Annotated in this window: 35 protein-coding genes (1 of these 35 running past the window's edge); 11 read left to right on the forward strand and 24 right to left on the reverse strand. The window is 50.6% G+C overall.

Features of this window, described 5'->3' with window-relative positions; translation table 11 throughout:
* Positions 1 to 519 precede the first annotated feature (519 nt).
* The 8 genes from FHS60_RS06180 to FHS60_RS06215 form a co-directional block, all read right to left on the reverse strand.
* The gene (locus tag FHS60_RS06180; RefSeq protein WP_009347962.1) at positions 520 to 783 is read right to left on the reverse strand and encodes an HU family DNA-binding protein; all 264 of its coding nucleotides are present in this window, start codon (positions 781 to 783) and stop codon (positions 520 to 522) included.
* Between the two features lie 244 nt (positions 784 to 1,027).
* The gene (porZ, locus tag FHS60_RS06185) at positions 1,028 to 3,340 is read right to left on the reverse strand and encodes a type IX secretion system anionic LPS delivery protein PorZ (RefSeq protein ID WP_183696527.1); all 2,313 of its coding nucleotides are present in this window, start codon (positions 3,338 to 3,340) and stop codon (positions 1,028 to 1,030) included.
* A 39-nt stretch (positions 3,341 to 3,379) separates the two neighbouring features.
* A complete protein-coding gene (locus FHS60_RS06190; RefSeq protein WP_183696531.1) occupies positions 3,380 to 3,964 on the reverse strand; it encodes a non-canonical purine NTP diphosphatase in 585 nt (194 codons plus the stop codon).
* A gap of 11 nt (positions 3,965 to 3,975) precedes the next feature.
* Positions 3,976 to 4,788 carry an O-fucosyltransferase family protein gene (locus FHS60_RS06195; protein WP_183696534.1) on the reverse strand — a complete coding sequence of 271 codons (813 nt, stop codon included), beginning with the start codon at positions 4,786 to 4,788 and terminating at the stop codon, positions 3,976 to 3,978.
* Complete coding sequence (locus tag FHS60_RS06200) at positions 4,785 to 5,837, reverse strand: YitT family protein (RefSeq protein ID WP_183696538.1); 1,053 nt, start codon at positions 5,835 to 5,837, stop codon at positions 4,785 to 4,787. Before FHS60_RS06200 ends, FHS60_RS06195 begins: the two co-directional genes overlap by 4 nt.
* Positions 5,838 to 5,894: 57 nt before the next feature.
* On the reverse strand, positions 5,895 to 8,714 hold the full coding sequence (leuS, locus tag FHS60_RS06205; RefSeq protein ID WP_183696541.1) for a leucine--tRNA ligase: 2,820 nt from the start codon (positions 8,712 to 8,714) through the stop codon (positions 5,895 to 5,897).
* Between the two features lie 330 nt (positions 8,715 to 9,044).
* Positions 9,045 to 12,575, reverse strand: a complete 3,531-nt coding sequence (locus FHS60_RS06210; RefSeq protein ID WP_183696544.1) for a beta-N-acetylhexosaminidase — start codon at positions 12,573 to 12,575, stop codon at positions 9,045 to 9,047.
* Positions 12,576 to 12,980: 405 nt separating this feature from the next.
* A complete protein-coding gene (locus FHS60_RS06215; protein WP_183696547.1) occupies positions 12,981 to 13,973 on the reverse strand; it encodes a malate dehydrogenase in 993 nt (330 codons plus the stop codon).
* A gap of 240 nt (positions 13,974 to 14,213) precedes the next feature.
* Here FHS60_RS06215 and FHS60_RS06220 point away from each other — a divergent pair, with 240 nt between their 5' ends.
* Positions 14,214 to 16,007 (forward strand): aminopeptidase P family protein, encoded by a 1,794-nt coding sequence (locus FHS60_RS06220; protein ID WP_183696550.1) that lies wholly within the window; start codon positions 14,214 to 14,216, stop codon positions 16,005 to 16,007.
* Between the two features lie 905 nt (positions 16,008 to 16,912).
* Positions 16,913 to 17,251: a TM2 domain-containing protein gene (locus FHS60_RS06225; RefSeq protein ID WP_183696554.1), complete on the forward strand. Its 339-nt coding sequence runs from the start codon at positions 16,913 to 16,915 to the stop codon at positions 17,249 to 17,251.
* Positions 17,252 to 17,644: 393 nt separating this feature from the next.
* On the opposite strand, the gene typA is transcribed toward FHS60_RS06225, so the two are convergent.
* Both typA and FHS60_RS06235 read right to left on the reverse strand, forming a co-directional pair.
* Positions 17,645 to 19,450, reverse strand: a complete 1,806-nt coding sequence (gene typA / locus FHS60_RS06230; protein ID WP_183696557.1) for a translational GTPase TypA — start codon at positions 19,448 to 19,450, stop codon at positions 17,645 to 17,647.
* 271 nt (positions 19,451 to 19,721) lie between these two features.
* Positions 19,722 to 24,164 carry a sialidase family protein gene (locus FHS60_RS06235; RefSeq protein WP_183696560.1) on the reverse strand — a complete coding sequence of 1,481 codons (4,443 nt, stop codon included), beginning with the start codon at positions 24,162 to 24,164 and terminating at the stop codon, positions 19,722 to 19,724.
* Positions 24,165 to 24,958: 794 nt separating this feature from the next.
* On the opposite strand from FHS60_RS06235, the gene FHS60_RS06240 reads away from it, so the two are divergent.
* Entirely contained in the window at positions 24,959 to 25,882 is a 924-nt protein-coding gene (locus tag FHS60_RS06240) for a phosphate acyltransferase (RefSeq protein ID WP_183696563.1), read from the forward strand.
* Between the two features lie 49 nt (positions 25,883 to 25,931).
* Positions 25,932 to 26,993, forward strand: coding sequence for a butyrate kinase (gene buk / locus FHS60_RS06245; protein WP_183696566.1), 1,062 nt, complete (start codon positions 25,932 to 25,934; stop codon positions 26,991 to 26,993).
* A gap of 101 nt (positions 26,994 to 27,094) precedes the next feature.
* Here buk and FHS60_RS06250 read toward each other — a convergent pair whose 3' ends face one another.
* Together FHS60_RS06250 and FHS60_RS06255 are read right to left on the reverse strand one after the other, a co-directional pair.
* Positions 27,095 to 28,312 carry a sialidase family protein gene (locus tag FHS60_RS06250; RefSeq protein WP_183696570.1) on the reverse strand — a complete coding sequence of 406 codons (1,218 nt, stop codon included), beginning with the start codon at positions 28,310 to 28,312 and terminating at the stop codon, positions 27,095 to 27,097.
* 25 nt (positions 28,313 to 28,337) lie between these two features.
* On the reverse strand, positions 28,338 to 30,452 hold the full coding sequence (locus tag FHS60_RS06255; protein WP_183696573.1) for an HDIG domain-containing metalloprotein: 2,115 nt from the start codon (positions 30,450 to 30,452) through the stop codon (positions 28,338 to 28,340).
* Between the two features lie 1,206 nt (positions 30,453 to 31,658).
* On the opposite strand from FHS60_RS06255, the gene FHS60_RS06260 reads away from it, so the two are divergent.
* Complete coding sequence (locus FHS60_RS06260; RefSeq protein ID WP_183696576.1) at positions 31,659 to 33,011, forward strand: BspA family leucine-rich repeat surface protein; 1,353 nt, start codon at positions 31,659 to 31,661, stop codon at positions 33,009 to 33,011.
* 248 nt (positions 33,012 to 33,259) lie between these two features.
* Here FHS60_RS06260 and FHS60_RS06265 read toward each other — a convergent pair whose 3' ends face one another.
* From FHS60_RS06265 to FHS60_RS10470, 10 genes are all read right to left on the reverse strand, one after another.
* A complete protein-coding gene (locus tag FHS60_RS06265; RefSeq protein ID WP_183696579.1) occupies positions 33,260 to 34,123 on the reverse strand; it encodes a KilA-N domain-containing protein in 864 nt (287 codons plus the stop codon).
* Between the two features lie 228 nt (positions 34,124 to 34,351).
* Positions 34,352 to 35,410 carry a type IX secretion system ring subunit PorN/GldN gene (porN, locus tag FHS60_RS06270; protein WP_183696582.1) on the reverse strand — a complete coding sequence of 353 codons (1,059 nt, stop codon included), beginning with the start codon at positions 35,408 to 35,410 and terminating at the stop codon, positions 34,352 to 34,354.
* A gap of 20 nt (positions 35,411 to 35,430) precedes the next feature.
* Positions 35,431 to 36,993, reverse strand: coding sequence for a type IX secretion system motor protein PorM/GldM (porM, locus tag FHS60_RS06275; protein ID WP_183696586.1), 1,563 nt, complete (start codon positions 36,991 to 36,993; stop codon positions 35,431 to 35,433).
* Between the two features lie 143 nt (positions 36,994 to 37,136).
* Positions 37,137 to 38,039, reverse strand: a complete 903-nt coding sequence (porL, locus tag FHS60_RS06280; protein ID WP_183696589.1) for a type IX secretion system motor protein PorL/GldL — start codon at positions 38,037 to 38,039, stop codon at positions 37,137 to 37,139.
* Between the two features lie 55 nt (positions 38,040 to 38,094).
* Positions 38,095 to 39,561, reverse strand: a complete 1,467-nt coding sequence (gene porK / locus FHS60_RS06285) for a T9SS ring complex lipoprotein PorK/GldK (protein ID WP_009347945.1) — start codon at positions 39,559 to 39,561, stop codon at positions 38,095 to 38,097.
* A gap of 27 nt (positions 39,562 to 39,588) precedes the next feature.
* On the reverse strand, positions 39,589 to 40,542 hold the full coding sequence (locus FHS60_RS06290; protein ID WP_244957451.1) for a PorP/SprF family type IX secretion system membrane protein: 954 nt from the start codon (positions 40,540 to 40,542) through the stop codon (positions 39,589 to 39,591).
* Between the two features lie 208 nt (positions 40,543 to 40,750).
* Positions 40,751 to 40,972 (reverse strand): DUF2795 domain-containing protein, encoded by a 222-nt coding sequence (locus FHS60_RS06295; RefSeq protein ID WP_009347943.1) that lies wholly within the window; start codon positions 40,970 to 40,972, stop codon positions 40,751 to 40,753.
* A gap of 89 nt (positions 40,973 to 41,061) precedes the next feature.
* Entirely contained in the window at positions 41,062 to 41,580 is a 519-nt protein-coding gene (locus FHS60_RS06300) for a cob(I)yrinic acid a,c-diamide adenosyltransferase (protein ID WP_183696595.1), read from the reverse strand.
* Positions 41,581 to 41,586: 6 nt separating this feature from the next.
* Positions 41,587 to 42,192: a hypothetical protein gene (locus FHS60_RS06305; protein WP_183696598.1), complete on the reverse strand. Its 606-nt coding sequence runs from the start codon at positions 42,190 to 42,192 to the stop codon at positions 41,587 to 41,589.
* Between the two features lie 565 nt (positions 42,193 to 42,757).
* The gene (locus tag FHS60_RS10470; RefSeq protein WP_338081920.1) at positions 42,758 to 46,129 is read right to left on the reverse strand and encodes a sialidase family protein; all 3,372 of its coding nucleotides are present in this window, start codon (positions 46,127 to 46,129) and stop codon (positions 42,758 to 42,760) included.
* Positions 46,130 to 47,057: 928 nt separating this feature from the next.
* On the opposite strand from FHS60_RS10470, the gene FHS60_RS06315 reads away from it, so the two are divergent.
* The 3 genes from FHS60_RS06315 to FHS60_RS06325 all read left to right on the forward strand — a co-directional run bounded on the left by FHS60_RS06315 (position 47,058) and on the right by FHS60_RS06325 (position 50,593).
* Entirely contained in the window at positions 47,058 to 47,747 is a 690-nt protein-coding gene (locus FHS60_RS06315; protein ID WP_183696601.1) for a succinate dehydrogenase/fumarate reductase cytochrome b subunit, read from the forward strand.
* 24 nt (positions 47,748 to 47,771) lie between these two features.
* Positions 47,772 to 49,742: a fumarate reductase/succinate dehydrogenase flavoprotein subunit gene (locus tag FHS60_RS06320; protein WP_183696604.1), complete on the forward strand. Its 1,971-nt coding sequence runs from the start codon at positions 47,772 to 47,774 to the stop codon at positions 49,740 to 49,742.
* A 92-nt stretch (positions 49,743 to 49,834) separates the two neighbouring features.
* Positions 49,835 to 50,593, forward strand: a complete 759-nt coding sequence (locus FHS60_RS06325; RefSeq protein ID WP_009347937.1) for a succinate dehydrogenase/fumarate reductase iron-sulfur subunit — start codon at positions 49,835 to 49,837, stop codon at positions 50,591 to 50,593.
* Between the two features lie 396 nt (positions 50,594 to 50,989).
* On the opposite strand, the gene FHS60_RS06330 is transcribed toward FHS60_RS06325, so the two are convergent.
* The gene (locus FHS60_RS06330; protein WP_183696607.1) at positions 50,990 to 51,802 is read right to left on the reverse strand and encodes a BspA family leucine-rich repeat surface protein; all 813 of its coding nucleotides are present in this window, start codon (positions 51,800 to 51,802) and stop codon (positions 50,990 to 50,992) included.
* A gap of 1,371 nt (positions 51,803 to 53,173) precedes the next feature.
* A complete protein-coding gene (gene upp, locus FHS60_RS06335; protein WP_009347935.1) occupies positions 53,174 to 53,836 on the reverse strand; it encodes a uracil phosphoribosyltransferase in 663 nt (220 codons plus the stop codon).
* Between the two features lie 338 nt (positions 53,837 to 54,174).
* Here upp and pckA point away from each other — a divergent pair, with 338 nt between their 5' ends.
* The 3 genes from pckA to FHS60_RS06350 all read left to right on the forward strand — a co-directional run.
* Complete coding sequence (gene pckA, locus FHS60_RS06340; RefSeq protein WP_009347934.1) at positions 54,175 to 55,779, forward strand: phosphoenolpyruvate carboxykinase (ATP); 1,605 nt, start codon at positions 54,175 to 54,177, stop codon at positions 55,777 to 55,779.
* Positions 55,780 to 55,970: 191 nt separating this feature from the next.
* Positions 55,971 to 57,173, forward strand: a complete 1,203-nt coding sequence (gene pncB, locus FHS60_RS06345; RefSeq protein WP_183696610.1) for a nicotinate phosphoribosyltransferase — start codon at positions 55,971 to 55,973, stop codon at positions 57,171 to 57,173.
* Positions 57,174 to 57,336: 163 nt separating this feature from the next.
* Positions 57,337 to 57,671: the 5' portion of a YfhO family protein gene (locus FHS60_RS06350; protein ID WP_183696613.1), read on the forward strand. It continues 2,263 nt past the right edge of the window; 335 of the gene's 2,598 nt are visible here — the first part of the coding sequence; the start codon lies at positions 57,337 to 57,339; the stop codon falls past the right edge of the window.

Below are 57,671 nucleotides of genomic sequence, written 5' to 3' on the forward strand. Positions count from 1 at the left end.
AATAAGGATGTGAGCTGACAGGCTTATGGGAGCCGCGGATACAATAAGGAAAATGACGAAGAAACGAGGAGGCGTTTTTAGGGAAAATAGTGCAGGAAAGGAGGAATTATGTTGTAAAATGCGGTTATCCTGGTGGTTTTGCAAACTTTCTGCCGATTGTGGATGGCGAGAAAGTTCGGATTTTCAAGAAGAAGCAGGAATTTTCGGATTTTCCAGACTGCGAGTGACTGCAAAATTCTGTCAAGTTTTGAGACGGTTGGATAAAGCTCGGCAAAGAAGAGAAGGCCAACAAGGCGAGAGAAACAAAAACTGAGGAAAGCGGGAAATGAGCATTCACAACTACTACCGATACTTAGAAAAGCGGCAGATATTCGGACGCATCAGCAAGAGGGCTGCGGATTTCCTTTTCCAATAAAACAAAGAAGGTAAGACGTGCAGAAGCACGAGCTTACCTTCCTCAAAAATTTGCGAGATTAAAATATAAGCCTGAAGGAAGTTTCCTCCAGACTTATTATTCCATTAGAACGTCAGTTCAGCACCTGCCTTGAACTTAACGACCTTCTTAGCTGCGATCGTCATCTTCTCGCCAGTTGCCGGGTTACGACCTTCGCGAGCAGCACGCTCTGAAACAGAGAAAGTACCGAAGCCAACGAGAGCTACTTTGTCACCTTTCTTCACTGCACCTGCGATAGCTCCAAGAGTAGCATCGAGCGCTTTCTTTGCATCAGCCTGGCTCAATTGAGCATTTTCGGCGATGGCTTTAACTAATTCACTTTTGTTCATTGCAATTGTATTTTTAAAAAATAATACTTATAAATTCCGTTAAATACAGGGCAAATATAAAGTAACTTAGAGAGTTGCACAAATTTTTCTTATATTTTTTGCTAAAAAACACACAAAAATACACTTTTCACAGGAAAAATCTTACTTTTCCCCGTATTGACGGAGCTTTTTAGGCCTTGTAGAGAAAAATGTTTGCGGAGTGCTCGTCATCAGAATTTGAGGGACGCACACTCCGCAAATGATGTCAAATGACAGCCACTTTGGCCACGATGCCACTGCCTGCATCGGCGGTGACCACAAGAATATAGTAGACCCCCGTTGCCACTCGCTGTCCGTTCTGATTGCAGGCGTTCCACACGAAAGAGCCACCGAGCGATTGGCCGCTGGCTACTACCTGCCCGCCTGTGGTCATCACTTTCACTTCAGAATTTTCTGTCAGTCCGGTGATGGTGACATTCCCATGATAGTCGGGGCGGACGGGATTGGGATATACTTTTACCTGTTGCTCGTCGAGCTTCTCATAGGGCCGCGTGGCTTTGCCCTGATAGGAACATAAGCCTGCATCGGTGCCTATCATGACTTCGCCCGTCTCCGAGTTGACTGCCAGGCTGTAGATATTATCGGAAAGCAGCGGCGTTTGAGCTGCCGTGAAATGCGCTAAAATTTTCGTTCCTTCGGGGCTTACGAGATACAAGCCGCTACCGTAAGTCCCGAGCCACTTACGATTCGCGCCATCCACTGCTACGGACGAGACAGGGACATTGGCCAGCAGATAGTCGGCATAATTAGTGCCATCGTTGCGCGGTACTTTCACCTGCGTAATGGTAAAGTTCTCTTTGAACCAATCTGCCGGTTTTTCCACAACAAAAACGCCGCTTGCCGTTCCCACCCAAAGCCAGCCACTGCGATCCTGCGCGAGGGCATAGACACTTTGGAGATCCACGCGCGTTCCGTCCTCGTTGAGAGCAGCAGAACGATAGCGTTCGACATCGTCAGAGAGATTGGCGGGCGTGCTATTGAAATTCAAACAGAGAAGTCCCGACACATGATTGCTCACCGTACGGCGTGACGCCACCCACAGGTTGTTGTTGTTATCAATCAGCGTGCGCTCGAGCGTGGGAGCCATGCGCAACGAGGGGGAATAGACTTTCGTCCAAGAACCATCGGCCAAGAGCACGCGCAGAACGGTGTCCACCTGATTATTAACCATCCAGAGATTGCCCTGCTTATCATAGCTCAAGCCATCTAAGCGAATGTAGCGTTTATTCCCATCGGGCACGGCCGACTGAAGGGCTGCGTTGTCGTTGGAATAATACTTAGAAAACTGCTGGTTGCGGAACTCATACAGTCCCGTAGTGCTGGTGGCGAAATGGTGGGACGCATCGGCGGGGTCCTGAATGACACTCGTTATATCGCGGTAGACCACGCCCGTTTTTGTTGCAACGCCGCTTTCCTGGAAGGAACTCCAGCGACTGTTTTCATATGTCATCAGCGTGGCAGGATAGTGCACTCGATCGTAGGGGTCGAGGCGTCCGCCAGCCACCAGCAGACGCGGACCGACATAAGACATATAATAACAGAGGTCGCGCTTCGGGCCGTAGCCCCCTATGGGCGTTTCCACCGCCTGAAAGGCACTTCCGCTGAGTTTGTAAGCCTGGAGTTGTCCGTCAGACGTAGTCACCCAAAACGTTCCATTATTGGCGCGGCTGACTTGCTTCCACGACGCGCTGGCAGCATAGGATGAGAGATGGTCGGGATTAGTGGCTTCGCAAACATTCAGTTCCGAAGCGTTGGCAAAAACTGCTTTCTGAGCATCGGCATAAAAAGAGGTGAAGACAGACGCCGAAAGCTGGCTGACCGTGAGGTTTCCCGCAGCAGGCGAACCCTTGAGGGCGTAGAGCCCCGCAGCAGAGGAATAGAAAAGTCGGCCCGCAAACGGCATCAGCTGGAGGGCCGTTTCGCTGCGCGCCGTTTGCCAACGCGTGGCATCGGAGGGATTGTCGGAGAGCAGGCAATAAGTCAGTGCCCTATTACGCGCGGCAAAGATTGCCCCATTGAAAACAGCCGCCGCACGGCAGTTGGTTCCCAAGACATAAGAGCCCTTCACCTCCCTCTTCTTGAGGTCGATGACGACAACGCCCGTACTGGTGGCCAACGCCGCCCAGTCGCCCGCCACATTGAGGGCGTTGAGCTGTGCTGTACCGTCGCTGCTCGTCTTGAGCTGCGGGATGTTGAGGATGCGGCCATTGTCGAAAAGCAGGTCGATATTTGCATTGGCATAGACCAAGACGAGACAGCGCTGCGTGGTGGAATAGCCCATCAGACTTACGGACTTATCGCTGAGCCCTGTTAGCTTCGTGAGTTGGCGCACCTCGGAGTCCGCAGGACTGTAAGAGAGTAAATTTCCATCGTAGAGGGCGTAGATGCGATCGGCCGCCGGTTGGTTGAAGATACAATTATGATAGGCTGGAAAAAGTGTCCAACCGTCGGTGGGTGTGGCCGAGGCTGTAAAAAACACAAGCAGCAGCGCGGCCAGAAGGATTGAGAGTTTGCGCATTCGGATAAAGATTGTCATGAACGGGGAGGGAGCAGCGATTTATTTCTCTTTATTGAGAAACGCTACGAGCTTCGCAACAGCGCGGGCGCGGTGGCTGATGTTGTTTTTCACCTCAACGCCCAACTCGGCAAAGGTCTTACCGGTTTGCTCGGGAGAGAAGACGGGGTCGTAGCCAAAGCCCTGCGTGCCGCGCTTCTCTGGAGCAATTGTTCCCTCAACGATGCCTTCGAAGAGGTGCTCCTCCCCTTTCTCTATTAACGCGATAACGGTGCGGAATCTTGCGCTGCGGTCCGATTTATTTTTTAGTTCGTCGAGCAAGTGGGCGGTGTTGGCCTCCGCATCGTGGCGATCGGGGTAGGCATAGCGGGCGGTGTGAACTCCGGGGCGACCACCGAGGGCGGTCACCTCCAGACCGGTGTCGTCGGCAAAGCAGTCGAGGCCGTAGTGGCTATAAACGTAGCGCGCCTTTATCAGCGCGTTGCCTTCGAGGGTGTCAGCGGTTTCGGGAATATCGGTGTCGCAATGGATGTCGCCCAAACTGAGCAGTTCGATATGGTTGCCCAAGATGGCGCGTATTTCTTCGAGTTTGTGAGCGTTGTTAGTGGCGAAAACGAGGCGTTTCATGTTCGGTATATTTATGGGTGTGATGTTTTTACTATTTGAAGGGGGATGTCCGAAAGTTCTGCGGCCATATCGGAAAAGGACGACCAATAGCTGCCCAGGAGTTTCCGTGTGCGCGATAAGCAGAAGAGGTCGACCACGGCATCTTGCATTCCGCTCAACGTGTCGCGCCGAACACTCTGAACGGGTTGCGCCACAATGCGACCTGGAAAGGCGTTTTCCAAACGGGTGCGGAGCGCGAGCGAATCCGTGGCAAGGAAGAAGCACACGTTGGCGTCGGCGTTCACCTCTCGCTGCATGGCGGCGAGAAAAGCGGCATCGGTGCTTTCGGCTATGGAGCGCACGCTGTCGGTACGGCGAATGTGAACGCCCACTACTCTATCCTCGAACGTGCGGCAGATGTCGTCGATGCGCTGCTGCAAAGCGGGGACGGGGTGTAGAAGTTGGGCAAGATGGACGCCATAGGGCTGGAGGACATAACCCGTGGACACATATATATTATTATAGGTGTCGATGAGCCGCGGTAAGCTATCGTCGGTCGCACCATTGAAATTGACCAACTGGAGGTCGTAGCAGGCGCGGCGCAGCAAGGCGGGCAAGTGCAGGTTGCGGCGCGACTGCGGCACGTTCCACCAATGCCGCTCGCCAATAAGGAGCGGGGTGAGCGGAGCCGTCGCGAAGAGGTCGGCAAAACTGGCGCGACACTCGGCATTGCAGGCCCAGTCCACGCGCAGGCTGACATCGAGGCGAGAAAGCGTCAGGGCGGAGAGCACAACGCGAAGCCGGTTGCACAGTCCGCCCTGAGGAACTATCGTGACTTGTTTCATTTTTGATTGTCAGGCTCGTAACCGTTGAGAGTTGTCCACTCGGGCACCACGAGGTGTTCTTCTTCGGGCATCGGGAGGTTCTCTTGCTTCGGCGCAGCCATGGCTTGGCGCTTGGCCTTTATGCGGTCGAAGCCGTAGCCAAAGACGCCGATGACTTTCGACTGACTGACGAACGCTTCGGGGTCTATATTCTGGATGAAACGAAAGATCTGTCCGCTCTCGCGTTTCTTGGCCAGCACCACAAGCACCTTGCGCGAAGCATGGGTGTACCAGCCTTCGCCATCGAGTACGGTCACGCCGCGCCCCGTAGAGGTGATGGCGTCTGCTATCTCGTTGTACTTGTTGGAAAAGATAAAGAACTGCACGGATTGTCGGCCTCGATCCACAACGAAGTCCAGCAATATATTTGTAACGATCAGCGTGCAGTAGCCGTAGAGAAGTTGCGAGATATTGACAGACTTAAGGAGTATACTGGAAGAAATGATGAAGATGTCGACAAACATAATCACCTGGCCCAGCGTGACGTCTTTGTATTTGTTTATAATAGCTGCAATGATGTCCGTACCGCCTGTAGAGCCGTTGGAAAGAAAGACGATGCCCAGTCCGATACCTTCGCAGGCCGCTCCGAGAATGGTGCTCATGAAAGCGTCCTGCCGAACGATCTGCGGCATCTGTTTATAGATAATATCAAACTCTCCAGGATGGGTCATACCAAAGTTGATCATGAAGTCGTGCCCCATCTGGAGGAACACCGTAAGCATGATGACGCCGTAGATGGTCTTGATGCTGAACCGCCAGCCCATAATCTTCACCGAGAGTATGAGAAGGAACACGTTGACGGAGAAATACGTGACGGCAATAGGAATTCCGAAACCATAGAACAGGATCGAACCGATACCCGCAACGCCGCCCGACGTAATTTGATAAGGCAGCATGAAGCAGTTAACGCCCACGGCGTAGAGCGCAAGGCCGAAAGTGATAAACAGGTAGTCTTTCAGTTCCAAGAACACCTGCTCTTTCGTGACAACGGGCTTATTAAAACTTAGCATAGCAATGTTTTAAGTAAGAGAGAGCCCCTCCCTCGCGGGAGGAGCTTTGAGATGTTTTTATTTGATGACGATATTGACGATGCGTCCGGGCACTACGATAATCTTCACAATCTGCTTGCCATCGAGATAGCGAGCTGTGTTCTCGTTTTCGAGGGCGAGCTTCTCCACTTCCTCCTTCGGAGCATCGGCTGCCACGTCGATGGTGAAGCGCGTCTTACCGTTGAAGGAGACAGACATGGTGATGGTGTCCTCCTTGAGGTAGCTCTCGTCAAACTCAGGCCAGGGAGCGTTGACCACACTCTCTGTGTGGCCGAGCCGCTGCCAGAGTTCCTCGCAGATGTAGGGGGCGAAGGGGGCGAGAAGGGCTACAAGCTGCTCTAACACCTTGCGACTGTGGCACTTCTGCTGTCCCAGCTCCGTTGTGGCTACCATAAAGGCCGGAATACTTGTGTTGTAGGAGAATTCCTCAATATCCTCGCTCACTTTCTTGATGAGCTTGTGGAGGCTCTTGAGGTTGTCCTTCGTGGGCTCTGTTTCGTCGATGGTTTCAAAGAGGTTCCAGAAGCGGCGCAAGAAGCGAGCGGAGCCGTCAACGCCGTTGCTGTCCCAGGGCTTACTCTGACTGATCGGGCCAAGGAACATCTCGTAGAGGCGGAGGGTGTCCGCGCCGTAGCGCTCAATAATATCGTCGGGGTTCACTACGTTGAACATCGACTTACTCATTTTCTCCACTGCCCAGCCGCATACGTATTTGCCGTCTTCCAGCACAAATTCGGCCGTTTCAAATTCGGGGCGCCATTTGCGGAAGGCTTCGGTGTCGAGGATGTCGTTCTCAACGATGTTTACATCCACGTGGAGGGGCGTTGTCTCATACTCGTCCTTGAGTCCGAGGCTCACAAACTTGTTGGTGTCCTTGATGCGGTACACGAAGTTTGAGCGGCCCTGAATCATTCCCTGATTCACGAGTTTGCGGTAGGGTTCTTCCTCGCAGCTCACGCCGTTGTCGTGGAGGAATTTGTTCCAGAATCGGCTGTAGATCAAATGGCCGGTAGCGTGTTCCGAACCGCCCACGTAGAGATCCACGTTGCGCCAATAGGCATCCACCTTCTCGTCCACAAGAGCTTTATCATTGCGAGGATCCATATAGCGAAGGTAATAGGCCGAACTGCCTGCAAAACCGGGCATCGTACTAAGTTCGATGGGGAAAACGGTTTTGTTGTCGATTTTAGCATTTTCAACAACGCAGCGGTTTGTTTCGTCCCACGCCCAATGGGTGGCGTTGCCCAATGGAGGCTCACCGGTTTCGGTGGGGAGGAACTTTGTCACTTCGGGGAGCAGGATGGGGAGACAATCCTCTGGGATCATCTGCGGCATACCGTCCTTGTAGTAAACGGGGAATGGCTCGCCCCAATAGCGCTGACGACTGAAGATGGCATCGCGCAGGCGATAGTTGATTTTCACACGGCCCAGGTTGTGAGCGGTGACAAACTCCTTGGTAGCTGCGATGGCTTCTTTCACCGTCAGGCCGTTCAGGCTGAAGCCTTCGAGGCTCGTAGTGCCAGCGGCAGGACTGTTGGTGACGATTCCCTCCTTGGCGTCGAAACTTTCCTCGCTCACATCAGCCCCTTCGATAAGCGGGATGATGGGCAGGTTGAAGTGGCGCGCAAAGGCGTAGTCGCGGCTGTCGTGCGCGGGTACTGCCATGATGGCTCCCGTGCCGTAGCCAGCCAGCACATAGTCGCTGATCCACACGGGCACTTCTGCACCGGTGAACGGATTGATGCCATACGAACCGGAGAACACACCCGTCACACGGCGGTCGGCAATGCGTTCGCGCTCGGTGCGCTTCTTCGTGGCCTCAACATATTCCTTCACAGCGGCTTGCTGCTCGGGCGTGGTGAGACGCTCCACGAGTTCGCTCTCGGGTGCTAACACCATGAACGTTACACCGAAGATAGTGTCGGCGCGCGTAGTGAAAATCGTCACAGGCTCTTCTTGGCCCTTAATGCGGAACTGCATTTCCGTGCCTTCGCTACGGCCAATCCAGTTGCGCTGTGTTTCTTTGATAGAATCGCTCCAGTCAATCGTGTCGAGACCGTCGAGCAGGCGTTGAGCGTATGCACTCACGCGCAAGCACCATTGCTTCATCTTCTGCTGCACCACGGGGTGACCGCCGCGCTCGCTTACGCCGTCGACCACTTCATCATTGGCCAACACCGTTCCGAGGGCCGGACACCAGTTCACCATCGTTTCGCCCAGATAGGCGATGCGGTAGTTCATCAACACTTGCTGTTGCTTCACGCTGTCGTAGCTGTTCCATTCCTCAGCCGTGAAGCTGAGTTCTTCGCTCTGAGCCACATCCAGCTCGGCCGTTCCCTTTTCGGCAAAGTGGGCCGTGAGGTGTTCGATGGGCTGTGCTGCCTGGCATTTGTTGCAATAGAACGAATTGAACATTTTGCTAAAGGCCCACTGCGTCCAGTGGTAATACTGCGGGTCGCAGGTGCGTATCTCGCGGTCCCAGTCGAAGCTGAAACCAATTTTATCAAGCTGTTCGCGATAGCGGGCAATGTTCTTTTCCGTAGTCACTGCCGGATGCTGCCCCGTCTGAATGGCATATTGTTCAGCGGGCAAACCATAGGCATCATAGCCCATAGGGTTCAACACGTTGAAACCCTTCTGCCGTTTGTAGCGAGCATAGATATCGCTGGCGATGTAGCCCAGCGGATGCCCCACATGAAGGCCAGCGCCAGAGGGATAGGGAAACATATTCAGTACGTAGAACTTGGGTTTCGACGCATCCATCTCAACGTGATACGTCTTGTCCTTGGCCCATTGTTCGCGCCATTTTTTCTCGATTTCTCTAAAGTTATAATCCATTCTGATTATCGCGTTTTGTTATTTGGGGGCTAAATTACTTGAAAGCCTGCACAAAGCAAAAGGATAATCAACGATTTTCAGCCACGCGCTTATTGTGTGCCCCAATTTTCTTACGCTCCGCTACCTTCCAAGTGAGATATTGCCCCACAGAATAAGGCGGCCGAAAAATACAATAAGGCTGTCGACTGACACAATAAGGAAGCCAGCGGATACAATAAGGGCGCCAGCTGACAGCCTTATTGTGTCAGTTGACGCCCTTATGGGACAAATCGGTAGCCTTATGGACGCTATCACCGCCGTTGAGCAGTGATGACCCTTGTGGCTCTCGTGTTATTTCACAACCTTTTCGCCGTTGATGATATAAACGCCAGAAGTGGGCGTCAACACGCGACGGCCTTGCAGGTCGTAAGTCTCATTTTCTTTCTCGGTCTGCACGGCGGGAGTTTCGATACCTGTTGTCTTGCCCTTGCGCACAAAGTTCCAAACGCTTGCGCCCCAAGTGTAGGGTTTCAGCAGGACATACTTCCAGGTGTTCGCATTTGTGTACCAACCGTTCTGCGCATTCGGAACAACGATAGCAATTGCTTCATTACCTTGGTCCGTAGTGACGAGTTTCAATTCCCATGAGTAAGCCTGGCCCAGCTTGACACTCTGGTCGACAGCTGAAGAGGGCACATAGGCATAAGTATTGGTCAGCTTATTGCGCAGGCGAACCGCGCCGTTAGCTTGCTTCTCCACCAGCCAGAGATAGCTATCATCGTTCTCCACAAGGGTTTTGGACTTCACTTCCTTAGCAGCGGCATCACCAGCAGCATATTGTGCGGTGAAATAACCGTTTTGGATGTAATAATAGTAGTCTCCGCTCAAGCCGTCGAGCACTGATGTGCGTTCCATTTTGCAGAACTGCTCGTAGAGGTCAGTATAGCGTTGGAAAGTTTCACGGCTCACGCTGCCAGCAGCCAAGTCGGTCGTGGCAGGATCTACCACGGAAGAGCGGAGGAAATTGAGAGCTTCGGCGGTAGGTTCGCCCACTTCGCCCGGACGACTATTGGAGAGAATGCGATTTGCCTTGTTGACAAGACCTTGAAGCTGCGCCGTGAAATCCGTAACCTCCACGATGCGCCAGCAACCTGGATAGCAAAGAGCAGAGTCGGTGCCTGTGGTGGCAAAACCGGCTACATTCACAGAGAGAACGCCCTTGTTGCTACGCAGATTCAGGACACCGGCCTGATAGTCGTAGGGAGCGGTGGCTGTCATGGCTTTGCGCACGAACACAACGGTGGAATCCTTGTCATTCAAGGCTGCTTTCGCATCCACATTGGCAAGTTGGAGTTTTTTTCCGTTGAATACCGAACGAAGCACATAGCCTCCGCGCTGCTGCGGCTGGAAGAGGAAGAGTTCCTCGGGCTCTGTTTGCGGCGTGTAGTGGATCTTCAGATTGTTACCCACGGCATAGAGCGTAGAACCTGCAAAGCGTTTGCGATAGTAGGTAGACGCGCTCACGAGCTGATAAACCTTGCCCGCCTCGGGGAGCTTCACCTCGGCTTTCTTATAGTTGGCAATCTGCTGCGTGAGAGCTGCGAGGTTGGCCACATTGGCTGTGTCGGCACGGAAAACGTTTGCAGCCGCCTGCAAGAAGTTGTAGTCGGTCTGTGCAGGGTAGCCCACTGCGCCTGGATGGCTCTGCGCCAACAATGTGTCGGCTTCGGTCAATGCCTTTTCAGCAGCCGTTTGTCGCGGTGTCTCAAAGAAATGTTTCGCGTAAGTGATTTTGAGTGTATCGAGCAAAGAAGCGTGGGTTTGCAAGCGGAGGTAGAAATCAGTAAAACGGCGCTTTGCTTGCGGCAACCAAGACATTTCGCTGAGAGCCAGCAAGCGCGGATAGAGCTGATACTCGGCAGCAGCATTGTTGTTGCAACTCTCCGTCCAGAGACAAGCTTGCGCGCCGAGCAGGAGTTTCTCCTTGCCGCTCACCATAGCCACGGGGTTCACGTTATAAACTCTATCAACGCTGTTAACCGCTCCGTCGCCGTAGCCACCAATGTAGGGGGCGTCGATCTCTGTTTGAGCGGGCGACACCTGCAAGAGGTCGAAATAGAGAGGGAAGGAAGGCGTGAAAATACTGGTGAAACCTTTCGCCACAGATGCTTTGATGCGCTCGGGCGAAGAATATGCCATCACAATGGGCTTTACAGTGTACGAATTTTTCCAATGGTTGATAAGTTCGTCCCAAACTACCACGTCGCGGCCGTATTCTGTCTTGAGCCAAGTACCGAGGGTTTCAACGAGCCAGGGCTGGAGTTCCTCAACACCACTAAGACCTTCGTTTTTAATGCGGTCTTGGCATTGCTTGTTAGTACGCCAAACGGTGGTGGGGCATTCATCTCCACCAAGGTGTATGTAGCGGCTGGGGAACACGTCAACAACGTGACCGAGCACACACTTCAAGAAATCGATCACGCGGTCGTCGCCCACGTTGAGAACGTCCGTGCTGATTCCTTTCTCAGCGCGCACCGTGTAGTGCTTCGTTGAGTCGCACGACAGCCAGGGGTAAGCCGCTACGGCAGCCACCATGTGGCCCGGCATATCAATTTCGGGGATAATTTCGATATTGCGGGCACGAGCGTAGTCCACAATCTCGCGCAATTCGGTGAGGGTGTAGAAACAGCCGCGTCCATACTCAGTATCGTCGAAGAAGTCAACGCCCTTACTTGGATCGTTGATCGTCAGTGAGCGATTGCGCACTGCGCCCACGGTAGTCAAGCGCGGATATTCGGGAATCTCAATGCGCCAGCCCTGATCATCGGTCAAATGCCAGTGGAAACGATTGAGTTTGTAAACAGAAGCCACATCAAGCAGTTTTTTCACTTCTTCTTTCGTGAAGAAATGGCGCGACACATCGAGCTGAAAGCCGCGGTAGCCAAGTTGTGGGGCATCCTGAATGGTCAGATAGGGCAGTGTCCAAGCTGATTTATTGTCGAGCGTCTTACCATAGATGCTGCGTGGCAGCAACTGCCGCAAGGTTTGCAGCGCATAGAAGACTCCGCCGTACGCACCGCCTTCAATCTGTACGCCGTCGGCCTTGATTGTCAGTCGGTAGGCTTCCTGACCGAGCGCAGAGTTGATAGCAAGCGTAATGACAGGACTATTCTGTCCCGCACCAGTAGAGGGTTGCTGGTCGAGGTTGGGCAAAGCGATACCCGAAGTGCGCAGCAAATCATCAGCAAAAGTCTGGGCGAGCATCTTGAGAGAGTCGCCAGTGGCCACAATCCCCTTGAGCGTATTCACAGCCAATGTACCTTCGCTTTTCACTACGGAAGCGGGGTACGGAATAAGGGGAAGGGTGGCGCTTGTAGAGTTCAGGTCCTTTTCTTCCACAAAAGCCACTACGGAGTTGGCATCGCCGGGAGAATAGAATTTGATAGGATTACCAAGCCCCATACCGCCCCAAACATTGACACAAAGGTTGCCCGTTTCGCCGTGGGGCTTGAGGGTCAGTTCGCCCTGAAATGTGGGAATATCGAAGCGAGAATTGTTGCTGGCAGAGCTGGCACAATAGAGCGCAGAACCCGAAGACCTACCAGCATAGGTCAGTATCTGACCGAGTTGATTGGTGAGCGTGTAGCCTTGTGCGCTTGTGCCCTCCACTTTCCACAGCTGGTATTCGCGCCGAGCAGCGAAACTCGCGATACAAGGCTGACCAACGGAAGAGCCCGTCAGCACATAGTCGCCTTTGGTAAAGCGAAGATAATACCAGACAGTTTTGCTGCTGGTACTGATCGTTGGGAAAGTGCCCGCCACAGCTTGGGGAGCAAAAAACACCAACATCAGAAAAAAGAACAGGTAAAGGTTTCTTTTCATTATAATTTAGTTTAGGTATTTGAATGTTAGCCAGATAATTTTTGCGATTAGGTGCGCAAATGTACACTTTTACACATATACAACAAAACAATTTATTTCTTTTTGAGGGATATAATATAAAAATCGTTTTCATCCGTTCGAAAGATGAACAAAAGAAGTGGAACACTCTCTCCCTTATAGACCCACAAAAATATCCTTATTGCGTTTGAAAATACAATAAGGCTGTCAGCTGACATCCTTATTGCGTCAGCTGACACAATAAGGATATTTTTCGCGCCGCAGCAGTTCGCCTGCGCTGGCAGGATAGGGCAACTCCACACAACCTTCGCTTTTTCTGACAAAAGGATACGATAAAGGGACACACCGAAGCGTGTCCCTTCTTTCTTTAATGAATTGAATCGCGGATTAGAGATTCGGATTCATTTCTTTCCATTCTGCTACAGGAGGAATGATGCCGAGCTCAACAATTTCGTCGCGCATCTTGCAAAGATGCTCGTAAGATTTCTGCAAGCTTGCCAATTCGTCGGCAGTACCCTTCGGCTCAACGAAATGTACGCCCGTAGCGTCGATCGTTGTAGGCATAGCCATCATCACGTTCTTGAAACCGAGCGCGTCATTGTTTACGTAGCAACCTGCGGGCAAGGTGAACTTCTCGCCACCCATTGCAGCTTCAATCATCTTAACAGCATTGTAAGCGGGGCTCTGGAAAGAGCTACGGCCACGAAGCTTGATGATGTTTGAACCGCCTTGAACCGTGCGGTGCTTGATATCTTCCCACTTTTCGTCTGAGAGACCCATCTCGCAAAGGGGCTTACCGTCTACCTTCACATGAGATGCGAAAACGGCCATCTGCTCGCCGTGACCACCGTATGTGTGAGCGCCGGTCACTGCGTCCTGCTGAACGCCGAACTCAAGAGCCAGAGCCTGCTGCAAACGAGTGGAGTCGAGCGCTGCGAGAGAGGTGAGCTGGTTGGGCTTCAAGCCGGAGTGGATCAGAGCCGTCAGAGCTGTTACGTCAGCGGGGTTGAAGATCACCACTACGTGCTTCACATCGGGGCAGTACTTCTTGATGAAATCGCCGAACTCAGCTGCGATTTGGCAGTTGCCCTTGAGGAGATCCTCACGAGTCATGCCTTCCTTACGGGGAGCACCACCTGAAGAGATGATATACTTTGCGCCTGTGAAAGCTTCTTCGGGGTTAGTTGTCCATGTGATGTTTGCACCAGGGAAACCGCACTGAGCGATTTCGTCAGCTACACCGTGAAGACCCGGTTCAAAGATGTCATACAGACAAACGTTGGGAGTTAAGCCGAGCATCAATACGCTCTGCACCATGTTTGAACCAATCATACCGCCAGCACCGACGATGACCAGTTTCTCATTACTTAAATATGCCATTGGTGTATAAATTAAAAAGTTTGTTCGTTCAGATGATGAGCATTTCTGCTCCTGTTTGTAGTTTCCGCAAAAGTACCAAATTCTTTCGGGACATACACAAGGAATACTTTAATTTTTCTTCTCGAAAGGCCAAAAGGAATGGCTCTTTTGTCTTTTTGATTGGAAAAATCGTAACTTCGGCACGAAAAAGTAAGGCAGAGAACCTCTCTGCCACCTGACAAATACGTTCATACTATCATCATGCTCAACGAAATCATCACCAAGCGCGTCGACGCTCTGCGCAACTGGATGGAACACCACAATGCGCTCCAGGCTTTTATCATACCAACTGCCGACCCTCATAATTCTGAATATCTGGCCGACCATTGGAAGTGTCGGGAATGGCTCACGGGCTTCACGGGCTCGGCGGGTATTGCTGTGGTCACTAAGGATGCTGCGGCACTTTGGACAGATTCTCGCTACTGGTTGCAGGCGGCGGAACAGCTCGAGGGAACGCCGTTCCAACTCATGCGGGATGGCGATGAGGGTGTGCCGACTCTGAAAGAATGGCTCTGCGCCCAACTGCCTGCACAGGCCATAGTGGGTTGCTTCAGCGGCACAATGTCGACAGCAGAATACACGGATCTACTGGAGAATGCCTCATACCAACTCACAGCTGCGGCGGAAGATCCTTTCGACGAACTTTGGACAAATCGCCCTGCCTTGCCGCAACGCCCCCTCGTATTGCAACCGCTGGAGTATACAGGGATGTCGGTCGATGAAAAGATAACACTCATCTGGAAAAACCTGAAGGAGACCGAGCCGCAGGCACTTCTGCTATCGGATCTCTCTGAAATCGCCTGGACGCTCAATCTAAGAGGCGACGACATCGAGTTTAACCCCGTCTTCATGAGTTATCTGCTCCTGCGCCGTGAGGGAAACAGCGTGCTTTTCGTGGATGAGCACCAACTCACGCCAGCCGTCAACGAATACCTCCAAGAAAACCACATAGAGGCCCGCCCCTACGATGGTTGGAAAGAACTTATCCCCTCCGAGCTGGATTCTATCGCTATCCCCCACGAAGTAAACATCCAAGTGATGCGTACCGCGTTAGACGCTCACCTGAAATGTCCGCTCGTTTCTTCCCCCGTCCCCGCGCTCCGCGCCATCAAAACACCTGCCGAACAGCAGGGATTCAGAAGAGCCATGGAGAAAGACGGCTGCGCCATGGTGAGATTTTTGGAGAAATGGGAAGCCCGCCGCGGAAATGCGGCGTGGGACGAACTGCGCATCGATAAAGAACTAACAGCAGAACGAAGCAAAGAAGAAATGTTCTGCGGACTAAGTTTCAGCACCATTGCTGCCTACGGCCCGCATGGGGCTATCGTCCACTACGAAGCTGATGAAACCACCAATGCGTCTATTGATGGAGGGGGCTTTCTCCTCCTCGACAGCGGCGCGCAGTATGTAGACGGCACTACAGACATCACGCGAACGCTGCCGTGCGGACCGCTCACAGACGAGGAGCGGAAAGTGTACACGCTCGTACTGAAAGGCCACATTGCTCTTTCGTCGGCTCGTTTCCCCATCGGCACTTCCGGACTGGAACTCGACTACGCCGCGCGCCGCGCTATGTGGCAGGAGGGATACGATTTCGGGCACGGAACAGGACACGGCGTGGGTGCTCACCTCTGTGTACACGAAGGGCCTCATCAGATACGGAAAAACGTGCGCGACTGCACCCTCGTTGGTTTCCGTCCGGGCATGACAATCACGAACGAACCTAGTCTCTATGTGTCGGGTAAGTTTGGTGTGCGAATAGAGAACACGCTCCTCGTTGTCGACGATGGCGAAACGCCTTTTGGTCATTTCTGTCGGTTCGAAACCCTCACGCTCTGCCCCATCGACCTGCGCCCCATCGTGCGCGAAATGCTCACATCTGAAGAAATCTGCTGGCTCAACAACTACCACACCGAAGTGCGCCGCCGACTGCTCCCTCTCCTCCCCGCCCCCGCCCATCGCGCATGGCTCGAAGAGGCCACAAGAGAGTTTTAAGTGGTGATTATTAAGTAGAATAAGAGTTGTAGAGGATATTTCGTGGGTCATATGCATCACTCTCAGTATTTGACAATATAGCAATTCACGCCTCTGGCGGAGGCGCACTCTGCGTAACCGCGGGTGATACCCGAGCGAGAGCGAGGGAAAAACTGCGAGCTGGCAGACAACCCTGCTTCCGGCACTGACGGTGTCGCACTGAAAGCATGGAGAGAGTCTTCTCCCTCTCTCCCACTCAGAAAAAACTCGTATTTTTGTTGTCACGTTGTCACGGAGGAGAGAAGACGCTGATAGACAAGTGCTTATACGCGTGACAACAAAATATTCGTTGTCACACTGCTGTCACTTGTCGTCACGATTATAATATATACGTTCTCAGTTAGTTATACTCAAAGTGTGACAACGTGACGACGTGACAACAAAAAATAGAATCTTGGGAAGAGCGAGGTGGGAGCTGTGCGACGCTTCCTGCGTCGGAGGTTTGTGCATCCCTTTCCCACGGGTTCACCCTTCGGGCACCACCCGCGGTTAAGCATGGTGTGTCCCTGCCGGGGACAGTGGGTGAATACGCAACATTGCAGAGGGGTGTGGATGCAATAAGGGCGTGAGCGGACAGAATAGGAATGCGAATGAACACAATAAGGTTGCTGGCGGATAAACTTATTGTAGCCTCGAATGCAATAAGGGCGTGAGCGGACGCAATAAGGATGTGAACTGACAGCCTTATTGTATTCTCAAACGCAATAAGGATATTGACGACTTGCTTTATTGCTTTTCCACTTCCTCGCTAAGAAGTAAAAGTAAGAAGGCATCAATAATAGAATTTTCTAAAAATAGCTATATTTGCATTTATACTATTTTCTACTAACACCCTTTTTAAAATCAGCTTCAAAACTTAGAAAATTATGACTGCACAAAAAGTTGATATGTTTCTCATGGCAAACAATCACTACCTCCCGCAGAGCAAGCTACTCCTTCTCAGAGAACAATTACTTTCACTTGACGATTCATATTGGATAGTACTCACAACTATCCAATTTAAGAATCCCACAATGGCAGTCGTCCTTTCAATTTTCTTCTTCCACTTTGCTGTTGATCGCTTCTATATTGGTGATATAGCTTTAGGTCTGTTAAAGCTATGCACAGCTGGTGGCTTCCTTTTCTGGGCATTCCTTGATCTCTTTTTAATCGCTGGAGCAACAAGAGATCGCAACTATCAAAAGCTTCAAGCTCGTCTTCAATAAACTCTTAAATATATTATCAGCCGTGACTCATATCAGTGTTTGCCTTTAGCCACTTTCCGCAAAAGAGGGACAAACTGTACTAACCACTTTCTCCTCTTGTACTGATGGTGGAGGTACAAGAGCTACTTTATTCTTCTTAGGAGAAAATATCATTGAAGTCTTAGGGCTAAATCCTCATTGCTTTTTTGCAAAAATGTTATTAGTCTCCTTTGCCGTGCTAACTTATTCTCATCTGCAATAGCTTACAAAAAATCCGCAATGCCTATGAGCAGACATTGCGGATAAGGATTGTAGGCGGTCCAGAAATAGGCTGGAGCGCCGGTATTGTTATATGTAGAAATGCCGAAGTTCGCTCTTGACTCGAAAAAGGAGGGAGAGGCCGGCGGCGAACTACTACTCTTCTTCGCTCTTATTAGCGCGCTTGCGTGCCAGGTGGTCGAGAATCATCTTGCGCATACGCATCGACTTCGGCGTAACTTCCACAAACTCGTCCTCTTTAATATATTCGAGTGCTTCTTCCAAACTGAACACGATGGGCGGAATGATGCGCGCCTTCTCGTCAGTACCGGAGGCACGGACATTGGTGAGCTGTTTGGCCTTTGTCACATTCACAACGAGGTCTTTGTCATGGACGTGCTCGCCCACAATTTGTCCTGCGTACACTTCGTCCTGCGGATTGATGAAGAAACGGCCACGATCCTGGAGTTTGTCAAGGGCGTAGGCGAATACCGTACCGCTTTCCATAGATATCATTGAGCCATTGGTGCGGCGCTGAATCTCACCCTTGAACGGCTCATAGGTCTTGAAGCGGTGAGCCATGATGGCTTCGCCCTGACTGGCTGTGAGCACATTGGTACGTAGGCCAATGATGCCTCGAGAGGGGATATTGAATTCTATATCCACGCGCTCGCCCAGGTTCTGCATACTGGTCATCTCGCCCTTGCGGCGGGTCACCATGTCGATCATCTTAGAGCTGAATTCCTCGGGCACATTGATGGTCAGTTCCTCAATCGGTTCGCAACGCTTACCGTCGATTTCTTTATAGATCACCTGTGGCTGACCCACCTGCAGTTCGTAGCCCTCGCGGCGCATAGTCTCAACGAGGACAGAAAGATGGAGCACACCGCGTCCACTAACGAGCCATTTGTCGGCGTCGATTTGGTTGACGCGCAAAGCAAGGTCTTTCTCCAATTCGTGTTGCAAACGGTCGTTGATGTGGCGGCTGGTGCAGAATTTCCCTTCTTTACCGAAGAACGGACTATCGTTGATGGTGAACAACATAGACATGGTGGGTTCGTCGATAGCGATGGGCTCGAGCGCTTCAGGTTCGTTGAAATCGCAGATGGTATCTCCAATTTCGAAATTCTCCAAACCAACGATAGCACAAATATCGCCGCAATGCACTTCTTCGGTGCGCTTGCGTCCCATACCCTCAAAGGTGTGGAGCTCTTTGATTTTTGTTTTCTCTTGTGAACCGTCGCGATGAACAATCGTAACGTTCATGCCGTCTTGCAGCGAACCGCGGTGAACACGTCCCACGGCGATACGTCCCGTATAATTGGAGTAGTCGAGACTTGTGATCAAAAGCTGCGGCGTTCCCTCATTCATGGGAGGAGCCGGTATTTCTTTCAGAATCTCGTCCAGCAGGTAGTTGATATTATCCGTCGGCGTGCGCCAGTCAGCTCCCATCCAGTTGTTTTTGGCCGAACCATACACAACGGGGAAATTGAGCTGTTCCTCAGTAGCATCAAGGTCGCACATGAGGTCGAATACCATTTCGTACACTTCCTCGGGGCGGCAGTTAGGTTTGTCCACTTTGTTGACCACCACGATAGGCTTCAGTCCGATCTGCAAGGCTTTTTGGAGCACGAAGCGCGTTTGAGGCATCGGGCCCTCAAAGGCATCAACGAGCAAGATACAGCCGTCGGCCATATTGAGTACGCGCTCCACCTCTCCACCAAAGTCGGAGTGGCCCGGAGTATCAATAATATTGATTTTAGTGCCTTTATAGTTGATAGAGACATTCTTGGAGAGAATGGTGATACCTCGCTCTCGCTCCAACTCATTATTATCGAGGATTAGTTGACCCGTGGGCTGGTTTTCGCGGAAGAGGTTTCCGGCAAGCAGCATCTTGTCCACGAGCGTTGTCTTACCGTGGTCAACGTGGGCAATGATGGCGATGTTACGAATGTCTGTCATATTTTCTTTTATCTGATATTTACGGCTTTACGGGACTATTCCCGCCTGCCGTTTCTTTTCGGGGTGCAAAAGTACGAATTATTATTGGAAAGAAATAATAATCAAACCCATAAAAGCTTGAGGGAGCAGCAGGCGTCTCTCCGTGAGGGGACGGCAAAAAACAAGAGAAGCGGCCAACGCAACGAACGCGCTGACCGCTTTTTTAGAGATATTGCGGAGAAGACTCAAGAGGCTAAATGCCCCGACTTATCCGGAGATGATTTCAGCTTGTTTAGAAAACCACTTTCTTACCATTGACGATATACACACCGCCTTTTTGGGGGGCTTTCTGGGAGATGCGACGGCCTTGGAGGTCGAAGATCTGCGGTGCGAGGTCGGTGGAGATAGCGGCATTGCTGATACCCGTTGTCTCGTCTGAGGAGATGGGCAAGAACTCACGCACGCCCGATGCGTTCGATACGGGGAGATAAGCCTTGTTGGGAGCTAATGTTGCCTTTGTGGCTGTGCCCGTAGCTTCGGGGACTGTTGGGCGAACATAGTAGAAACCTATCGTTTTCTTTGTGGGATGAATGCTGAGAACATAAGTATTCGCGTAGTCATCGGCCGAAAGATTCTTGCGGAGGTAAGTACCTTGCAGCGCATTTTCCTGCGCGAGCGGAGCGGCCGTTGGAGCAATATTGAGCGTCATGTTCAGTTGTCCCAAATTGCGATTGAGCAGCAACACGCCCGTACCTTCGGGCACTGTACCGTTGCAAGCCTCGAGTTTGACCGTGCGATTATCGGTCGCCAGCGTAACGAGGTTGGCCACAGCATCCGTACCTTCCAGGGTGTAAGCAAAAGGCATATAAGCCGTAGCGTAAGCTTGATTTTCGCCCTCGGGACGAGTGGACGAGAGCGTCCAAGTAGTCACGGGTTCGATATACCAATTCGAAGCATCGGAGCTGGTAGTCCACGCCACGATAGATCCTGAGTTGTCGGCATGGATCGCAGGTTTACCAGCGTCCGTGGGGTTCAAGCTCTGCAGGTAGCTAAGACCTTCGATTGTCGACACCACTTTATATTTTCCGGCCTCCGCTTCGTTGGCGGTCACAGGGGCTGCGGTGTAGACAGCAGGCGTTGGTTTCACAAACACCTGGTAGTTGCCGTTCTTTACCAGCCATGCGCCATCGGCCGTCTTGCGGAACTGGAACAGCAGGTTGAGGTTGGTGGCAGCATCCGTAGTGGAAGCCTGCGTCAAGTTTGTACCATCAGTGGCCAGTGCCGCTGTGCTCTTCAACTTGTTTGTGAGGCGATACCAGCCACCGTCTTGCAGTTCGATTTTCTCCACTTTATTGTAGAGCGCATCATAGGCTGTAGCAATTTTCTGTTGAGCTGCAAACGCGTTGGTCTCATTGGGCGTTGCCTCAGCGGTAGTAGCTGCCGTTTCTGCGGCACTCACCTTCGTGGTGAGCGAAGCCACGCTTTCGGGCTTCACCATTCCCACATAGTTTCCATTGCTGCTCTGCATCGTTGTCATACGAGCGCGGAGAGCTTCTGCTGCCTGCTTCACATAGAGAGCACGAGAACTGGTGCGGTCAAGGACATACTGACCATTGGTCAAGTCCTCCAGCGGGATTTGCTTGAACAGGATGTTGTAGCCGCCCAGACCGCCACGCGCATCTTCTTCGTAGATGTAACCAATAGTGCCATTGTTGAGCAGTTCCATACCCGTGTAGCACGAGCCGATATTGCTCACCTGCATTCCCTTTGTCCAGCCGTTGGCCAGAGCCGCAGCTGTGGAGTAGTCGGAATAAGTTGCCAATTCTTTGAAGTAGACACCCACTTTTTCACGACGCGTGGAGAGCGTGATACTCTGCAGTGCCACAAAAAGCTGCTTATTGTCGCTCACGCGGCGTGCCGGAACGATGAGGATTTCGCCGTTCACATTGTTCACCGCATTATTCATCGCCGTTGCGTTGGTCTGGAAATCCCAGTTGCCTTCACCTTTGGCGATGTCGGTATAAGTGAAGAGGCTGAAGCCACGACTCAGAGAACCACGGTTGCGAACGCTCACCAGCACACTACCATCGGGAAGTTCTTCCACCTTCGACTCATCGGCACCCGTGCTCGGCAACTGTGCTTTGCTACCCAAGAGCTTCCACGTCGTACCAAAGTCGTCGGAGTAAATCACAAAGGTGGCGTTCTGTCGCGTATTATTGGTGGGATAAGCAATATAAAGGCGGTAGTAATCGCCCTGCTTGATATAGCGGCTCTGCATGATCTTTCCACTGGTGAGGAAGAGAGAGTTGGTCACACCTCCTGCGCCGTCCTTGGTCAGATTATAGATCTGGTAGGTCAGCGAGTCCGCCGTCCAAGTTTGTCCGCCGTTCGTACTGCGAAGACGAACTACGTGCTGCGGCTCATTGTATTGTCCGTCAAAGAAAGAGGTATGTCCGCCCACGCACATAACGAGCACGTTCTGCGCATTATTGCGATCAACAACGATGGAGGGATCGCCGAAACTGTAGTCCCATTTCTTTGAAGAATGGGGTTGGCTCTGGTCGCCGGCAGCAATGGTCTGGAATTGGGCATCCCAAGTTTGACCGCCATCGCTACTGGTCTTCATAATCACGTCATTATGGCCGTTGCCCATACCTATATCGGCACCGGTGCGGCGAAGGTCTACTGCCACGAAGAGCTTACCATCGGCAGCCTGACCCAAAGCGGGGATACGATAACCTGGGCCCGACTTGGTGTTGTCAAAGACCAAAGCGGTCTTATATTTAGCATTCGTTGCTGTCAGTTGCTTATCGGCCTCAACAGAAGCAGGGACAACTGTGATGCGGAGGTTCTGAACGAGTGCCATACCCGAGGTGACTTGGAACGGAACTGTTTGCAAGTTCAAGCCCGTCACACTGAAGTTTTCAGCCGTTGCGGCAGTGGCCGTAGCGGTCTTTGAGGTAGTGACGTCCTTCACGCCTGTGCTGCCACTTTCGGCCTTAAATGTGAAAGAATAGCCCGTAATGACATAGCCCTCGCTTGCGGAGAGCGTGTAGTCCTTGAAGTTGCTGCTTGCAAGTTTCACCGTCTTCGGCGTCGTCGTATTGATGAAGCCGATGTTGTTTTTGTTGCTCGCATTGGCGAGCGTAACAACGGGATCGGTCTGTGTAGAAATCAGATAGGTGTTCCAATTCTGTCCTGTTGTTTTCTTATCGTCGCGATAGAACGTACCGTGGTCGCCATCGAGTGCATAAGAGAGTTGGGTATTGTAAGCGGCTTCGATGAGCACCGTAGAGCCTGCATCCTTGCCTCCAGTCCAGAAAGAGATTTTTTGCGTTTGTTCGTTCAAGTTCAGCGCATAGCCGTTGGCGTTTTGCAACTGCATATAGACGGGTTCCGTATAGGCGGAAGTCAGGTTCGTTGAGGAAGAGAACCACCAAGTATGGCTCTTCGTATTTCCGGCCAACACTTCCACACGCGCCTCAGCTCCGTTTGTGGCGGGAGCTGTGGCAACGAGGGCTTTCGTAGTGCCGAGTGCCTTATTATATACCGTGTAGCCCTGTGTCTCATTGCCCACGAAGCACCAGAGTTGGTTGTCGGGCTGGGCGGGCAAACTGGTGGTTGTTGCACCAATCGAAACGGGCGCTAACTGAATGCTACCATCGGCGGCTGCGGCTGCCTGCGTGGTGTTCTTAAACTTGAGGGTGTACCAGCGCGTACCTTCTGCAAAGTTGTTGCCCACTATCGTAGTAGCCACAAAGGGGTGGCGACTGAGCGCTTTGTGAAGCACAACGTAGAAGTCGGCGGGTTCGATAGCACCTGCGCTCACGGTGAACGTCGGAGTGGAGGTGAGACCGGCCAAGTGCACTTCTGCGCTATTGCTGGCGGTGCAGGACACAGCCGTAGCTCCCGCGGGGGTCACAGTGGCTGCCGCACGCGTGGAGGAAGTACCACTGAAGCCCGTAAAGGTCATACCATAGGCGGTGATGTCCCAATCCTGGGTTGCGGAGAGAGTGAACGTAGTGAGGTGGAGATGGGGTTTGCCATTCACCAGATACATGTCGTTCTTCGGGGCAGAGAGCGTGAAGCCGGGGTCAGTAGACGTGCTGCTCCAGCGAGAGTGGTAAGTTTTGCCTGCATTAGAGGCCGTCCAACGCCCAAAAGCTGTGCCGAAGTTGAGCACCTTCATATCGGTTTCCTCGATGAGGAAAGTAGAACCGTGGTCCTTTCCGCCATCCCAGAAAGCCAACTTGCCCTCACGGTTGTTGAGGGCTTTACTATTGCCAAACTGTTCGATATAGACGGGGGTTGTGGTTGTCGATGTGAGGTCGCCGCTCTTTTCAAATTTCCACAGGTCGGTATAACCCGCAGGTACTTCAGAACTTACAATAGCATACGACTGATCACCGGTGTTGCCCTTCATCGCTGTGGGTGCCACGAGTTTTCCGCCGGCGGCATTATAAATCTGATAGCCACTGGTAGCATTGCCCACGAAGCACCAAAGGTCGCGACCGCCGTAGTTGAGGGTGCGGTTGGACAGACCGATATAATTGGCCGATGCAGCCTGGCGACTCACTTGAAACTTATTGCTGTGGATCGTCATCGTGTACCACCGCGTGCCGTCAACGGGCTTACCATTCGCCAACGTAGTTGGTTGAAACGGCGGTACTACTGCCCACACTGCCGCAGCCACACTCAGCAACAGCAATGAGAGACATAGTCTAATTTTAGTCATAAAAAGATGTTGGTTTTATTGATTAATTGTAATTGTTCTGAAACTTAGGGTCGCAAAGATACATTTTTCCATTTTGACAACCAAACATAGCAATAAGAAAACCAAACAAACCCTCCGATCAGTCTGACCTGTCCTCGGAGCAGTCTGACAAATTCTCAGACCAGTCCGACAAGTCCGACCTGTCCGACTCGTCCAAGATCTCCCCTATCAGCCTCCCTAAAACTTTACAAAGCTGTGCTCGTCAATAGCAGCCAAAAATCCCCCATCCTCCCTATCTGCGTCCAAAAAATCTCCTCACCGATTGATCAAACCACCCCTTTTCTGCAAAAACTGCCCTATTTTCGCGATTTTCAGCTCAAAACTGCTCAAAAACATCCTTGAGCTTCGCGTCGGTTTCCTTATTGTGCCAGCCGACACAATAAGGCTATCAGCTGGCAGCCTTATTGAGTTGGCCAACAGCCTTATTGTGGTGACGCGCAAGAGGCTTCTTGCAAGCGAGAGAAGGAAGACGGGCGCAGATTTGAGCCACTCTCGGAAGCGTAAAAGTAAGAAAATTCTTGATATTAGGAATGTCTCCTTCAGCTCCCCCTTGAGGGGGATGCTCAGTGGCCACTTGTTGTTGGTTCTCCGACAGGTCCGACCAGTCAGACCAGTCCGACGGGTCGGAGTTCTCCGAAAACTTCCTCCCTTCATAAAGAAAGGGAAGAAAATCTTTGCATCTTTCCCTCGTTTTTGTGCCATTATTCCGCACCTTTCCGTATATTTGGCCCGAAAACATCAATCTCTGGATTTGTATGGCGGAAAAGATTTTGAATTTCAATGATCTGACGGAGAACTTGCAGCAGCAGGGACGCCGTTGTAGTGTGGCGGTGGTCTGTGCCACGGATGCGGAGACGCAGTATGCCGTGTTGCGCGCAGCGCGCGAAGGCTTCGTAATGGCTATCTTTGTGGGAGGCGAACAGGAAGTGCGCCAAAACCCCGACTTCGCAGCTGTGGCCAACGAGGTGCGCTTCGTGGCGGCCAACGATGCTCGCGAGGCGGCGGAAAAAGCTGTGGCACTGGTGCGCAGCGGTGAGGCGCAGGTGCTGATGAAAGGTTTACTCAACACCGATGTCCTACTCCACGCCGTGTTGAACAAAGAGCACGGTATCCTCGCCAAGGGGCGCGTGCTGACACATTTGGCTTGTGCGCAGTTGGAAGGATACCCACGCTTGCTTTTCTTTACCGATGCTGCCGTCATCCCATATCCCACGCCCGAGCAACGCCGTGAACAGGTGCGCTACGCCGTGAGAGTGTGCCACGCTTTTGGTATCGACACGCCGAGGATCTCACTGATTCATTGCTCCGAACAGGTGAACGAGAAATTTTTCCCCTTCACGGTCGACTATCCGCAGATTGTCACTGAAGCCCAAGCGGGGACTTTCGGACAGTGTATAGTGGACGGTCCGCTCGATGTAAAAACCAGTTGCTCGCTCGAAGCGCTCCAACACAAAGGTCTGCACTCGCCCATCAACGGAGCGGCCGACGTGCTCGTTTTCCCCGACATCGAAGCGGGTAACACGTTCTACAAGGCCGTCACCCTCTTTGCCCACGCCAACATGGCGTGCATGCTGCAAGGTAGCGATGCTCCCGTGGTGCTCACCAGCCGTGGCGACAGCAAAGAGAGTAAATACTACAGTCTGGCACTGGCTGTGAAATCCATCCACAACAATAATTGACATCGCCGTGCGGCACTGCGCCGTAGCGACACCTAAAAAAGATACGAAAGTGAAGATTTTAGTGATAAACCCCGGCTCTACATCTACGAAAGTGGCCGTATATCTCGATGAGAAACCTGCTTTGCTTCGCAACATCCACCATTCGCCGGAGCAATTAGAGCAATATCCCGAACTGACCGATCAATACGAATTTCGCAAACAATTGATTCTCGACGAACTGCGCGCCATGGAGGTATCGCTCAACTTCGATGCCATCATTGCGCGAGGGGGATTGGCAAAACCTGTTGCGGGCGGAATCTACGCCGTGAATGAGAAAATGGTGACCGACACACGCAAAGCGCTCCACAAACACGCTTGCGACTTGGGTTGCCTCATTGCGTGGGAAATGGCAAAAGACATCCCCAACTGCCGCAGCTTTATTGCCGATCCGGGCGTGGTGGACGAACTCTCGCCGCTGGCACGTGTGAGCGGCTCGCCGCTGATGCCGCGTGTGTGCATTTGGCACGCTCTCAACCAGCGAGCCATTGCGCGCCGCTATGCCAACGAGGTGGGAAAAGAATATGAGGACTTGCGCCTCATCATATGCCACCTGGGTGGAGGTATCAGTATTGCCGCCCACGACCACGGGCGCGCCGTGGACGCCAACAACGCACTGGATGGCGAAGGACCTTTCTCGCCCGAACGAGCAGGTAGTTTGCCAGCGGCCGACCTCATAAGGCTGTGCTTCAGCGGGAAGTTTACGCAGGAGGAACTCCTAAAGCGCATCGCGGGACAAGCTGGACTGATGGCGCACTTGGGCACTAACAATATGAAGGAAATTGAGAAGCGCATCGCTGCAGGGGATGAACACGCGAAACTGATTGTGGACGCGATGATTTACCACGTAGCAAAGAACATTGTGGCCGAGGGGGCGGTGCTTTTCGGTAAGGTGGACGCCATCCTCCTCACGGGCGGGTTGGCGCATTCGGAATATGTTGTGAAACACCTGCGGGAGCGCATCGAATTTCTGGCTCCGGTGTATTGCTACCCTGGTGAGGACGAAATGTTGGCACTGGCGAGCAACGCTCTGGCGGTACTGCGTGGCAAACGCGAAGCAAAAGAATATGTGTGAACTTAGTGTGCGCTGACGGATTTACCCATAAAGCGCAAGTTGAGATATACAAAACGGCGGGAGACATTGAGTCCCTCGCCGTTTTGTATGTATGTGTGAGTTTAGCGAAAACGCCCGTTGGTGATTTCGCTTAGGGAGAAGCTGTTGAAAACAAGGGTGTAGTCGGCTTTGTGGGATGTTTCCTCATAGAAGATACCTATCTTCCCATTGCCGAGGCGTTCCAATTCGGAATAGGCCGAACCTACTGACGACACTTTATAAGGGCCGGACCAGTTGGCAGCAAAAACGGCAGGAGAAGCGTAGGCCTGAACGGAGGAGAGCTCCTTGTAGTAGATGCCCACATTGCTGCGGCCAGGACCGAGAGGGACAGACTGAAGGGCGACCCACGTTGAGCGATTGTCGGAAGTGCGGCGGGCAGGAACAATCAGTAGGCCACCGTTGGTACTGTTCTTCTGCGCATCAACGCCTTGATTGGCGGCACTGGAATAGGCCACTTCACCCCATTCGCCTTCAGCGAGGCGAGCGTTGCGATAATGGAAAATATTGAAATAACGGCCGCCCCAGGTGCGCGAACTGAGTGCCACATCACCATTAGGGAGTTCTTCGCATTTCACTTCGTCGCCTTTGGGAGCCGGCGAGGTGTGGATGCTGCCGAGCGAATGCCAGGTACGGCCAAAGTCGTCGCTATAAACAACGCGATTACCATTGGGACGAGCGCAGATGGCCGCATAGAGGCGGTAGTACTTCCCTATCTTCACCGTGCGGCTCTGGCAGATGCGGCCGGAGGTGATGAAAAGACTTTGGACAGGACCGAGCTGACTCTCGTCGAAGAGAGAATAAATATCCTCCGTGATGTCGTCGGGAGCAGACCAAGTGCGTCCGCCATCGTGGCTATACAACCGAGCCACACGATTGGGATTCTGACGCGTGGTAGAGGCCGCACCGTAAACAGTATTACCGCAAACGCAGAGCAGCAGGATGTCGCGACCATTGGGTGCGGAGACGATGGCAGCATCGCCATAGCCACAATCGGCGGCATGCTTCACGCCCGTACCTCGAATAATGGAGTACTCCGAGGACCATGTACGGCCGTTATCCTGTGATAAACGCCCGTGAAGATCAACGCGACCAAAACCGATGTCGGCGCCGCAGAGGCGATAATCGGTCACGGAGAGCAGGCGTTTCCCCTTGAGATGGGCAATGGCGGGAATACGATAGGGATGGGCCGAATCGGCTGTGGTGACGAACAACTCCTGTCGCTGTGCGGACAGGTCTAAGCCCATGATGAGGGCAACAAGGAGAAGGAGGTACTTCTTCATTCGGAAGAGGTTTTTGAGGTATGTATTACGATTTTTTACTGTGATGGTAGTGGCGGTTTCCTCCCAACAGATGGGGCCAATGGATTCCCAGACCGTTCTGCTTATCCTTGTTGAGTTCGGGATAAGCGATGCGCGTGTGATAAACGGTTTTCAAACTATCGATCAGTACGCGCTTGGCATCCTGAACATCGCGGAACGTGATGGGACATTCTTGGAAATAGCCCGCCTGCACCTGTCCGTCAATAATTTTATTGACGAGCGCGCTGATTGCCTCTTCCGTGTATTCTTTGAGGGAGCGAGAGGAGGCTTCCACCGCATCACACATCATCAAGATGGCTTGTTCGCGCGTGAAGGGATTAGGGCCGGGATAGGTGAAGAGCTCGTCGCGCGGCGTTTCTCCAGGATGGTTGTTCTGCCACTGTATGTAGAAATAGCCCGTCTTACTGCGTCCGTGATGCGTCGAAATGAAATCACGGATAGACTGGGGCAAGTTATTTTTTTCTGCCAGTTGCAGTCCCTGCGTCACATGGCTGATGATGATTTGTGCCGACTGCTCTTCCTTCGCCATATCGTCGCGGTCGGTCAGCGAGTCGTGAGGATTCACACCACTTTGATTTTCGGTGAAGAAAGCCGGATTGAGCATTTTCCCAATATCGTGAAAGAGAGCGCCCGTACGCACGAGCTGTGCACTTGCGCCAATTTTGTTGGCCACCTCCGCTGCGAGGTTTCCCACCTGCATGGAATGGTTGAACGTGCCTTGTGCCTCCTTCGACATTCTTCGGAGTAGCGGATGATTGATATTGGACAATTCGATGAGGGTCACGCTCGATGTGTAGCCAAAGATGCGCTCAATGAGATACATAACAGGATAAGCAAAAAGGAGGGCCACACCTGATGCAACGAGATATACATAGCGCGAATGATCCAAATCGGAGATGCTCGTATTGGCAGCCATATCGTAAGCAAACTGAGCAAGGAAACCAACAATGACCACAAACAAAGCGATGCGCAGAATCTGGGCGCGCTCGGTCATCTCGCGCAACGCATAGACCGTGACGAAGCCAACGATACTTTCGATAACGAAAAACTCGAAAGAACCCGTCAGACCGATCGATGTCAGGAGCAAGGAGGTGAGCATGGCCATCGTGGCCGTGCGCGAATCAAAGAAAATGCGAACGAAAAGCGGCACCATGGCATAGGGCACAAGATAGACGCTGAACCAGTGCTGCCGCACCATGATATAGGACAGAAATGGGAAAATACAGATAAGCCCATAGAAGAGGGCCAGTGTACGCACGTTCTCGATATACTTTGGTTGGAACGTGAGCAGGAAGAGGGGGAAGATACTCAGAATAATGAAGATAAGGAGTGCCTGCCCCGGCATCTGCCGCCAGAGGTTCGTATTGGTCTCGTTGCGGCGTGCGCTCTCCTGCACATAGGAGTCGAGCACGAGTTTCAACTGCGGCGTAACGATTTCGCCCATATCTATCACGCGCTGTCCCGTCACCACCATTCCGCTGGAAGTGATCACGGAGTTGAGTGCCTCCTCCCGAGCGGTTTGTGTCTTTGCCTTGTCAAACGTGAGGTTAGGCGTGAGATAGTTGTTGATATTGCAAAGTGCCAACACATCATGGAGATAGCCCGCCGAGTCGGCCCCCATGATGGTTTCATAGGCAGTGCGCGTAGTGTAGATAGCACTGGTGGATTGCGTCACAGCATCTTGTCCCTCCACGATATGCACATTCTGATAGCGATGACTCACCAATTCGGACATCTGCGAGGGCGACATAATACCCGTGTTATAGACGAGTGCCAACTGCTTTATCACATAGTTGATATACCTCTCCGGAACTTGGATGCGACGGGCTTTACAGTCGGCAACAAAGGCTTTAATCTGCTGACTACTTGTCGTCATGGACTTGGTGAAGAAGGGCTGAAAATTTCGCAGTACGCTGTCCTTCTCCATCTGAATACTTTTCTCCGATTTGATAATAGGAAATTCAAAATCAGCAATCAGCGGAGCATATTTCCAAGGTGTTCCCTCCTTGTACTCAAAGACAAATTTGCCTTCGCGGGGAACAGCCAGAGTGAGCAGCAGAACGCTGATGAGCGTAAAAAGGATGAGATAGATTTTTTTCACAATCCTAAAAAAATTTGTTTAGGCAAAGATACGAATTTCCAATACAAGTAACAAAAAAGCCCTGCGCGCCGCCCAATCTGTCAAAAAAGATGATAGAAAAGCCTACAAAATCCTCACCTCCCCTGTTTCCAACGCACGAAGAACCCCATGAAAACAGCAACTATATATCCTGATGCGTCATTTTGTGAAGCTTCGATAACACATTTCTGAAGCTTCCCTTCGTTTCAATTCGTCCGGTATCATCGGTTTATTAGGAAGCAATGAAGTCTCTGAAGCTTCTTTGCATTTTTTCTAATGGAGAAGCACATAATGAACAAGCCCCATCGTCCATTCCCTTATTGTGTTTGGAGATGCAATAAGACTATCAGCTCGCCTCCTTATTCTGTCTGCCCACCCCCTTATTGTGTTTGAAGATACAATAAGCCTATCCGCTCACATCCTTATTGCGTCAGCTCACGCGCTTATTGTGTTCGGAAAAGCAATAAGCCTATCAGCCCGCACCCTTATAGCGTTCGGAAATCCAATAAGGCTATCCGTTAACGCTCTTATTGCGTCCACTCGCGCTGCGATGTAGCGTGTTCACCCACTGTCCCCGGCGGGGACACACCAATGCTTAACCGCGGGTGATGCCCAAAGGGCGAACCCGTGGGAAAGGGATGCACAAACCTCCGACGCAGGAAGCGTCGCACAGCACCTACTCTCCTCCTCCCAGGATTTTATTTTTTCGTCGTCACGTCGTCACGTTGTCACACTTTGAGCATAACCGATTGAGGATGTACACTTTATGAGCGTGACGACGCGTGACAACGGTGTGACAACAAAGAGAATTTGTTGTCACGCGCATAAGTCCCTATCTATCAGTATCTTCCCTTCCTCCGTGACAACGTGACAACAAAAAATGAGTTTTTTCTATAGGAGGAGAGAGGGAGAATACTACCTCAACGCTTTCAGTGCGACACTCATCCGTCCACTTCCCCCAACGAAAAATATATATTTTTTTGTATTATTAAAAAAGTTTCCATACCTTTGCGAAAATACAACTTTTATAAAAGAAAACTTGTCGCTTTGCTTTCTAAAGAGTCGAAAGGCGGACAAGGTGTTAATCTAATGATTCGAAATTACTATTAATCTCAACTGCCCAACTTCCCGATACGGCACTCCCAGAAAGTATAAAGACGATAAGGAGACAAAGGGGAAACTAATTTTATGAGAAAGCAATTACTCAAGAATCTCTGTGCTGCGTTCCTCGCAGGATTCATGGCCTTGTTGCTCCTTCCGCAGTCTGCTCAAGCACAGGAGAAGGAAGCGTATGTGGTGAAAAGTAGCGATAAGAAAACGCTGACGTTCTACTACGACGATCAGAAATCATCCCGCACTGGCACTGTGTGGGGAATTGAGGAGACGAAGAAGGAATATGGAAGTACATACCCTGCTTGGTCGGGAACATATAGTGCACCTGAATCCGAAGTTACTACCGCTGTCTTTGATGCTTCGTTCAAGAACTATCGCCCCCAAAGCACAGAGAACTGGTTTTTTAATTTTAAAAACCTGGAGAAAATAGAAGGATTGACAAATCTCAATACATCTGAAGTCACTACGATGAATTCAATGTTTAGGAACTGCCAGAATTTAACTTCCCTCAATCTCTCCAACTTCAAAACGGAGAACGTGAAAGACATGAGCTTTATGTTTTTGGGCTGCTCAAGGTTAACTTCCCTCAATCTCTCCAACTTCAAGACGGAGAAGGTGCAAAACATGAATGACATGTTTTATGGCTGCCAGAGTTTAACTTCCCTCGACCTCTCCAACTTCAAGGCGGAGAACGTGAAAGACATGAGTAGAATGTTTATGGGCTGCCAGAATTTAACTTCCCTCAATCTCTCCAACTTCAAAACGGAGAACGTGAAAGACATGAGTGGAATGTTTAGGGACTGCCAGAGTTTAACCTCCCTCGATCTCTCCAACTTCAAGACGGAGAACGTGCAAGACATGAATTCAATGTTTAGGAACTGCCAGAGTTTAACCTCCCTCGATCTCTCCAACTTCAAAACGGAGAACGTGAAATACATGATTGAAATGTTTAGGAACTGCCAGAGTTTAACCTCCCTCGATCTCTCCAACTTCAAAACGGAGAACGTGAAAAACATGGGTTCAATGTTTAGGGACTGCTCAAGTTTAACTTCCCTCGATCTCTCCAACTTCAAGACGGAGAACATGCTAGACATGAGTGCAATGTTTAGGGACTGCAATTCTCTACAAACCATCTATTGCAATAATACTTGGACTTGTTTATATTCTTGGGGAATGTTCGAAAATTGTACAAATCTCCAAGGAGCTGTGTCCTACGATGGAAGTAAGATTGAAGTCTCCATGGCGAATCCTGAAACAGGATATTTCACTAAGAAAGAAATTACGGGAGTTACTACGACTACCACTGAAGGCGATGCAAACATCCAGGCGATTTACTCTACTGACGGAAAAAGACTCAACGAGCTACAGCGCGGGCTGAACATCATCCGCATGAACAATGGAACTATGCAGAAGATTCTGCGCAAGTAGCGGTTACTCAATTCCGCAACTCTCCGCTTATAGCAGCTTATACAATAACTCTCTATCTGCAACACCCAATTGGGGTGTTGCAGATTTTTATATATTCCTCCGCGACCACAGTAATACAGATTAAGCATGGGGTGTCCCCGCAGGGGACAATTCTGAGGATATCTTCTCTGGTTGTACGCTATATTAGTTATGCTTCGAGCGAAAGTAGATATTTTATTAGACATAAGTGCAAATTATTTCGCTATCTTTTACTCTATTTTTTTTGTGCTGTCAGGTAAGATTATTCTAAACCTCTGTTCTATATTATTTGTATCAAGAACCTTTAACTGCTCTTTTGCCATCTTATGAAGAATCCTAAAACGTTGCTCCCTTGGCAATCCACATTTTATCATTTCTGAATTAGCAGACTCCATATTAGATAGTACCACCAACTGATTAATACTTGCAGTTTCTCTAATATTCATCCCTTTAGATGCCAATTTTGGGTTTGCCAAACACCATTCCTTTGCTTTACACCCAAAGAGAATAATATTAAGCATATCGGCTTCTGTTGCGTAAATAATCCCTTGTTTGATAGTCTTAATATCCATTTTGGGAATAATCTCGTTTTTAATAGCATCGGTATGAAGTGTATAATTGGTTTTGGATAGTATTCGTTTTGCATTCCATTCCATCGAAAGTGGGCTACTTTCCAGTTCCTTTAACCTTTGGTATTCTTTTACGATGTAAAGTTGGAATGTAGGACTAATCCACATACCGAAATTAAATGCAATATCCTTATGCGCATAAGTGCCTCCGTTTCGTCCTGCTTTAGAAATGATACCAATGGCATTAGTTGCTTCAATCCATTTTCTCGGGGTCATATTAAACCTGTTCAATCCCGCCTCTTTCATAAAGGTGTCGAATTCGACACCTTTAAAATTAGGATTGTTCAGACTTTCCCAAACGCCAAGATATTCTAAGGTGTTTTTGTTCCTCATCCAATTACGGATATGGTCTTCTCCTTCATTGGCTTTCACCATATCCGTAAGACTGATGTAATCGTTATTATCTTTTCCTATCAGTACGGATATTTCGGTGTTCTGCACCGTTATCTTCTTTGATGTATCCATAATCTTACTCCTCCCCTTTTAGCTCCTTCGTAATTTTTTCAAGTTCAACCAAGCCGTTTGAGTGAAATGTTTTACTCCCGTCTTTAATGAATGCCACAAAGTCCCCACTCAATGCTACTTCGTTAGGCGAAACTAAGAGATGGCATATGAGCATGTCAAGAATATCGGCAATATCACAGAGCTTGTTTTTAGAGCGAAACGCAACGGCTACTCGTGGTTGCTGCGATTTTAGTGGCGCTCGCGGCGGACGGAGAAGGCTGCGTTGCCAGTGGATGAACCTGCTGTGCGGCGCGTGGTGCGGCGGTTCACATTGGAGCTGCGGCGGCTGGTGCCGGAAGAGCTGCGAGAGAGAAGGCCGCGGCGGCCTGTGGTGGGCTTCGTAGTTTCGGTGGCGAGGGAGTCGGTGAGCGTGGTGTCGCGCTTCAAGCTATCGCCAGCCCATACATGGTTGTGGAAAGCCGTGAGTTCTTGTTCGATTTTGTTTTGGGCAGCTTTCAAAGCCGTATCTGTGCGGGCTGTTTCGGCCAAGAGTCGGTCCTGGAGATTCACTACCTTATAGATGTCGCCCGCATAGTGGTTCATCGTGAAATAGTCGTCGGCGGAAATGGTGGAGGCATTGTTCAGCGAACTCTCCATGAGCATCAGCTTGCCCAGGTAAGGGGCTGCATCGCTGTATTTCACCCAGAAAAGTGGATATTCCGTTTCTTCGCCACCGAAGTCGGCATCGCCACGCACGAGGACGGGGCAGAGCGCGGTCACTTGTGTGTGGAAGGTAGCAGTGTGCTGGTTGTAGTAGACGCTCTCCTTGATGTAATAGCGTGTTACGTCGGCCAGCGAGAGATCGGCATCGTCCACGCGCATCCGTCCATCGGTCACGGTGTAGTACATGGCGTGGTCGTCCATGATTTTCTTTGCCGAGATGGCGTTGGAGCGGCTGAAGTCCTCGTTTCCCGTTGCTACGTTGTAAGCATAAGCCGTCACTTGTTGGCGCAAGATGAGCTTCATCAGATAGGTGAAGAGGTTGACGCGTCCTTCCTGCGGTGTTATAGGATAGTAGAGCGAGGCGTTTCTGTCCTGTTTGAGGTTGAGGCGGCGATAGAGGTCGCGGCGCCAACTAACGTCGGCGGGCATTTCTGCTGCCACGGGGAAATCGCGATAGGACACGCCGCGCGGAGCGTTCTGGGTGCGCTGTTGCTGCTGGGCGGCTGCTTCGGCTTGGCGCTTGGGTGGCTGAGCGGTGGCAGTGAGTCCCATCAGGACGGCGATGAACAATATGATTCGTTTCATATACTTATGTTTTCGTAGAGTTAGTTGATGATGACTTCGAGCGCTTGTGGAAGTGTGCGAGTGGTGCCATCGGGGCCGGCAGCAACCACACCGCGAATATAGAAGCGGCTACCATTGCGCAACTGGCGCATAAGTTCACGCTGATTGTCGGAAAAGCGTGAACCAGCGGAGCGTTCTACGCGGAGTTCGCCCATGCGGCCTGCAAAGACGCATTCGAAACTCTGCACGCGGAATTCGATATCGAGCAAGCCATCATCGATAGCTGCATTGAGCCCTCCAACGCCGAGAATGGCGGCTTTCGTAAGGCGACCACCTTTGAAGCGGGTGTCGCCCAAGGCGAGATAAGCTGTGGGGTCGGGCAGGCGGCGTACCTTGAAGGTGTAAGAGCCCATGGTGGTTTGCTTACCGTTGACCTCGCCCGTCACCGTGAAGGTAACGTCCTGTCCCACTGCGGCGGGGCGTGCTATGTACTTGCCCTTGCCTTGCGCAGTGAGGCTTCCGCCCTTCATGCTCAAGTGGACCTTGTCGCCACTAATGCCGCTGGCGCTTACGCTAACGGGGTTGTTGAATCCGGCGTAGAGCACGTTCATCAAATCGGCCGCGACGGTAGCTCCGGAGGGTGGCGCAATGACGTTGTACTTCTGGATGAAGTTGCGGCGTATGATTTCGCCCGTGGCATTGGGCATAAGGATGTAGCCAGAGAAGCTATATTCGCCTGGTGCTCCAGCGGTGAAACTATAAGAGCCAGAAGAGCTTATCTGTCGGCCGTTGACGAAAATCTGCGGGCGTTGTGTCGTGTCGACAGCAGCCATAAAAATTTTACTGTTGAAGACTTCGCCAGGCATGAGCGTAGTGCGCTCAGCAGCTACATAAGCGTTGAGTTCGTTCACACGGATATCTTTGAGATCGATATTGGCGCGGAGCGTGTGGAGCACTTGATTCTCGGCCTTGCGAATATCGCTCTGGAGCTTTGAAAGCATCGTGATGGCGGCCACAGCGGGCATATCCTCGAACATATACTGCTGCCAGTTCTTTCCCAATAGCGTGTTGTCGTTTTTGGGTACTACGGTGCTGAGGTCGGAGGAGATAATGGCGCGTTGGCGCTGGTCGGTGATAAACTGGAGTATGAAATCGCGGTAGGCGTTGATACCCTCAAAGAGTCGCTCACCTTTTCCGTTGACGGGAGCAAGCATAACATGGCTGGCGGCTTCTAAGTCCTCTTGGTTCTTGAGAGCGTCGGGTTTCCCCTCAGCTCCGTCAGCTTCTCGGGCAATGGCCCATTTCATTTGCTCGGCGAAGTTGTAGAGACTGTCAGACATCTGGCGCACGCTGAGTGCTTTGTCGTACCAGGGCTTAATCTTCTCGGGGTTGAGCTTCATCTGAGCGGCGAAGTCGTCGTATATGTCGCGGTTTTCCTTATCGGCATTGGTCGTGGTGCGCTGCAAGCTGTCGCCTACAAGGCGGAAACCTTTGAGCACATCGGAGGAGACGTTCAATGCGAGCATGGCCAGAAGGAGGACATACATCAGATTGATCATCTTCTGCCGTGGGGAAACCGGTCTTTTTTTGATAGTGCTGGACATTATAATGTGCTAATGCGGAGCGGCAAGGGCCGCTTTTTTAATGTGCTAATGTGCTAATGTGGGCAATGTGCTAATGCTGTTGAAGCAATGTACTAATGTGCTAATGCGGGGAATGTGCTAATGTGGCAAAGCCCTCATGCAGATTATTGCTGCGGGGCTTGGTCTACACTGCCTCCGTTGCGTACAACATTGACGGTGAGGGCGTCGATCATGCGACCATACACCTGGTTGAGGCGTTGGATCTGATCTGCCAATATCTTGGTTTGGTTATTGATGTCGTCAATTGTGCCCACTTGCAGAGAAATGCTCTTGAGGTGTAGCTCATAGACCTTGTTGATGCCCGTAAGAGTGCGGTTGAGGTTCTCCATCTCTTCGCTATCGCGCGTAAGTTTGAGATTCTGTTCGTCCACTTTTGCCAATGTTTCATTGAGCGTGTTGAGTTTGTCGATATACACTTTTGTGGCTTCCTCCATTTCGGGCGAGAGCACAGCTTGTGCGCGATGGAGCAACTCATCATTGGCCAAACGGATGATGCTTGCCAACTGTTCTGCATCTGCATCGTGCGGAATGCTAATGCCTTCGGCGGGAGCATTGCCAGCTTGCGACTGAGTGGCTACAGCCACCTGCTGAGCCGGAGCACTTGCAGGCTGAACAAAAGCTGCTGCAGGCTGATAGGCGGTTGCCGGTTGTGCTGATACTGGAGTGACTCTTTCGGTTGAGTCGAAGGTTGCAGGAGTTTCTTCCTCCTCTTCTTCCTCGTTCATCTGTGCTTCAATCTCTTCGTCGGTCAGATAGCTCTTGGGGAGTACCTTACCAATCTCTTGCTTATCGAAAGGACGATCGAAAGCACTCAAGAAGAAAACGACGACCTCCGTACCCATACCTATGAACAACATCATGTTGCCTCCGGGGAGGTGGGTCAGTTTGAAGAGCGCACCAAGGATCACGATGGCGGCGCCCCAGCTATATGCGTAGTTGAGGAATGTCTGACCTGGAACGCTGTCCATCCAGTGTTGCAGGCGGATGATGAAATTTATCTTAGACATTGTTTTGCTGTGCTAAATTATCGTATGTGTAGATAGATGGTAGAGAAGCGCCACCTTATTTTTTCTTTCCAACGCGGGGAAGTTTGCCCGTGCGAGTGCCTGCCAAACTGCGAACGCAGCGGAAGCCAACGAAGGAGCGCGGGTGGTTCTGATATTCATAAGTACGCCATGCGGAGCGAATCAGGCTCAAGGGGTCTTTCCACGAACCGCCACGGATGCTCTTGCGCTTAAGGGCGTAGGGGTCTTCCTTTGCAGCATTGTAAGAAAGCTCAGGGTTGATGTCGGCCATTGCTTTAACGCCCGCACTGGTGTAGGTCGTGCTTGTCCATTCGGCCACATTGCCTGCCATGTCGAACAGGCCGTTGGAGTTGGCGCCATAAGTGCCTACCTGACTTGTCACGAGATTACCATCAACGGTATAGTCGCCCTCGTCGGGCTTAAAGTTGGCGTAGTAGCAACCTTTCTTGTTTGTTTTGAGGTTGTTATCGTCTTCGGCAGGCGTCCAAGGGAAAGGATTCTGTTCCTTACCGCGTGCCGCGTATTCCCATTCGATTTCTGTCGGCAGACGATAGCGCTGAATGTAGCGTGCCTGGGGGCCGAGACCTTTCAGCAGATACTGCGTGCGCCAAGCACAGAACGCATTGGCTTGTTCCCATGTCACACCAACAACGGGGTAGTCGTTGTAAGCCGATGAGGACCAATAGTTCTTCATATAAATTTCATTGTTGGCGTTCGTAAAGTCGTTTACCCAGCAAGTAGTGTCGGGATATACATTCACTATATAAGTATTGAGGAAGTCCCACGGGCCGCTCAACGGGCGCTCGATGGTTTCGCGCACAATTTTTCCGTTCTCGTCCACATAGGCCGTGTCCTTACTGATCATTACTACCTCGTCTGGGTCGATAGTGTGGTCGGTGTTCAGATCGCGTTCTTCGGGGTTGAGGCGGTATTTGCGGAGCGCTGCCTTTTCGTAGTCGTAGATTTCATAGCGGTAGTTGAGCTGTCGGAAGTCGATCATCTTCGTTCCATCAATAGGGTTGGTGAGATAGAGACTCTCGTAAGCTCGCTGCTGGTCTTCGTCCATCTTTTTGGGCAGAGCTTTTGCCCAGTTGAGATGAGGCTTCACAGGTTCGCCCTTCTTATCCTCCGTGATTTTATAAGAGTCGTCGCCACCGAAAGAAGGGTCGGCGAGGCGTTCGCGGAAGATAGAATCGCGCACCCATGTCACAAACTGGCGGTACATGGAGTTGGTCACCTCCGTCTGGTCCATCCAGAAGCCGTCAACAGATATGTCGCGCGCTGGAATCTCTTTGCCCCAGAGCGTGTCGTTTTTTTCGATACCCGTACGCAGGTGACCACGCTTGATCTCTACCATGCCGTAGGGAGTGGGCTCACTCACGGCCGCGCCGCGTGAACTTGTCACTTCTCCGCCGCTTTTCATAGCTCTGTTGCTGCCGAAACAGGAAACCAGCGTCATGGCAACGCAGGCGGAAGCGAGTATTGTAAAAAGTTTTTGTATCATGTTTGTTTTCTATATTCTTAAAGTAGTCTACAAATAGCGAACACTTCTGTGTAGGTTTTTGCCGCGCTTCTGCAAATTGAGCGGCATACGGTAGCTGATGAGTAGTCCGTGATTGCCTGCGCCAAGTCCTATTCCTGAGGTGTTGGCTTCGTAGGCGTAGCTGATGTCGATACCGTGGAACGTTCCGCCTATGAAGAGCGTGGCGCTGTGCTGCGGAGCATAGGTGGCACCAGCGTAGAGGCGTTTGTTCTCATGCCTATAGACGAGGCGACCTGTGAAATCAGCACGAAAATCCGTTCCGTCGTAGCGCATCATTACCGAAGGCACTATTGTTAATAACGGACTACGCATTTTTATATTGTATCCAGCCGTGAAATTATAGAGCGGTTTGTAGGTAATCTGGTTGCGTTCACCCAAGAGAACGGTTGGAGCTGTGAGGTGTTGCACACCTATTCCGGCATACCATTGTTTGCGGTGGAAGAAGATACCTGCGGAGGCGTCAATCTTCGAACCTGTCACGTCGGATGTGGGGATTGCCGGGTCGGAGCCAGCGCCATCGGCCAGATCGGCCTTACTTCCTTTGAAACTCTCTGCGAGCATATCAGCTTCTGCGCCGAGGCTCATCACGCCGCCAAAGAGGCGGAAGTGATAGCTATATTGCAGCGCGAAACGTTTGTGGCTGAACAAACCGATTTCATCGTTCTGGAATGTTGCACCTACACCGTGGCGCGTTCTCCCAATTTGAAAAGCCATATCAGCTCCCGCATACATCGTGCCGCCTGCATCCTCGTAGCCCATTGGGTGAGTCATATAAGCCGCATTGATAGAGAGCTGGTCCGAGCGACCCGCAGCAGCAGGATTGAACTGCGGCTCCATGTCCCAATAGTGGTTGAAGGCTGGTTCTTGCTGGGCATGAACTGACGCACCACATAGCAAGAGCAATGCAGCGAGCAGGAAACGTATGTGAGTCTTTAGCGTCATATTCATTATCACAACGTAAAAGAGCGGTCTTTATTGTATATCTATCGTTTTGTTGCTTTAGTGTAAGGGGCAGCAAGAGGTGCGAAAAGCGCGCTCCAAGGGGCTATTCCCGTTACCAGATAGAGGCATTTTGAAAAAGCAAGGCAACGACGGTGGGTTTCCGCCATTGCCTTGCGATTCGGCAGGAGGCGCTGTTGCGCCAGTCCTTTTAATATTCGTCCTCGTTGAAGAGGAAGTCCTCTTTCGTAGGATAGTCGGGCCATACGTCCTCAATGGTTTCGTAGACCTCGCCTTCATCTTCCAATTCTTGAAGGTTTTCGACAACCTCCATAGGTGCGCCCGAGCGCATAGCATAGTCAATCAATTCGTCCTTTGTTGCAGGCCATGGAGCATCCTCCAGTTTTGAAGCTAATTCAAGCGTCCAGTACATAATCTATATGTGTTTAAAATATTTATTTATTGCTTTGTTGTCTTTTCGGCGTGCAAAAATAGACTTTTTCTAAGAAAAGAAACCATTTCTTATAATTTTATTTCCTCCGAACCCATAAATTTATTTAAATATCTGGCAAATAGGAAGAAAAAGTCAGACAATCGATTGATATATACCATTGTTTCGTGTGGCAGAGCCTCATCGCCCAGTCGCCAGATGGCGCGTTCGGCACGGCGACATACGGTGCGACAAACATCGGCTTGGGCTGCGGGCATAGCTCCACCAGGCAGGACGAAACCACAGAAGCGGCCTTCGGATGTGTCCACGCTGTCGATGAGCTGTTCCATAGCTTCGATGGTTTCGGCCGTGGGCAATCCTTGTGGTTCTTTGAGGAGAGCCAACGCGCCATTGATAGCAAAGATGCGGCGCTGAATATCATAGAGGTTTGCCCGTAGTTCTTCGGGACACATAGCCGCGAGGAGTCCGATGTGGGAACAGAGCTCGTCGAGCGTGCCGTAAGCTTCTACACGGTCGTCACATTTCTTCACGCGGTGACCATTGGCCAAGGACGTCATGCCCTTATCGCCGCTGCGGGTGTATATCTTCATATTGTACTAATAATTTATGGTGTAATCTTGTTTGTTCAGTCGTGCTTCGAAATAGGCCAATCCTAACCAGTAAAGATCGAAGGTGACGCGTACGCTTTCCTTTTTTATCCATTCGCGCCAGGCTTGTAGCGTTGCGCGCGAACGGTGTATGCCGTAGGTAATGAAGAGTGCGCGTGGACCAGCGTAGGAGAGGAGCGCATCGAGTAGAGGGGCTATGGGGTCTGAGGTATTCAGAAATAGAAAGTCGATATGCCCCATCTGGTGGGCTTGTTGCAATGCTTCTTCGGAGGTAGTTGCGCAGTGGCAAGTGCATTTCTGACAAGCCGCAGCCACATACCGTTGCTCGTCGAGCGTATCAGGGCCAACAAACAAGGCCGTGCGCGGCTGATTGTCGTTGGCCAGCCGGAAAATCAGGCGGTCGTCGCGCTCTGGCAGAGCCTGCCCCTTGCGTGTTTGGTGCAACTCCTCGTAAGCGTAGTAGCACCCACGCTGGTAGATCACTCCTTTCACCAATTGGAAAGCAAAGGGAGAATGGATATTGTAGCCTCGACGCTGACGAACACGCCGACACCACACGCCGATGCGCTGTAGATAGTAAATGAACCGTTGCATATAGCGCGAAGGTAAGCAATTCAACTCACATTCCTTTCCTTTCTCCATTGAAATACATATATAAATATGAATATGCCTATTGTGTCTAATGGAGATTTTTCTCGCCCTTTTTGTGTTTTTCTGCTTCAAAATCCTTGAAAAATATACCTAAAGTATAAAATAAACTTAAATATTTGGATTTTTCTTTGAGAAAGTTTGGAGCATGTCAGGAAATTCGTATCTTTGCAACGTGTTTTTCATAGTATTAGATTTAAGGTTAACAAAGTTGGGATACAGTGGTATCCCTTTTTTTATGCAGATACCTTTGGACAGATAGGTCGGACGCTTCGGAAACTTACTGCAAAGTAAGCACTTTCCACTTCGTCTGATTTTTTCTTTTATGCTGTCTTTTCTCTGCTAAAGGGAAATTTCGGGCAAGTCTGATTTGTCTGACACGTTCGAACTCCTTTTGGCGGAAACAAAAAAGAAGTCGGCCAACGCTCTTATTGCGTTGGCCGACTTTCTTTTTATATCTCAGACTGGGCGAAAGATGTCAATCGCTCCGACCAGTCTGGAAAATGATTTCTTACTTCACCATTACTTTCTTACCGTTCAGAATGTAAAGCCCCTTAGTGGGGTGCTGAACGCGCCGGCCTTGCAGGTCGTAAGCACGGTCCTGTTCGTTGGTTGCTGCCTTGAGTGTTCCGATACCCGTGATGATTTTCGGACTGGGATAGATGCACCAGTACGAACCTTTATCCTTGTCGTTGTAAGGACGCACTTTTCCCGCAGGACTACTATTGAGAACGGAATAGGATGTAGAAGCAGGTTTAGTACAACTGAGAAAACTCCATCCTTCTGTATCAGACCCTACGCCATACGCTACTGATTCATCGGCTTTCACAGCAGGCACAGGGCGCGTACTATACGATGTTTTGCCAATATAAAGACCTGTGTTGACATGATGGATGAGGTAGTTTCCCTTACCATCGGATTCAAAAGTAAAAACCTGTGTGGAATCGTTGTCTACAGTGTTGAGCGTTGCCGCTGTTGCATCTGCTGAAAGAAAATGCGTGGGATACGCCTTATTATAAATCATATACTGCTTACCAGCTTCAATCTGTACGCGTTCGAGTGAGGGCACGGCAGCCATCACTGCCCACATGTTGGCTTCGGTTTTCTGTGCGTTGAACGCCTCGATTAAGGGCTGGAGTGCTGCAACGGACTTGTACATACCTACAGCCTTTCCCGTTTTAACTCCTGCCAAGCGTTGTTGCAGCGCATCGTTCAAATAAGCATCGCGCGGGGAGGTAGAGTCGAGCGTGTACTTTCCGCCCGTGATGGAATCAAGGCTGAAGCTCTTGAAGATAATGTTGTAGCCTTGATTGTAGGCCACATCCTCGAAGAGCACGCCGATGCTGTCGTTCTGCATAAGAATCATTGTAGAGTAGCAGGAAGTGTTCTTCGTGATTTGCAGACCTTTCTTCCAGTTGGCAGCCATCTTTTCTCCACTGTTATAGTCGGAGTAAGCAGCGAGTTCTTTGTAGAAGAAACCCACCTTTTCGCGTGTGCTGCTCAAAGGCACGGTTTGCAGAGCCACATAGAGCTGTTTGCCATCGGCCTTGCGGCGAGCTGGAAGCACGAGTACTTCGCCGTTGCAGGCGTTTACCTGGCTGCCAGTCATGTTGGACGGCATGGTGCTTTTGCCCCACGCGCCTTTTGCTTTGACAGGATCAGAATATGTGAAGATATTGAACTGGCGACCGCCACCCTGGTTGCGGCAGCTTAGAAGTACTGTGCCGTCGGGGAGCTCGTCTACTTTCGACTCATCGGCAGCATCGGAGGGGATGACACCTGCACCGCCGAGCACCTTCCAAGTATGGCCGAAGTCGTCGGAATAGATCACGTAAGTGGCAAACTTATTCACTGTCGTCGTGCGCAAAGGATGAGCAATGTAGAGACGGTAGAAATCGCCCACTTTGATATAGCGGCTTTGCATGATCTTACCACTTGTCAGGAAAATACCGGCCACTTGGGCGTTGCCAGGTAGTTTGCCATCGTAGAGACCATAGATCTGTTCGGTCATATCAGTACCCTGATCCCAAGTGCGTCCGCCGTCCGCACTGCGGAAGAAGGCGCTACGCTGTGGATTACTACGCGTTGAACTGAAATAGCCCACCTTGCCACAAACACATTGCATCAGAACATTGTCGCTCGTACGGTCGGCCACGATGCTTGGGTCGCCAAAGGCTGTGCGCCAAACTTCGCTGGCGTGCTCATTACCGCGTGCCACAACAACTGTATCGCTCCATGTGCGACCATTATCCGTGCTGACTTTCATCACGTTGTCGATTTGATAGAGTCCGTTCTGGTTGTTGTAACCTACGTCCGTTTTGCTGATGCGATAGTCGCAATCGGCCAGAAGTCGGCCGTCGCGCGTCTGTGTCAAAGCTGGGATACGATAGGGAACTTTGCTCGTGGCATTATCAAAGACAGTCACTGTGTGGGCATTATCCACTTCGTCGGCCTGACGAACAAAGACGCGGAAGTTATTTACTTGGCCATTGCCGGCAACGGTGAAAGTTGTTAAATCCTTACCAACGTTGCTCACTTCAAAGTGGCCGTTCGGATTTGAAATTGTGCCGTCGGCAGTTGTGATAGAGGTGAGCGTGGAGGGATAGTCGAAGCTGTAGCCTTCGATGATGTAACCCTTCGTTGGAGTGGAGAGGGTGTAAGTGCCGGATATGGCATCGGTGAGCAGGAAGCTCTTACCATCGGCTGCGGGCTGGAAGCTGGTGTTCATAGTGGACAATCTCAATGCCGCCGGAGCAGTGAGCGTAGAGTTCCATAAAGAAGTTTCCGCCAGCGTATTAGCGGCATTTTTGAACTCGCCATACTGGCTGCCCACTTCGAAGTCGACAGCGGCAGGCGTGAAGACTACGGCCGAGCCGCGATCCTTGCCACCCGTCCAGAAAGCCAATTTGTTGTCGCGGTTGTTAACGCCGTAGTTCGTTCCGTTTTGGCAGAGATAGAAAGCAGCCATACCGGGGAAGTCGCTCGACGTTTCTAATTTCCAAAGGCTCTCGTATGTTGTTGTGTTGAGGCCGTCGAGTGGCAGAACAACGGGATAGGCTGTGCCGCCCGTGGTACCGCTCATTTCGCGCGGAGATACCAGCAGTCTGTCGGCTGCTGCTGCGCGGTTGTGGAGGCGATAACCTGCTGTGTTGTCGCCTACGAGACACCAGAGTGCGTTAGGCGTGGCATTGGTGAAACTGCGCATCAGTGAGAAAGGCTCATTGCTGCCTGTATAAATCAGCGGGAAAGTGCTGGTACTTTGACCTTGCCCGATGGCCACTTTATACCAAACCGTATTGGGAGCAAAGCGACCGTCGACGGTGGTAGTGGGCTGGAGTTGTTCGAGGGCTGAAGCCGTCTTTTTGATGGTTACAATGAAGTTCGTGGGTACAGCGTTGGCTTTTGCAGCGGTGCTGGAAACGGAGAATTTAGTGATGTTCTCCTCCAAACCTGTTACGCTGATAGTGGCCGAAGCTTGATCGGCGGAGCAAGTAACGGCCGCGCCGCCTTTTTCAGGTGTGACGGTCACTGTAGCACGGTTTGTGTTTGTTGAAGCTCCTTCAAAACCTTTGAAGTTGAAGGCATAGCCTGTGATGGCATAACCATCGGGAACACTGAGTGAGAAGGTGCGCACGAAGAGGTGGTAAGTGCCATCTCCGTCCACCCACATGTCGTTGTTCTGGGTTTGCAGTGTGAGTTGCGGGGCTGTTTCCGTGGAACTCCACTTGTACTTGTAGGCACTGGCAGTATTGCCTTGTTTGTTGACAAAACTGCCCGTTGCTGTGGATACAGTACGCATCCATGTTGTTTGCGCTTGCGCGTGAATGGGGCTTGCAAACAAACTGACAAGTCCCATTAGGGCTAAAGTAAACAATTGTTTCATTGGTAGTTTTTTGAATATATAAATTGTGACGTTTGCAAATATAATGGTTTCTTCTTAATTATTCTTGTTGGTTTAGAAGAAAAGGAAAAGGAGGGGGAAATATACCCCTATTGGGGGATATGATTATTGGATGAAAAGATGTGCTTAATGGAATTTTTGAGAAAGAGCTTTTTGCGATAGAGAAGGATTATTCTGTCAATAGAATTCTTATTTTTAGCGTTTCTGGAATTAAATGAAAGTCAGAATGAAATAAGAGCTCGGTTTTGTTTCGCTTCTTGAAGCGAGGGTTTTATAAGGGTGTGCTTCCACGCAATAAGGCTGTCAGCCGGCGCGCTTATTGTGTCAGCTGGTAGCCTTATTGTATCGGCTGACAGCCTTATTCTGTTGACGGCCAGGAACGGAGAAAAACGAGCGCAAAAATGCAACTGTCAGCCCACACAATAAGGAAGCCAGTTGGCAGAGCAAAGAGGCTCATTGCCCAAATAGAGGTTTTTTCAAAAATCCTTATTCGAGTGAACATTTTCTGGTTTCAGTTGCTCAAAAGGTTTTGTTAAGAAAATGGGCGGTTTTGAGGAAAGGATGGCAAGATTCATGTTCCGATGATTCTGACCGACCTGTTCCTCATGAGAGCAGCATCTGTTCTCAATCATTCTCTTTCCTACGCCCCGTTCAACTGGTCCGCTCCGCCCGAGAATAAGAGGTTTAACCTCGACAATAAGCGTCCCTGCTCCTCTTTTTGATACCATTTTCGGCTGCATAATGTTGTGGCTCTTTGTATTAGTTTTATTATTCTTTTCATTTATTGCCAGAATTTACAAAATATCTGTAACTTTGCGGCATATTCAAAAAATCCCCTCATTTATAAGGGGACGGATATGTCAAGATAGCTTAATCATAAAACATTACATAATTTAATTTTCAAAACTCTATGTGGTTAACAACTTCATCCGTAGGACGGAAAGTTATCATGTCGGTAACCGGCATTGCTCTCGTTCTGTTCCTCACTTTCCACGCTTGCATGAACGTTGTGGTGCTTTTCTCTGGAGATGCTTACAACATGATTTGCGAGTTTCTTGGATCTAATTGGTATGCCGTTGCAGGAACGGCTGTTTTGGTGGGCCTCATCGCTCTCCATTTCATCTATGCCGCTATCTTGACGCTGCAGAATCTCAAAGCGCGTGGTAACAGCCGCTATGCAGTGGTGGAAACCCCAGCAAAGGTTGAATGGGCGAGCCAGAACATGTTTGTGCTCGGTCTGATCGTATGCTTGGGCTTGCTCCTCCACTTGTTCAATTTCTGGGCAAACATGATGGGCGCAGAGTTCTACAATGGCGGTATGGCCCTCGTAGGCGAGTTTGAAGCAACAGACGGCGCAGGTTTGATTCAGTTCACCTTCGGCAATCCCGTTTATGCTGTGCTCTATCTCGTATGGCTCGCCGCGCTATGGTTCCACCTCTCTCATGGTTTCTGGAGTGCTATCCAGACTCTCGGCGTGAACAACAAAGTGTGGTTCAACCGCTGGAAGCTCATCGGTAACGTTTATGTAACACTCGTTATGCTGATGTTTGCTGCCGTAGTTGTTTATTTTGCACTGGGCTGCAAACCCATCTGTGGTTAATTCTTATAACAAACGATTACAATTATGTCTGATAAATATATCGTTCCCGTAACGGAGAAGGTAATCGACTCAAAGATTCCCGAAGGTCCCGTTGCTGAAAAGTGGACCAATTTCAAGGCTCATCAGAAGCTCGTTAACCCGAAAAACAAACGTAAGCTCGATGTTATCGTCGTAGGTACGGGCCTGGCAGGTGCCAGTGCCGCTGCATCGCTCGGCGAAATGGGCTTCAAAGTGAAAAACTTCTGCATACAGGATTCTCCCCGCCGTGCACACTCCATCGCAGCACAGGGCGGTATCAATGCAGCAAAGAACTATCAGAACGACGGCGACTCTGTTTACCGCTTGTTCTATGACACTGTGAAAGGTGGCGACTATCGCGCTCGCGAAGCTAATGTTTACCGCCTGGCTGAAGTAAGTGCCAGCATCATCGATCAATGTGTGGCACAGGGTGTGCCTTTCGCTCGCGAATACGGCGGCACGCTGGCTAACCGCTCTTTTGGTGGTGTGCAGGTGAGCCGTACTTTCTACGCCAAAGGTCAAACCGGTCAGCAGCTCCTCTTGGGTGCATACTCTACGCTGATGCGTCAGGTACACGAAGGCACTGTTGAGCTCTACACTCGCTATGAGATGCTCGATGTTGTGATGATTGAAGGCCGCGCTCGCGGTATCATCGCTCGCAACCTCGTTACTGGCGAAATCGAGAGCTTCGCTGCACACTGCGTTATCTTGGCTACCGGTGGTTATGGCAACGCTTACTTCCTTTCTACAAACGCTATGGGTTGCAACTGCTCCGCAGCTATCGCAGCCTACAAGCACGGCGCATATTTTGCCAACCCCGCTTACGTACAGATTCACCCAACGTGTATCCCCGTACACGGCGACAAGCAGAGCAAACTTACGCTCATGTCCGAGTCGCTGCGTAACGACGGCCGCATTTGGGTACCGAAATTCAAGGAAGACGTTGAGAAACTCCGTAGCGGAGAACTCAAAGGCCGCGACATCCCTGAGGACCGCCGCGACTACTACCTAGAGCGCCGTTATCCGGCTTTCGGTAACCTCGTTCCCCGCGACGTGGCTTCGCGTGCAGCTAAAGAACGCTGCGATGCAGGCTTCGGCGTGAACGGTACAGGCCTCGCCGTATTCCTCGACTTCCAGCAAGCTATCGAAGACTTCGGTCGCGACGCCATCGAAGCACGCTACGGCAACCTCTTTGATATGTACGAAGAAATCACCGATGAGAACCCCTACGAGAATCCAATGATGATCTACCCCGCTATCCACTACACAATGGGTGGTCTGTGGGTTGACTACGAGCTTCAGACAAACATCCCCGGTCTCTTCGCAGCTGGCGAATGTAACTTCTCTGACCACGGTGCTAACCGCCTCGGTGCATCTGCCCTCATGCAGGGTCTGGCCGATGGTTACTTCGTTCTGCCCTACACCATACAGCACTATCTCAGCGACCAAATCACTGTGGGCCGCTTCACAGGTGAAGAACCCGAATTTGCACAGGCTCAAGCCAAAGTTCAAGCCCGCGTTGACCGTATTCTCAATATCAACGGTAAGCGTTCTGTGGACAGCATCCACAAAGAGCTCGGACATATCATGTGGGAATACGTGGGTATGGCTCGTACGAAAGAAGGTCTGCAAACGGCTCTCGATAAGATGGCTGAACTCAAGAAGGAATTCGAGAACAATGTCTTTGTTCCGCACATTGACGGCGTAAACATCGAGCTCGAAAAGGCTCTCCGCCTCGAGGACTTCTTCACTATGGGTCAGCTCGTTGCTATGGACGCTCTGAACCGCGAGGAATCTTGCGGTGGTCACTTCCGCGAGGAACACCAGACCGAAGAGGGCGAAGCTAAACGCGACGACCAGGGCTGCTTCTACGTGAGCTGCTGGGAATACCAAGGCGAGGACGCACTCCCCGTTAAGTATAAAGAGCCGCTCAAATACGAGGCTATTGAAGTTAAGACGAGAAACTATAAAGTCTAATTGATCAGTGACACGACGAGCTATGCTTGCACAAACGACTCTGTAGCTACACTCGTTACGATTCACTCATCACTTAAAAAAGAAATTTCATTATGGCAAAGAATATATCTTTTAAACTAAGATACTGGAAGCAGAATGGTCCTAAGGATGCCGGCCACTTCGACGAGCGCGAAATGAAGGATATCCCCGATGATACCAGCTTCCTCGAAATGCTCGATATTCTCAACGAGCAGCTTGTTGCAGAAGGTCAAGAACCTTTCGTTTTCGACCACGACTGCCGCGAAGGTATTTGCGGTATGTGTTCACTTTATGTTAACGGTACGCCTCATGGCAAAACAGAGCGCGGAGCTACCACTTGTCAGCTCTATATGCGTCGCTTCAAGGATGGCGAAACCATCACCGTTGAGCCTTGGCGCTCTGCTGCTTTCCCTGTTATCAAGGACTGCATGGTAGATCGCTCTGCTTTCGATAAGATTCAGGCCGCAGGTGGTTATATCAGCGTGCGTACTGGTGCTCCTCAGGACGCCAACGCCATCTTGATCGACAAGGACTCAGCCGACGAAGCAATGGACTGCGCTACTTGTATCGGTTGCGGAGCTTGTGTTGCTGCCTGCAAGAATGGTTCTGCAATGCTCTTCGTTAGCTCTAAGCTCAGCCAGTTTGCGCTGCTGCCCCAAGGCCGCGTAGAAGCTGCTAAGCGCGCAAAGGCGATGGTTAGCAAGATGGACGAACTCGGTTTCGGTAACTGCACCAACACGCGTGCTTGTGAAGCCGTTTGTCCGAAGAATGAGACTGTGCTCAACATCGCACGCCTCAACCGTGAGTTTATCAAAGCTAAGCTCGCCGACTAATCCGATGTGATTCCGCCCACACCTCACCACGCAGTGAGGCCGCGAGCTGTACTCCACAATATCTGGCTGCCACTCATAATTATATATGAGTGGCAGCCTTTTTTATGGATAAACGCACAATAAAAAGCATCTGCTATGTCCGTTTCTGAGGGCATGGCGGATGGCAGTTCCCATACTAAAAGAAAATCCCCACAAACTTACTCGCGGAGAGCAGTTTGTGGGGAAAGTTCTATTGTAGGGAGATCACTATTTGCGCAGAACCTTCTGCGTAGTTCCTTTGTTCATACGGATGATGTTCAGCCCGCGCTACAAATTTGTTGAGGCTATGTTATGGGGAAGAATAAACAGCCGTGGTACTTGTATCGCTGTTGGCAGTTGCTGGCAACTTCCACTTTGTTATTTCTTCGTGAAATATCCTATATTAGGATTCGCCATTGAAACATCCTCCTTGTTCGCATTGTATTTCACTGCACCCTTGAGACTTGTACAATTATAGAACAGTTCATCAGATAGTGCGCAAGTCCAAGTATTATTGCAATAAATAGTTTGTAGAGAGGTGTTATCAGCAAACATTCCACTCATGTCTTGCACCTTCTTTATATTGAAGTTGGAAAGATTGAGAGAAGTTAAGCTCGAGCAGCTTTCAAACATATATTTCATGTTTTGCACCTTCTCCGTATTGAAGTTGGAGAGATTGAGAGAAGTTAAACTCGAGCAGCCATAAAACATTCCTTTCATACTTACTACCTTCTTCGTATTGAAGTTAGAGAGATTGAGTTGCGAGAGTTTTTTACAACCGATGAACATACCAGACATTATAGTTACTTCAGATGTATTGAGATTTTCTAAACCCTTTATTTCTTCCAGATTCGTGAAGTCGAAGAACCAGTTCTCAGTGGTTTTCGGGAGAAAGTTCTTGAAAGAAAGATCAAAGACAGCAGTAGTAACGTCTGATTCAGATGTATTCTGTGTTACAGCCCAAGCAGGAAGAATAATATCACCATCCTGCTTCATCTCGTCAATTCCCCACACAGTTCCCGTGCGCGAGGATTTCTTAGCATCATAGTAGAATGTCAGCGTTTTCTTGTCGCTGCTTTTCACAACGTAGGCTTCTTTCCTCTGCGCTTGAGCGGACTGCGGGAGGAGTAACAAAGCTATGAATCCTGCAAGAAACACAGCACAGAAATTCTTGAGTAATTTTTTGCTCATAATTTTTTTTCTTCCCCTTTTTGTCTCCTCGTTTTTCTGCTTTTTAGGAGTGCCGTGTCGGGAAGTCGGGCAGGTAAATAGAATCTGTTAAAGAATATCTTGCTCGCTTGTCGATTCTTTAGAAAGTAAAGCTGCAAGTATTAAGAGTTATACGTCTGCGAATATAAGGAAACTTTTTAAAAATACAAAAAATACATATTTTTCTTTCTTTAAGTCAGTTGGAGGGACGAGCAGCAGTGGGTGCTGTGCGACGCTTCCTGCGTCGGAGGTTTGTGTCGTTGCCCATCCACGGGTTCACCCTTCGGGCGTCACCCGCGGTTACGCATGGTGTGTCCCCACCGGGGACAGTGGATGAGCTCAAGGGAAGTCCTTCTCGTAAAAAGTCTGTGCACTATCGGTGGGCAACTCCACACACTGCTCCGTCAGTACTAAGCCTGCAGCAAAATAGAGTAACTCACACCTCCGACAGGGATAGTGAGGATGCGCGAGGAAGTCCTCTGCCCCTGCATATCGTGACAGTCTGTAATGATACCACCGCCTCACACACATTGTAAAAAGTCTATGCACTGTCTGTGACCAACTCCACCTATAGCTCTGTCAATACTCCATCACTGCTCCGCCTCCACAGCCATAGTCATAGCAGCACAGAGTAACTGACGCCTCCGGCGGAGGCGCACCATGCTTAACCGCGGGTGATGCCCGAACGATAGTGAGGGTGAACCCGTGGACAGATGACAGCACTAACTTCCGACACCGGCAGTGTCGCACTGAAAGCGTTGAGGGAGTATTCTCCCTCTCTCCTCCTATAGAAAATACTCGATTTTTGTTGTCACGTTGTCACGCAGGAAGGGAAGATACTGATAGATAGGGACTTATACGCGTGACAACAAATTCTCTTTGTTGTCACACCGTTGTCACGCGCGTAAAGTATACGTTATCAAATAGTTACACTTAAAGTGTGACAACGTGACGACGTGACAACGAAAAAATGAAATCTTGGGAGGGGGAGAGTGGGTGCTGTGCGACGCTTCCTGCGTCGGAGGTTTGTGCATCACTTTCCCACGGGTTCGCCCTTTGGGCATCACCCGCGGTTAAGCATGGTGTGTCCCCGCCGGGGACAGTGGATGAACACGCTACATCGCAGCGAGAGTGGACACAATAAGCGCGTGAGCTGACGCAATAAGGCTACGGGCGGATAGGCTTATTGGATCTCCGAATACAATAAGGACGTGAACGGAAACAATAAGGCTGCTGGTGATGAAAGGTATAACCACTCTTTCGTTCTTGCTCAGAAGTTTTTCAAAAAAGAAAAGCAGTTCGGTTCGGGAGATGAACAGAACTGCTTGATGTGGGGTTGCCGCGAAGGGCGAATTACTTGGAACTGAGCTTCGGACCGAAACTGAGATCGCCTGCATCGCCGAGACCGGGAACGATATAGGCGTCGTCGTTGAGTCCGGGGTCGATGGCGGCTGTCCAGAGTGTGACATCATCGGAGGGGAAGCACTTCTGGAGGTGTGCGATGCCCTCTTCGGCAGCAATGACTACGCAGATGTGGAGCTTCTTGGGTGTGCCGTTGTTGAGGAAAGCTTTGTAGGCGAGTTCGAGACTTCCGCCGGTGGCCAACATGGGGTCGACCATGAGGAAGGTGGAACCGTCGAGCTGTGGTGCGGCGAGGTATTCGAGACGAATCTTGAGATTCTCCTTTTTGCCCTCTTCGCGATAGGCAGCAACAAAAGCGGAGTCGGCTTGGTCGAAGACATCGATGAAGCCTTCGTGGAAAGCTAAGCCTGCGCGGAGCACAGTGCCGACAACGATGTGATCGTCATAGGTTTCCATCTCTTTCACGCCGAGAGGCGTTTGGATTGTCTTCGGAGAAAAGTTCAGTGTTCGACTCACTTCATAAGCCATAGCGTGGCCTATGCGTTCCAAATTATTACGGAAAAGCGTGCGATTGCCCTGCACGGTGACATCGCGCAACTGGGCCATGTAGCAATTTATCACGGAGCTTGTTGCTCCCAGATTGATAACCTTCATGCGGTGTTAGAAATTATTCAAATTGAGCAAAAGTACTTATTTCTCCTCAAAAGACAAAAAAAACGGGAATTTTATGTAGAAATGTGGGGAAAAGGAGTTATGAGGGAGAGGGGCGGAAAGGTGTTGGCGAGGATTGCAACATAAAGCTATCAAAGGGGCAGGGAAATGGGGCATTATGGGTAAATGTTGTTAAATGAAAAGGATGCGCATTCATTAAACACATTAAAACTTTTGTTTCATTAAAAAAATAAGTATTTTTGCGCAGTGAAGAACTAGGTTTAGTTCGATCGTAAAAAGGAAAAAAAGAATATTCATAATTTAATAATTCATATTGTAACATGGCAACATTAGATTTGACCAAGTACGGTATTACCGGTACAACGGAAATCGTTCACAACCCTTCTTACGAACAGTTGTTTGAAGAAGAAACGAAAGAAGGCCTCCAGGGCTTCGAAGTGGGTCATCAGACAGAGCTCGGTGCTGTAAACGTAATGACTGGCGTTTATACTGGCCGCTCTCCTAAGGATAAGTTCATCGTTGACGATGCAACTTCTCATGACACTGTATGGTGGAACACTCCGGAGTATCCCAACGACAACCACAAGGCCAGTGAGGAAACTTGGGCTGTTGTTAAGAAACTTGCTCAGAAGGAACTTTCTAACAAAAAGCTTTACGTTATTGACGGTTTCTGCGGTGCTAACGCTGCTACCCGCATTGCTGTGCGCTTCATCGTTGAAGTGGCTTGGCAGGCACACTTCGTTAAGAATATGTTCATCCGTCCGACAGAGGAAGAACTGAAGAACTTCGAACCGGGCTTCGTTGTATACAACGCTTCTAAAGCTAAGGTTGAGAACTACAAAGAACTCGGTCTTCACTCCGAAACAGCTGTTGTCTTCAACGTAACGTCTAAGGAACAAGTCATCATTAACACTTGGTACGGTGGCGAAATGAAGAAAGGTATGTTCTCCATGATGAACTACTTCAACCCGCTTCGTGGCATCGCTTCTATGCACTGCTCTGCTAACACAAGCATGGACGAGAAGGAAACAGCCATCTTCTTCGGTCTCTCTGGTACGGGTAAGACTACGCTCTCTACCGATCCGAAGCGTAAGCTCATCGGTGATGACGAGCACGGTTGGGATGACGAAGGCGTGTTCAACTACGAAGGTGGTTGCTACGCTAAGGTTATCAACCTCGACAAAGAAAGCGAACCAGATATCTACGGTGCTATCAAGCGCAATGCTCTCCTCGAGAACGTAACAGTGGATGCTAACGGCAAGATTGATTTTGCTGATAAGACAACTACTGAGAACACTCGCGTAAGCTATCCTATCGACCACATCACTAACATCGTTAAGCCTATCAGCAAGGGTCCTCATGCAAAGCAGGTTATCTTCCTCTCTGCTGACGCCTTCGGTGTGCTTCCTCCCGTTTCTATCCTTGACAACAAGCAGGCTCAGTACTACTTCCTCTCTGGCTTCACAGCTAAGTTGGCAGGTACTGAACGCGGTATCACTGAACCTACTCCTACATTCTCTGCTTGCTTCGGCCAGGCGTTCCTTGAGCTCCACCCCACGAAGTATGCTGAAGAGCTTGTTAAGAAGATGGAGCGCGTAGGCGCTAAGGCTTACCTCGTTAACACTGGTTGGAACGGTACTGGCAAGCGTATCTCTATCCGCGACACTCGTGGTATCATCGACGCTATCCTGAACCACTCTATCGAGACTGCTCCAACGAAGACGATTCCTTACTTCAACTTCGTTGTTCCAACAGAGCTCGCAGGTGTTGATACTAACATCCTCGATCCTCGCAACACTTATGCTGACGCAGCTCAGTGGGACGAAAAGGCTAAAGACCTCGCTGCTCGCTTCATCAAGAACTTCAAGAAGTTCGAAGGTGAGGAAGCTGGTAAGGCTCTCGTAGCTGCTGGTCCTCAGCTCTAATGGTTTTCTGAACCACACAACAACTAAATACTGACGGCGACCTGTTTCTCCTTTCGAGAAACAGGTCGCTTCTTTTTACAACTTTTGCCACCTGAGTCAGCGTTTGAGCAAATAAATATGCACATGAGCGGCAAAGCACGGAATTTTCCTTAACTTTGCCCACATAGACAATTACAAAAACAGATCTCGCTATGAGACAAATTATCAAACACTTTACCGATGACGACCTCTACAAACTCACGATGTGCTGCGCCGTTATCGACAACTTCCCGCGTGCTCAGGTGAAGTACTCCTTTGTTGACCGCAACGACACTGTCTATCCAGCAGGTTTTGCCGACTTGCTCCTCGAACAGGTGGCGATGCTGGAAAATGTTGTATTTACTGACGAGGAGGAGAGCTTCATGCGCCGCCGCTGTTGCTATATCCCCGATTGGTTTTTCAAATACTTACGCGGTTTCCGCTATCGCCGCGAATGGGTGAAGGCGTGGCAGGACGAAGAGGGACATCTCCACGTGGACTTCGAGGGCGACTGGTCCGACACAATTCTCCTTGAGGTGAAGATACTTGCTATCATCTCCGAACTCTACTACATCGTAACAGGTAGCGACAACTGCTTCGACTACAAAGACTACTACCAACGCAGTTATACCAAAGCCGAACGCCTGCTGGGAGCGGGCTGCGTTTATAGCGATTTTGGAACGCGCCGCCGCGCCTCTCTCCAGGCACAGGATGTGGCTGTGGAGGCGATGAAAGATTGCTATGCTTCCCAAGAGTGGACGGGGCGTTTTGTCGGGACGAGCAATGTGTATCTGGCTATGAAGCACGACTTAATGCCCATTGGAACAATGGCGCATGAGTTTATTTGCGCTATCGGCGGTATGTACGGCCCACAAATGGCCAACCACATGGCGATGGAAGCTTGGCGCAACACCTTCCGCGGAGCGTTGGGAACATATCTCTACGACTCCTTCGGGTGGAACATCTTTAGCCTTAACTTCTCCGAAGATTTCGCCAACCTCTTCAAAGGTTTACGCATCGACAGCGGCGACAACCGTGAACAGCTCCAGCTGATTGTCAATAAATACAAGAGCCTCAACATCGACCCGCGCAGTAAGCAGGTCATCTTCAGCAATGCGCTCGACACCGATCGCGCTATCGAAATCCAGCAATACGCCAAAGAGCTCTGCATTCCGAGCTTCGGTATCGGTACGCATTTCACCAACGACTTCGAGGATATCGACTACCTAAACATCGTTATCAAACTGGTGGCGGTGAAAATCACTGAGTCGTGGCCGTTCTACAACGATACGTGTAAAATTTCGGAAGACAAAGGGAAGCACACCGGTAAGCCCGAAGTGGTCAAACGATTCATGGAGATGCTCCACATTATCTAAGTACACAGTCCACACCGCAATCAGCATTCATCAATAAAAAGACAGCTGAAAGAGAATAGCTCCTCCTTCGGCATATACCCACCCTTTTACCTTTTAGATTCTCGCATAAAACAACCGAGTCGTACAAGGTCGACTATTATCGTTACTAATCTCTCATTCACGAATGAATACACTCAAAAAAAGACTTCTTAGTGCAGCTCCCGACGCAGCCGCCATCGTTTTGTTCCTACTCATCTCTCTGGCGTATTTCTTCACGCCGCTGAGCGAGGGACTCGTCCTTGGCGGCCACGATGTGCAGGCATCCGTAGGTCAAGGACGCGAAAACGTGGAATATACGCAGCGCACGGGCGAAACCACGCGCTGGGTCAACAACGTATTTAGCGGCATGCCTACTTACCAGATAGCACCGTCCTACAAGTCTTCGTCCACACTGGGCTTCTTCCAAAAGATTTACGCCGTAGGGACGAGCGGCCCACTCTGCTATCTGTTCCTCTTCCT

The organism is Alloprevotella rava, assembly GCF_014195585.1.
GTDB classification, from domain to species: Bacteria; Bacteroidota; Bacteroidia; order Bacteroidales; family Bacteroidaceae; genus Alloprevotella; species Alloprevotella rava.

What these genes read in the sequence shown, in the direction of transcription:
- FHS60_RS06180 (WP_009347962.1), bottom strand. Translation starts at nt 783, where the DNA reads ATGAACAAAAGTGAATTAGTTAAAGCCATCGCCGAAAATGCTCAATTG.
- porZ (WP_183696527.1), bottom strand. Translation starts at nt 3,340, where the DNA reads ATGCGCAAACTCTCAATCCTTCTGGCCGCGCTGCTGCTTGTGTTTTTT.
- FHS60_RS06190 (WP_183696531.1), bottom strand. Translation starts at nt 3,964, where the DNA reads ATGAAACGCCTCGTTTTCGCCACTAACAACGCTCACAAACTCGAAGAA.
- FHS60_RS06195 (WP_183696534.1), bottom strand. Translation starts at nt 4,788, where the DNA reads ATGAAACAAGTCACGATAGTTCCTCAGGGCGGACTGTGCAACCGGCTT.
- FHS60_RS06200 (WP_183696538.1), bottom strand. Translation starts at nt 5,837, where the DNA reads ATGCTAAGTTTTAATAAGCCCGTTGTCACGAAAGAGCAGGTGTTCTTG.
- leuS (WP_183696541.1), bottom strand. Translation starts at nt 8,714, where the DNA reads ATGGATTATAACTTTAGAGAAATCGAGAAAAAATGGCGCGAACAATGG.
- FHS60_RS06210 (WP_183696544.1), bottom strand. Translation starts at nt 12,575, where the DNA reads ATGAAAAGAAACCTTTACCTGTTCTTTTTTCTGATGTTGGTGTTTTTT.
- FHS60_RS06215 (WP_183696547.1), bottom strand. Translation starts at nt 13,973, where the DNA reads ATGGCATATTTAAGTAATGAGAAACTGGTCATCGTCGGTGCTGGCGGT.
- FHS60_RS06220 (WP_183696550.1), top strand. Translation starts at nt 14,214, where the DNA reads ATGCTCAACGAAATCATCACCAAGCGCGTCGACGCTCTGCGCAACTGG.
- FHS60_RS06225 (WP_183696554.1), top strand. Translation starts at nt 16,913, where the DNA reads ATGACTGCACAAAAAGTTGATATGTTTCTCATGGCAAACAATCACTAC.
- typA (WP_183696557.1), bottom strand. Translation starts at nt 19,450, where the DNA reads ATGACAGACATTCGTAACATCGCCATCATTGCCCACGTTGACCACGGT.
- FHS60_RS06235 (WP_183696560.1), bottom strand. Translation starts at nt 24,164, where the DNA reads ATGACTAAAATTAGACTATGTCTCTCATTGCTGTTGCTGAGTGTGGCT.
- FHS60_RS06240 (WP_183696563.1), top strand. Translation starts at nt 24,959, where the DNA reads ATGGCGGAAAAGATTTTGAATTTCAATGATCTGACGGAGAACTTGCAG.
- FHS60_RS06250 (WP_183696570.1), bottom strand. Translation starts at nt 28,312, where the DNA reads ATGAAGAAGTACCTCCTTCTCCTTGTTGCCCTCATCATGGGCTTAGAC.
- FHS60_RS06260 (WP_183696576.1), top strand. Translation starts at nt 31,659, where the DNA reads ATGAGAAAGCAATTACTCAAGAATCTCTGTGCTGCGTTCCTCGCAGGA.
- FHS60_RS06265 (WP_183696579.1), bottom strand. Translation starts at nt 34,123, where the DNA reads ATGGATACATCAAAGAAGATAACGGTGCAGAACACCGAAATATCCGTA.
- porN (WP_183696582.1), bottom strand. Translation starts at nt 35,410, where the DNA reads ATGAAACGAATCATATTGTTCATCGCCGTCCTGATGGGACTCACTGCC.
- porM (WP_183696586.1), bottom strand. Translation starts at nt 36,993, where the DNA reads ATGTCCAGCACTATCAAAAAAAGACCGGTTTCCCCACGGCAGAAGATG.
- porL (WP_183696589.1), bottom strand. Translation starts at nt 38,039, where the DNA reads ATGTCTAAGATAAATTTCATCATCCGCCTGCAACACTGGATGGACAGC.
- porK (WP_009347945.1), bottom strand. Translation starts at nt 39,561, where the DNA reads ATGATACAAAAACTTTTTACAATACTCGCTTCCGCCTGCGTTGCCATG.
- FHS60_RS06290 (WP_244957451.1), bottom strand. Translation starts at nt 40,542, where the DNA reads ATGACGCTAAAGACTCACATACGTTTCCTGCTCGCTGCATTGCTCTTG.
- FHS60_RS06295 (WP_009347943.1), bottom strand. Translation starts at nt 40,972, where the DNA reads ATGTACTGGACGCTTGAATTAGCTTCAAAACTGGAGGATGCTCCATGG.
- FHS60_RS06300 (WP_183696595.1), bottom strand. Translation starts at nt 41,580, where the DNA reads ATGAAGATATACACCCGCAGCGGCGATAAGGGCATGACGTCCTTGGCC.
- FHS60_RS06305 (WP_183696598.1), bottom strand. Translation starts at nt 42,192, where the DNA reads ATGCAACGGTTCATTTACTATCTACAGCGCATCGGCGTGTGGTGTCGG.
- FHS60_RS10470 (WP_338081920.1), bottom strand. Translation starts at nt 46,129, where the DNA reads ATGAAACAATTGTTTACTTTAGCCCTAATGGGACTTGTCAGTTTGTTT.
- FHS60_RS06315 (WP_183696601.1), top strand. Translation starts at nt 47,058, where the DNA reads ATGTGGTTAACAACTTCATCCGTAGGACGGAAAGTTATCATGTCGGTA.
- FHS60_RS06320 (WP_183696604.1), top strand. Translation starts at nt 47,772, where the DNA reads ATGTCTGATAAATATATCGTTCCCGTAACGGAGAAGGTAATCGACTCA.
- FHS60_RS06325 (WP_009347937.1), top strand. Translation starts at nt 49,835, where the DNA reads ATGGCAAAGAATATATCTTTTAAACTAAGATACTGGAAGCAGAATGGT.
- FHS60_RS06330 (WP_183696607.1), bottom strand. Translation starts at nt 51,802, where the DNA reads ATGAGCAAAAAATTACTCAAGAATTTCTGTGCTGTGTTTCTTGCAGGA.
- upp (WP_009347935.1), bottom strand. Translation starts at nt 53,836, where the DNA reads ATGAAGGTTATCAATCTGGGAGCAACAAGCTCCGTGATAAATTGCTAC.
- pckA (WP_009347934.1), top strand. Translation starts at nt 54,175, where the DNA reads ATGGCAACATTAGATTTGACCAAGTACGGTATTACCGGTACAACGGAA.
- pncB (WP_183696610.1), top strand. Translation starts at nt 55,971, where the DNA reads ATGAGACAAATTATCAAACACTTTACCGATGACGACCTCTACAAACTC.